52 protein-coding genes are annotated in these 51,657 nt (G+C 38.0%); 22 read left to right on the forward strand and 30 right to left on the reverse strand.

Going from position 1 to position 51,657, the window contains the following annotated elements:
- From B2V92_RS01445 to B2V92_RS01455, 3 genes are all read right to left on the reverse strand, one after another.
- On the reverse strand, positions 1-307 hold a 307-nt coding region (locus tag B2V92_RS01445; RefSeq protein ID WP_293304166.1), incomplete at its 3' end, for a CoA-binding protein.
- A gap of 11 nt (positions 308-318) precedes the next feature.
- Positions 319-786, reverse strand: coding sequence for a DinB family protein (locus B2V92_RS01450; RefSeq protein ID WP_293304167.1), 468 nt, complete (start codon positions 784-786; stop codon positions 319-321).
- A 33-nt stretch (positions 787-819) separates the two neighbouring features.
- Complete coding sequence (locus B2V92_RS01455) at positions 820-2,361, reverse strand: NAD(P)/FAD-dependent oxidoreductase (protein ID WP_293304168.1); 1,542 nt, start codon at positions 2,359-2,361, stop codon at positions 820-822.
- A gap of 107 nt (positions 2,362-2,468) precedes the next feature.
- Between B2V92_RS01455 and B2V92_RS01460 the strand changes: the two genes are divergently transcribed.
- The 6 genes from B2V92_RS01460 (at position 2,469) to B2V92_RS01485 (ending at position 5,919) form a co-directional block, all read left to right on the forward strand.
- Positions 2,469-2,633 (forward strand): hypothetical protein, encoded by a 165-nt coding sequence (locus B2V92_RS01460; protein ID WP_293304170.1) that lies wholly within the window; start codon positions 2,469-2,471, stop codon positions 2,631-2,633.
- Between the two features lie 222 nt (positions 2,634-2,855).
- Positions 2,856-3,437, forward strand: coding sequence for a LemA family protein (locus tag B2V92_RS01465; protein WP_293304172.1), 582 nt, complete (start codon positions 2,856-2,858; stop codon positions 3,435-3,437).
- Between the two features lie 81 nt (positions 3,438-3,518).
- Positions 3,519-3,962 (forward strand): TPM domain-containing protein, encoded by a 444-nt coding sequence (locus tag B2V92_RS01470; protein ID WP_293304174.1) that lies wholly within the window; start codon positions 3,519-3,521, stop codon positions 3,960-3,962.
- A gap of 3 nt (positions 3,963-3,965) precedes the next feature.
- Entirely contained in the window at positions 3,966-4,742 is a 777-nt protein-coding gene (locus tag B2V92_RS01475; protein ID WP_293304176.1) for a TPM domain-containing protein, read from the forward strand.
- A 199-nt stretch (positions 4,743-4,941) separates the two neighbouring features.
- A complete protein-coding gene (locus tag B2V92_RS01480) occupies positions 4,942-5,331 on the forward strand; it encodes a hypothetical protein (protein ID WP_293304178.1) in 390 nt (129 codons plus the stop codon).
- Positions 5,332-5,370: 39 nt separating this feature from the next.
- Positions 5,371-5,919: an NUDIX hydrolase gene (locus B2V92_RS01485; RefSeq protein WP_293304180.1), complete on the forward strand. Its 549-nt coding sequence runs from the start codon at positions 5,371-5,373 to the stop codon at positions 5,917-5,919.
- Between the two features lie 261 nt (positions 5,920-6,180).
- Here B2V92_RS01485 and B2V92_RS01490 read toward each other — a convergent pair whose 3' ends face one another.
- Entirely contained in the window at positions 6,181-7,245 is a 1,065-nt protein-coding gene (locus B2V92_RS01490) for a S41 family peptidase (protein ID WP_293304182.1), read from the reverse strand.
- A gap of 210 nt (positions 7,246-7,455) precedes the next feature.
- On the opposite strand from B2V92_RS01490, the gene B2V92_RS01495 reads away from it, so the two are divergent.
- Both B2V92_RS01495 and B2V92_RS01500 read left to right on the forward strand, forming a co-directional pair.
- Complete coding sequence (locus tag B2V92_RS01495; RefSeq protein ID WP_293304184.1) at positions 7,456-8,499, forward strand: sensor histidine kinase; 1,044 nt, start codon at positions 7,456-7,458, stop codon at positions 8,497-8,499.
- Positions 8,496-9,215: a LytR/AlgR family response regulator transcription factor gene (locus tag B2V92_RS01500; protein ID WP_293304186.1), complete on the forward strand. Its 720-nt coding sequence runs from the start codon at positions 8,496-8,498 to the stop codon at positions 9,213-9,215. Before B2V92_RS01495 ends, B2V92_RS01500 begins: the two co-directional genes overlap by 4 nt.
- Positions 9,216-9,317: 102 nt before the next feature.
- On the opposite strand, the gene dnaA is transcribed toward B2V92_RS01500, so the two are convergent.
- From dnaA to B2V92_RS01515, 3 genes are all read right to left on the reverse strand, one after another.
- Complete coding sequence (gene dnaA / locus B2V92_RS01505) at positions 9,318-10,748, reverse strand: chromosomal replication initiator protein DnaA (protein ID WP_113950211.1); 1,431 nt, start codon at positions 10,746-10,748, stop codon at positions 9,318-9,320.
- Between the two features lie 532 nt (positions 10,749-11,280).
- A complete protein-coding gene (locus tag B2V92_RS01510) occupies positions 11,281-12,828 on the reverse strand; it encodes an acyl-CoA mutase large subunit family protein (protein ID WP_293304190.1) in 1,548 nt (515 codons plus the stop codon).
- Between the two features lie 199 nt (positions 12,829-13,027).
- Positions 13,028-13,558 carry a hypothetical protein gene (locus B2V92_RS01515; protein WP_293304192.1) on the reverse strand — a complete coding sequence of 177 codons (531 nt, stop codon included), beginning with the start codon at positions 13,556-13,558 and terminating at the stop codon, positions 13,028-13,030.
- 92 nt (positions 13,559-13,650) lie between these two features.
- Here B2V92_RS01515 and B2V92_RS01520 point away from each other — a divergent pair, with 92 nt between their 5' ends.
- Entirely contained in the window at positions 13,651-14,004 is a 354-nt protein-coding gene (locus B2V92_RS01520) for a HesB/IscA family protein (RefSeq protein ID WP_113950214.1), read from the forward strand.
- Positions 14,005-14,161: 157 nt separating this feature from the next.
- Positions 14,162-15,391, forward strand: a complete 1,230-nt coding sequence (locus B2V92_RS01525; protein ID WP_293304194.1) for an ABC transporter permease — start codon at positions 14,162-14,164, stop codon at positions 15,389-15,391.
- Positions 15,392-15,526: 135 nt separating this feature from the next.
- On the opposite strand, the gene B2V92_RS01530 is transcribed toward B2V92_RS01525, so the two are convergent.
- The 5 genes from B2V92_RS01530 to B2V92_RS01550 are packed head-to-tail and all read right to left on the reverse strand — an operon-like array spanning position 15,527 to position 20,164.
- Complete coding sequence (locus tag B2V92_RS01530; RefSeq protein WP_293304196.1) at positions 15,527-16,264, reverse strand: tyrosine-protein phosphatase; 738 nt, start codon at positions 16,262-16,264, stop codon at positions 15,527-15,529.
- A gap of 16 nt (positions 16,265-16,280) precedes the next feature.
- A complete protein-coding gene (locus B2V92_RS01535; protein ID WP_293304198.1) occupies positions 16,281-16,838 on the reverse strand; it encodes a hypothetical protein in 558 nt (185 codons plus the stop codon).
- On the reverse strand, positions 16,839-17,861 hold the full coding sequence (galE, locus tag B2V92_RS01540; RefSeq protein ID WP_293304200.1) for a UDP-glucose 4-epimerase GalE: 1,023 nt from the start codon (positions 17,859-17,861) through the stop codon (positions 16,839-16,841). It abuts the gene before it with no gap.
- Position 17,862: 1 nt separating this feature from the next.
- On the reverse strand, positions 17,863-18,852 hold the full coding sequence (locus B2V92_RS01545) for a UDP-glucuronic acid decarboxylase family protein (protein WP_113950219.1): 990 nt from the start codon (positions 18,850-18,852) through the stop codon (positions 17,863-17,865).
- 1 nt (position 18,853) lies between these two features.
- A complete protein-coding gene (locus tag B2V92_RS01550; protein WP_293304202.1) occupies positions 18,854-20,164 on the reverse strand; it encodes a UDP-glucose dehydrogenase family protein in 1,311 nt (436 codons plus the stop codon).
- A 151-nt stretch (positions 20,165-20,315) separates the two neighbouring features.
- On the opposite strand from B2V92_RS01550, the gene B2V92_RS01555 reads away from it, so the two are divergent.
- Complete coding sequence (locus tag B2V92_RS01555) at positions 20,316-21,563, forward strand: 3-deoxy-D-manno-octulosonic acid transferase (protein ID WP_293304204.1); 1,248 nt, start codon at positions 20,316-20,318, stop codon at positions 21,561-21,563.
- Here the strand turns inward: B2V92_RS01555 and B2V92_RS01560 are convergent.
- From B2V92_RS01560 to B2V92_RS01600, 9 genes are all read right to left on the reverse strand, one after another.
- A complete protein-coding gene (locus B2V92_RS01560; RefSeq protein ID WP_293304205.1) occupies positions 21,541-22,047 on the reverse strand; it encodes a gluconokinase in 507 nt (168 codons plus the stop codon). The two genes, B2V92_RS01555 and B2V92_RS01560, sit on opposite strands and share 23 nt — an antisense overlap.
- A 14-nt stretch (positions 22,048-22,061) precedes the next feature.
- Positions 22,062-23,072 (reverse strand): ferrochelatase, encoded by a 1,011-nt coding sequence (gene hemH, locus B2V92_RS01565; RefSeq protein ID WP_293304207.1) that lies wholly within the window; start codon positions 23,070-23,072, stop codon positions 22,062-22,064.
- A 505-nt stretch (positions 23,073-23,577) separates the two neighbouring features.
- Complete coding sequence (locus tag B2V92_RS01570) at positions 23,578-24,288, reverse strand: fatty acid desaturase (protein ID WP_293304209.1); 711 nt, start codon at positions 24,286-24,288, stop codon at positions 23,578-23,580.
- A 166-nt stretch (positions 24,289-24,454) separates the two neighbouring features.
- Positions 24,455-25,306 (reverse strand): 4-hydroxy-3-methylbut-2-enyl diphosphate reductase, encoded by an 852-nt coding sequence (locus tag B2V92_RS01575; protein WP_293304211.1) that lies wholly within the window; start codon positions 25,304-25,306, stop codon positions 24,455-24,457.
- A gap of 15 nt (positions 25,307-25,321) precedes the next feature.
- The gene (locus B2V92_RS01580; RefSeq protein WP_349681415.1) at positions 25,322-25,504 is read right to left on the reverse strand and encodes a Txe/YoeB family addiction module toxin; all 183 of its coding nucleotides are present in this window, start codon (positions 25,502-25,504) and stop codon (positions 25,322-25,324) included.
- 79 nt (positions 25,505-25,583) lie between these two features.
- Entirely contained in the window at positions 25,584-25,790 is a 207-nt protein-coding gene (locus B2V92_RS01585) for a DUF2683 family protein (RefSeq protein WP_293304213.1), read from the reverse strand.
- Positions 25,791-25,822: 32 nt separating this feature from the next.
- Positions 25,823-26,497 carry a carotenoid biosynthesis protein gene (locus B2V92_RS01590; RefSeq protein ID WP_293304215.1) on the reverse strand — a complete coding sequence of 225 codons (675 nt, stop codon included), beginning with the start codon at positions 26,495-26,497 and terminating at the stop codon, positions 25,823-25,825.
- On the reverse strand, positions 26,467-27,564 hold the full coding sequence (locus B2V92_RS01595) for a glycosyltransferase (protein ID WP_293304217.1): 1,098 nt from the start codon (positions 27,562-27,564) through the stop codon (positions 26,467-26,469). Before B2V92_RS01595 ends, B2V92_RS01590 begins: the two co-directional genes overlap by 31 nt.
- Positions 27,561-28,235 (reverse strand): 1-acyl-sn-glycerol-3-phosphate acyltransferase, encoded by a 675-nt coding sequence (locus B2V92_RS01600; protein ID WP_293304219.1) that lies wholly within the window; start codon positions 28,233-28,235, stop codon positions 27,561-27,563. The genes B2V92_RS01595 and B2V92_RS01600 overlap by 4 nt, the downstream gene beginning before the upstream one ends.
- Positions 28,236-28,470: 235 nt before the next feature.
- Here B2V92_RS01600 and B2V92_RS01605 point away from each other — a divergent pair, with 235 nt between their 5' ends.
- Positions 28,471-29,016, forward strand: coding sequence for an REP-associated tyrosine transposase (locus B2V92_RS01605; RefSeq protein ID WP_293304221.1), 546 nt, complete (start codon positions 28,471-28,473; stop codon positions 29,014-29,016).
- Between the two features lie 178 nt (positions 29,017-29,194).
- Here the strand turns inward: B2V92_RS01605 and B2V92_RS01610 are convergent, their stop codons facing one another.
- Positions 29,195-29,701, reverse strand: coding sequence for a phosphoribosyltransferase family protein (locus B2V92_RS01610; RefSeq protein WP_293304223.1), 507 nt, complete (start codon positions 29,699-29,701; stop codon positions 29,195-29,197).
- Positions 29,702-29,893: 192 nt separating this feature from the next.
- Here B2V92_RS01610 and B2V92_RS01615 point away from each other — a divergent pair, with 192 nt between their 5' ends.
- On the forward strand, positions 29,894-30,598 hold the full coding sequence (locus tag B2V92_RS01615) for a head GIN domain-containing protein (protein WP_293304224.1): 705 nt from the start codon (positions 29,894-29,896) through the stop codon (positions 30,596-30,598).
- 125 nt (positions 30,599-30,723) lie between these two features.
- Positions 30,724-32,391, forward strand: a complete 1,668-nt coding sequence (locus tag B2V92_RS01620) for a serine hydrolase domain-containing protein (RefSeq protein WP_293304225.1) — start codon at positions 30,724-30,726, stop codon at positions 32,389-32,391.
- Between the two features lie 12 nt (positions 32,392-32,403).
- Here the strand turns inward: B2V92_RS01620 and B2V92_RS01625 are convergent, their stop codons facing one another.
- The 5 genes from B2V92_RS01625 to B2V92_RS01645 form a co-directional block, all read right to left on the reverse strand.
- Positions 32,404-32,817: a hypothetical protein gene (locus B2V92_RS01625; protein WP_293304226.1), complete on the reverse strand. Its 414-nt coding sequence runs from the start codon at positions 32,815-32,817 to the stop codon at positions 32,404-32,406.
- An 86-nt stretch (positions 32,818-32,903) separates the two neighbouring features.
- Entirely contained in the window at positions 32,904-34,316 is a 1,413-nt protein-coding gene (gene rlmD, locus B2V92_RS01630; RefSeq protein ID WP_293304228.1) for a 23S rRNA (uracil(1939)-C(5))-methyltransferase RlmD, read from the reverse strand.
- A gap of 188 nt (positions 34,317-34,504) precedes the next feature.
- Complete coding sequence (locus B2V92_RS01635; RefSeq protein ID WP_025145553.1) at positions 34,505-34,615, reverse strand: hypothetical protein; 111 nt, start codon at positions 34,613-34,615, stop codon at positions 34,505-34,507.
- Between the two features lie 286 nt (positions 34,616-34,901).
- Positions 34,902-35,189, reverse strand: coding sequence for a hypothetical protein (locus B2V92_RS01640; RefSeq protein WP_293304237.1), 288 nt, complete (start codon positions 35,187-35,189; stop codon positions 34,902-34,904).
- A 992-nt stretch (positions 35,190-36,181) separates the two neighbouring features.
- Complete coding sequence (locus B2V92_RS01645) at positions 36,182-37,771, reverse strand: NAD(P)/FAD-dependent oxidoreductase (RefSeq protein WP_293304239.1); 1,590 nt, start codon at positions 37,769-37,771, stop codon at positions 36,182-36,184.
- 475 nt (positions 37,772-38,246) lie between these two features.
- Here B2V92_RS01645 and B2V92_RS01650 point away from each other — a divergent pair, with 475 nt between their 5' ends.
- Positions 38,247-39,680: a hypothetical protein gene (locus B2V92_RS01650; protein ID WP_293304241.1), complete on the forward strand. Its 1,434-nt coding sequence runs from the start codon at positions 38,247-38,249 to the stop codon at positions 39,678-39,680.
- A 3-nt stretch (positions 39,681-39,683) separates the two neighbouring features.
- Here B2V92_RS01650 and B2V92_RS01655 read toward each other — a convergent pair whose 3' ends face one another.
- Together B2V92_RS01655 and B2V92_RS01660 are read right to left on the reverse strand one after the other, a co-directional pair.
- The gene (locus B2V92_RS01655) at positions 39,684-41,201 is read right to left on the reverse strand and encodes a hypothetical protein (protein WP_293304243.1); all 1,518 of its coding nucleotides are present in this window, start codon (positions 41,199-41,201) and stop codon (positions 39,684-39,686) included.
- A 20-nt stretch (positions 41,202-41,221) separates the two neighbouring features.
- Positions 41,222-43,279 carry an ArnT family glycosyltransferase gene (locus B2V92_RS01660; RefSeq protein WP_293304245.1) on the reverse strand — a complete coding sequence of 686 codons (2,058 nt, stop codon included), beginning with the start codon at positions 43,277-43,279 and terminating at the stop codon, positions 41,222-41,224.
- A gap of 68 nt (positions 43,280-43,347) precedes the next feature.
- Here B2V92_RS01660 and B2V92_RS01665 point away from each other — a divergent pair, with 68 nt between their 5' ends.
- The 4 genes from B2V92_RS01665 to B2V92_RS01680 all read left to right on the forward strand — a co-directional run bounded on the left by B2V92_RS01665 (position 43,348) and on the right by B2V92_RS01680 (position 48,531).
- Positions 43,348-44,616, forward strand: a complete 1,269-nt coding sequence (locus tag B2V92_RS01665; RefSeq protein ID WP_293304246.1) for a hypothetical protein — start codon at positions 43,348-43,350, stop codon at positions 44,614-44,616.
- Between the two features lie 208 nt (positions 44,617-44,824).
- On the forward strand, positions 44,825-46,099 hold the full coding sequence (locus B2V92_RS01670) for a hypothetical protein (protein ID WP_293304248.1): 1,275 nt from the start codon (positions 44,825-44,827) through the stop codon (positions 46,097-46,099).
- Positions 46,100-46,879: a hypothetical protein gene (locus tag B2V92_RS01675; RefSeq protein WP_293304250.1), complete on the forward strand. Its 780-nt coding sequence runs from the start codon at positions 46,100-46,102 to the stop codon at positions 46,877-46,879.
- Between the two features lie 1,073 nt (positions 46,880-47,952).
- Positions 47,953-48,531, forward strand: a complete 579-nt coding sequence (locus B2V92_RS01680; protein ID WP_293304252.1) for a recombinase family protein — start codon at positions 47,953-47,955, stop codon at positions 48,529-48,531.
- A gap of 95 nt (positions 48,532-48,626) precedes the next feature.
- Here the strand turns inward: B2V92_RS01680 and B2V92_RS01685 are convergent, their stop codons facing one another.
- Positions 48,627-48,989, reverse strand: a complete 363-nt coding sequence (locus tag B2V92_RS01685) for a helix-turn-helix domain-containing protein (RefSeq protein ID WP_293304254.1) — start codon at positions 48,987-48,989, stop codon at positions 48,627-48,629.
- A gap of 166 nt (positions 48,990-49,155) precedes the next feature.
- Here B2V92_RS01685 and B2V92_RS01690 point away from each other — a divergent pair, with 166 nt between their 5' ends.
- The 3 genes from B2V92_RS01690 to B2V92_RS01700 all read left to right on the forward strand — a co-directional run.
- Complete coding sequence (locus B2V92_RS01690) at positions 49,156-49,713, forward strand: hypothetical protein (RefSeq protein WP_293304255.1); 558 nt, start codon at positions 49,156-49,158, stop codon at positions 49,711-49,713.
- On the forward strand, positions 49,703-51,166 hold the full coding sequence (locus tag B2V92_RS01695; protein WP_293304257.1) for an integrase catalytic domain-containing protein: 1,464 nt from the start codon (positions 49,703-49,705) through the stop codon (positions 51,164-51,166). The genes B2V92_RS01690 and B2V92_RS01695 overlap by 11 nt, the downstream gene beginning before the upstream one ends.
- A 133-nt stretch (positions 51,167-51,299) precedes the next feature.
- Positions 51,300-51,657, forward strand: a 358-nt coding sequence (locus B2V92_RS01700; protein WP_293304258.1) for an ATP-binding protein, incomplete at its 3' end; no start/stop codon positions are given.

A 51,657-nucleotide genomic window follows, 5' to 3' on the forward strand; every position in this document is an offset into this window, starting at 1 on the left:
TACCGTGTTGGTCCAGCAATTTTTCGAGCTCGTAATTTTCAGTCCCGGGGTTGAAAATTACGCGTTTTGGTTTTGTAGCGAGGATATAATCGTGGTACTGTGGCTGCAAAGCCGGACCGATATATAAAGTTATGGTATCGATATCATGATAAATTTCACCAGGTTTTTCAATTTCTACTCCCGCTACCTCACCCCTTTTTATGCCAATGTTAACAATGTTGTGGTTAAAGCGCTTGAGCATGTGGGCAGCTTTGTACGAATATCGTGATGGATCTGGTGATGCACCTATAATCAGTGTTTTCTTCATCTTATTAGTCCTTAATATTTTGATAATAATGCAATCTGACCCGAGTGATAAGCATGATGCTGCGCCAAACCACTTACCAATTCTACATTGCTTACCCCTGTACCTAAAGCAGGATTCCGCTCACTCTTCACTTCATCATTCCACTGGTTATCTTTAAACGATTCGCAGATCCGGATGAGTTCTTCGTTTGCAATTTTAAAATTAAAAATAATACGTTCCCAGGCCTGGGGTGTTCTGGCCTCGGGCTCAGGCCAATCTCCCATTTCTGGCTCTGCAGCTGTTTTACCGGTTAACCTCGAACTTACTTCTTCCGTCCAGGCAGTTAAATGCAGCGCTATTTCTGCAATTGAATGGGCACCAGGCACAAAATGGCTGAATGCTTTCGCAGGATTAACATTGTTCAACGTTTGCATTACATGGTTGCCATGCCATGCATCGCCATTGAAAGCTTTTTTTATTTCGTTCGTGATATTAAACATACCAAAATAACAAATGGTAGAATATAAAGTTTGTTAAGATGCGGTCAATATTGCATTTGCACAATTGATTCCATCGATGGCTGCCGATACAATTCCGCCAGCATAACCTGCGCCTTCGGCACAAGGGTATAAACCTTTTACCTGTGGGTGTTGATAGGTTTCTTTATCCCTCGGTATCCTTACCGGCGAAGAGGTTCTGCTTTCTACTCCTACCAAAATGGCTTCGTTGGTATAATAGCCCCTGATTTTCTTCCCGAATAATGGTAATGCAGCGCGCAGGCTATCAGACACAAAACCGGGCAGAATATTATCGAGCATCGAACTTTTGGTTCCGGGCAGGTAAGAGTTTTTTGGCAGATCGAGCGATAATTTATTGTTTACAAAATCGACCATCCGTTGTGCGGGGGCAACCAGATTTCCTCCACCGGCCTCAAAAGCTGCTTTTTCGATTTCTGATTGAAAGTTCAACATCCTCAACGGATCGTAGCCCTGAACATCATTAAGGGTAACCTGAACTACAGTACCGGAGTTAGCGTAGGGATTATTCCTCTTGGATGGAGACCAGCCGTTTACCACAATTTCATTTTCTCCGGTTGAACATGGTGCAATAATTCCTCCCGGGCACATGCAGAAAGAAAATACCCCTCTGGCACCAACCTGCTCTACCAGACTGTAATAAGCAGGAGGTAAAAATTCAGACCGGATATCGCAATGGTACTGCGCCGAATCGATAATTTCCTGCGGATGTTCTATGCGGACACCCAAGGCAAAAGGTTTTGCCTCGATAAGAATATTTTTACTGTTCAACAATTCGTACACATCCCTTGCCGAGTGACCTGTTGCCAGGATGATATCATCAGCAAGAAGCTTCTCTTCAAAATTGATTTCGATTCCTTTTACCTGTCCAAATTCGATTAAAATATTGGTCATGCGGCTATCGAACATCACCTCGCCACCGGCATTTAAAATGGTATCTTTTATTGAGGTAATGATATGGGGAAGTTTGTTGGTACCAATATGTGGCCGGGCATCAATGGCAATATCGGGCTCTGCACCGTGATTTACAAAAACCTGTAATACCTTATTAATGTCGCCACGTTTGTTAGAGCGGGTATATAACTTACCGTCAGAATAGGTTCCGGCACCGCCTTCGCCATAACAATAATTTGATTCGGTGTTTACAACCCCCTGTTTATTTATCGCGGCCAAATCCCTGCGGCGCTGTTTTACATCCTTGCCCCGTTCGATAATAATGGGTTTCAATCCATTTTCGATACATTGCAAAGCGGCAAATAAACCTGCCGGACCAGCACCGATAATGATAACGGGTTTGGCATTGCTTACATTAGGATAATTAATGGTGTAAACTTCGGGGATGGCTTCTTCATCTACAAAAACCTTTACCTGCAAGCGGAAAATTACTTTACGGGAGCGGGCATCGATTGATCTTTTCAAGATTTCGTAGCCTTTTATCCTCGATTCGGACAATTTTAATCCTTCGGCAAGTTTCTGTTTGATAACCTCTGTTTGCTCAACCTGATGCGGGAGCAAAGTAATTTCGATGTCTTTTTGCATATCAAGTCGGGTTTTTATCCCGAATGGTACAAAGATAAACAACTCATAGCATATTTGATGATTCTATAATATTCCTAATAATTCTCAGCAAACTAATGTTATGTTTTTTGGAAAGCAATTGCAGTATTCCATATGGAGCTTTCTTCCCGCTCTACCTCCTCCCGGCTTTACGTCGGGATCCGTTCGATCGCCTGCCTGCAGCAGGCAGGGGTTTAGGCGGCAGTTTTTCTGCTACTATGCAGGTTTTCCGTGCCACAGCCCAAAGTACTTAGCCCCGATTGGAGCGGGCACGAAGTAAAGCGAAGAGCGGGAACAAATGTTAAAAAAAGCGAAAGACTTTGCGCTTCAAAACAAAAAACATCAGTTTAAACTTTATCCTTAGCTTGCCAACCTGACAGATAATTATCGAAACTGTAACAAAGGCATGCAATTTGATATCTAATTCGTAAATTGAACTATAATTCAATTTGCTTAAAAAGACAAAAACCATAAAAATGAAAAGATTAATATTTGGAATTCTGGCTGCAATAATTGCAGTAAGCACTTTAAGTTCGTGCGGGTATAACAGCATGGTTAAATTGGACGAGAACGTTAAATCGAAATGGGGAACGGTGCAAACACAATATCAGCGGAGGGCCGATCTGATCCCTAACCTTGTTTCAACGGTAAAAGGTGCTGCTAAATTTGAACAGGGCACATTAACGGCGGTAACCGAAGCACGTGCAAAAGCTACGCAGATGACAGTTAAAGCTGATGATTTATCGCCAGAAAACATCCAAAAATTCCAGGCTGCACAGGGCGAATTAAGTCAGGCTTTGGGTAAATTATTATCCATTACCGAAAATTACCCTGAATTAAGGGCTACACAACAGTTCAGCGATTTATCGGCCCAGTTAGAAAGTACCGAAAACCGTATTACGGTTGCACGTAAAGATTTTAACGATGCGGTGCAGGAATATAATGGTAAAATCAGATCATTCCCAACCAATTTAACAGCTGGTATGTTCGGCTTTAAACCAAAAGGATATTTCGAGGCTGATGCTGCTGCAAAAAATGCTCCTAAAGTAGAATTTTAAGAACCTATTATAATTTGGAGGGTAATAAGTGTTTATCAATAAGCATTTATTACCCTTTTTACTTCTTATAAAAATAAGCTCATGCCATTATTTTCGGATATAGAACAAGAAAAGATCGCAAACGCCATATCGGATGCCGAAAAAGCGACTTCGGGAGAGATCAGGATTGCTATTGATAAACTTTGCGAAGGCGATCCCTACGAAAAAGCCATCGAATATTTTCATAAACTGGATATGGATAAAACCGCCAGAAGAAACGGTGTATTGCTTTACCTTGCCCATGCCGATCACAAATTTGCCATTATCGGCGATGTTGGGATTAACCAGTTAGTGCCCGAAGATTTTTGGGAAACCACTAAAATTGCCATGACTGCCCATTTCGCGAAAGGGGATTTAGCGGATGGTATAATTGCAGGGGTTGCGCTGGCCGGAGAAAAACTGGCTTTATTTTTTCCTCCGCAAAAAGGCGACATCAATGAATTGCCAAACGACATTGTTTTTATGGATAATTTAGAAAACAAATAAGCGATGAACAAGATATTCCTTTTATCATTATTTAGTTTATTATCCATTTTTGCTTTTGCACAGGATTTCCCGGAAAAGCCGAATACACTGGTTAATGATTATGCCAATGTACTATCTGCCGGCCAGAAACAGGATTTAGAAAATAAACTTGTCGCTTTTAACGATTCGTCGTCAACACAGATTGCTATAGCGATTTTAAAATCGGTTGGCGATTACGACATTAATGAATATGCGGTAGAACTGGGTAGAAAATGGGGTGTTGGCCAAAACGGAAAAAACAATGGCATAATGATCGTTGTAGCTGTTGGTGATAGAAAGATCTCTATTCAAACCGGTTATGGCGTAGAAGGTGCACTGCCCGATATTTATGCCAAACGCATTATTGATAATGACATTAAACCTAATTTTAAGGCTGGTAATTATTACGCCGGTTTAGATGAAGGTACTACATCAATTATTAAATATACCCGTGGCGAGTATAAAAACGATAACCCAAAAGCTTCTTCGAAGGGTAAAGGCGGTTCGGGTAGTATTGCCATTATCATCATTATTGTTATCGTCATCATCATTATTATGAGGAAAGGCGGCGGAGGCGGCAGTCAGGTAATTGGTGGTAGGGGTGCTTCTAATGCTTTGTTCTGGGCCATGCTTTTCGGAAGCGGTGGCGGAGGCCGTAGCAGCGGTGGCTGGGGCGGTGGTTCATCAGGTGGCGGCGGAGGCGGATTTGGTGGTTTCGGCGGAGGAAGTTTTGGCGGTGGCGGGTCGAGCGGAAGCTGGTAAGATTGGTTTATTGGTTCATTGGTTCATTGGTCATTGGTTTGAATGGTTAACCGGTGAATTGTTTACCCTTCCACTACGCTCTGGGGGTTAATCAATCGCAATTTACCAAAAGCTTAGCGCGGCATCAGCTCTTTGGACTTCCGACACCGGACCCCGGACTAAAAACAACCTTCCAACAAATTAAACATTACAACAAAAAATGTACAGAAGAGACTTAATAACAGCCGAAATACAAAAACTTGCCCAGGTTTTGGCGCGTATAATGGGATTAAAATTAGAAGGCAAGTTGGCAGAGGCGAGTGTCATTTTCGACGAAACAATGCAAAGTGGCTTTCAGCTGCCGAAAGAAATTTTGGAGAGTGAAGACCTTACCGTTTTTGAAAAGTGGCTGACTGAAGATAACCTGCCTCCGGAAAAACTGGATTCGTTGAGCGAATTTTTATATTACGAACTGGGCATCAGTGAAGAGCGTAATAAATTAATTGCTCCAAAACTTAATTTGGTTTATCAATACTTGTCCGATCAGCATAAGATTGTACATTTGGTGAATCTGCACCGTCAGAAAACAATACAGCAATACCTGCGCTAAACGCTTATCGCCCAGCGCCAAACAAAAAAAAGTAGATAAATGATTATAGAAAAGTGGCAGAAACTGGCCTCTAAATATTTGGTAAGAGAAAAGTGGGCTACCTTAAGGGTAGATGAAGTTAAACTTCCGGGTGGGGTTATAAAAGACGATTATTATGTACTCGAATATCCAAACTGGGTAAATGCAATTGCGTTAACAGCAGAAGGAAAGCTCATTATGGTGCGCCAATACCGTCATGCAGCCGATATTATTTCGCTCGAAGTGCCTGGAGGTGTGATAGATGGTGATGAAGTACCCGAGTTTGCCGTTAAACGTGAGCTTTTGGAAGAAACGGGCTACAGTTTCGAAACCTGCAAATTTATAGCCGAGCTTTACCCCAATCCGGCAACATCAGATAACCGGACATTTACCTATTTTTTAACCGGCGGGGTTAAAACCCATGAACAACATTTAGATGAACATGAAATTTTAAATGTGGAAGAATACACGGTTGAAGAGGTAAAGCAATTGATTAAGGAAAATAAAATTGCACAGGCACTGCACGTTGCCGCGTTGTTATATGGCCTGGCCGAAATAGAAAAAATGTAAATTATAAAAATAGTCGTCACCCTGAATTTATTTCAGGGTCTTTCATGCTAAAAAGATGCTGATCCCAATGTGAAAATCGGGATCAGTATGAAGATCAGTCTGGACTAGACTGTATCTAAAATACTAATTCTGCAAATATTAATCGAGCCCATTGGAAAAGATAAATCAGGAAAGTAGTCGAAACGCCTTTCACATTGTTATGGCAGGTCCTTCGACAAGCTCAGGATGACAATATATATTTATGATACCCCTCTTTTTTTATTAATGTATCATCCGTTTATCCAATACCTGATAAGCCTTTTCTAGATATAGCAGTGTATCTTTTTCAGCATTCCCGCTAAGCTGCCCAACTTTAACATCTCCGGCCAAGCCTTCTCCAATTTTTCCGTAACGTTTTAAACTGCGATCAATGGTAATACCTTCGGTTAATACCAAAAATGCACCATCGCTAAGTTTATGCTCCTGGTTTGCAGAAGTTAATCCATTGGTTTTGTTGCCAATAATTGTGGTATTTTTTTGTCCTGCAAAAGATATTGCCACAAACTCGCCGCTGCTCGCTGTTTTTTCGTTGATCAGCACCACGAGATTCGGATTTTTGATTTTTACTTTTTGCTGCTCAAGCTTGATCATATAAACCGCTTTCTTATTTTCGAACAGTTTATCATCCTTAAAATTAAAGAAGATATTTTTCCCATTTCCGTCTACCCATCCTATCGCATTAGATTGATCGATTAATGGCGAGATTGCGGCATACATCGGCGCAAACATCCCCCCTTCATTATCGCGCAGATCCAGTATCCAGCCTTTTGGCTTTTCGGCCTCCAGGTTTACTAAAGCAGCCCTGAAATTGTTTGCAAATTCGTGCCATTCATTCATATTGTAGCTATAAAATGAAGGTAAGGATATGTAAGCGTAACGGTTTTTTAAAATTTCGGCTTTTACTTCAGGGAATGGCTGCCCGGTTAACCGGTACCCTTTTACATAAGCATCGACTGTTTCGGGTGGAAAAAATTTGGAATGGGAATCGCCCAGCTTTTCCAGTACCTCCTTTATAATCGGATAAGTTTCCCTGATTGTTTTTACTTTATCCGCTTTCTGCCTTGCATCATAATAAATTTCATCCCAATTCATTTTGGAGCTATTTACCGCTCTATTTTTGATGATGTTGATTGCTTTTTGTACATAAATTTTAATACTATCGCGTTCAGTTTTTATCAAAATTTCGCTTCCGGAAGATTTAAGCGCAGTAAAAAGCAAAAATACTAAGGTCGCTTTAATCAGATTGTGCTTATTGATATGGCTTTGGGGTTTCGGTAAATTAATCATGTGTTTCTTGTTTAATTCCCGAAATTGGCAGAAAAAGAAAATAACGCGGGATCTAATTGATCAAAGCCTGAATTTCATTGCTGAACCCTTCTTTTACCCAAAAAAAACTAAAAACACCGTAATTACGGTTTTCGTGTATAAATTTTACCGTTTCATACTTTTTCGGGTTGTCTTATTAGGTGATTATGCTATTTTTAGCAAATTTCGGAAATGAAGAAAGCGTATTTTATATACTTGCACATCGGTTACTGGCTCATTTTATGGCTAAAAGAGTTTTTGTTCGGTTTCCAGACCTATAACCTCAACGATTTAAGTTTTGCAACTATTGTATCAACCTTAAGCGTTAAACTCATTGTATTATTTTTTCCGATATGCATTTTCTACACCAGTTTTCTTGTATTGGTACCTAAACTAGTAAGGACAAAAAAGATTATCCTTTACATTATCGCCCTGTTTGTACTTTTTTCTCTGCTCGCCCCTATCCACAAATATGTATATGCAACACTACTACCACAAAAGTTCGGTTGGTATTCTTATGTGTACATTGATAAACTTAATTTCTGGCTATCGTTCCAAACGCTGTTATTCGAAAATTATGTATACATTTTTTTCAGCATAGCGATCAGTTATGTTGGCGGATATTTCGAAACGCAGAAAAAACAGCAGGAACTGGAAAAAGAACAGGCAATAACCGAACTGGCTTATCTAAAATCACAGATCAATCCACACTTTTTATTCAATACCCTTAACGATATTTATTCGCTTACCTACCAAAAAGCAGAAATGGCCCCCGAAGCCGTCTTAAAATTATCGGAACTGCTGAGGTATATGCTGAAAGAAAGCAACGATAGGTTTGCGCCCGTTGAAAAGGAAATTACCTACCTGAAAAATGTGGTAGAATTATACGAAATTGGGCAAAAAGGTATTGCCTATATTGATCTGGAAATTAATGGAGATTATAGAAACAGGGAAATTGCACCGCTGATATTGATCAACTTTATAGAAAATGCCTTTAAACATGGGACTGTAAACGATCCTGAAAATCCAATAAAAATTAAACTTTCCATCAGTGAAACCGATTTTGATTTTGAAGTTTCCAATCAGAAAAATAAGGATTACAAAGATAAAACCGGAGGAATTGGGCTTACCAATGTACAGCGGAGGCTAGCGCTAATTTATCCTGACCGGCACAAACTCAGCATTATTGATGAAAATGATACTTTTACCGTTCACCTGAATATAAAAAATATATGATCCGTTGCGTTGTTGTAGATGATAAGCCGCTTGCTATCGATATCCTGAATGATTATATCAGTAAAATTCCAGACTTAACGCTGGCCTTTAGCAGCACCAATCCATTAGAGGCTTTAGAATATGTGATGAAAAATGATGTGGAACTCGTTTTTCTGGATATTCAGATGCCGCAGCTTAACGGCGTACAGTTTATGAAAATCGTGAATGAAAAATGCCAGATTATCCTCACCACCGCTTATGCGGAATATGCTCTGGAGGGTTTTGAAAACAATGCGATTGATTATCTGCTTAAACCGGTCTCTTTTGAGCGTTTTTACAAAGCTGTGCAAAAAGTTATCCGCCATTTTAGTTTAAACGCGGCAACGCAAACTACTATTACCTACCAGCCTGCCGAACCCGAAAATGATTTCATCTTTGTAAAAACGGAATACAAACTGGTCAAAATCAATACAGATGATATTCTTTTTGTAGAGGGCATGCAAAACTATGTAGCAATACAAACCAAAACCGAAAAAATCCTATCGCTTCAAAGCATTAAGAAAACCGAAGAACAGCTTCCTAAAAAGCAGTTTATCAGGGTACACCGTTCTTTCATTGTTGCGGTAAAAAAGATAAACAGTATCGAACGGGCGAGAATATACATCGGCGATGCGGTTATTCCTTTTGGCGACCTGTACAAAGAAGATTTTTACAAACTGATAGAAGGTAAAAAGTAAAGGCCCGATAAATATCAGGCCTTTATTGTTGTGCATAAACTTTTGAACATGGACGAAAGATTTTACTTTTAAACCCTTCACCTTTCTGCCCATAAACCTGGTTTAGCTCATTTTTAGTTTCTTTTGGATATCGTGTACGTAAGCTTTAAACTTTTTGTCGGTATCGATTAAATCTTCTACGGTTTGGCAGGCATAGATTACAGTACTATGATCGCGGCCACCGAAGAAAGCTCCAATTGTTTTCAATGATGATTTGGTATGGCTTTTTGAAAGGTACATCGAAATCTGACGTGCCTGAACAATCTCGCGTTTACGTGTCTGCGATTTAACCATATCAACCGGAACTTCGAAATATTCACAAACCAATTTCTGGATGTACTCCATCGAAATTTCTTTAGAAGTATTTTTGATGAAGTTTTTCAACATCTGTTTGGCCAGTGCCAGATCAATTTCCTTTTTATTCAAAGTAGCCTGTGCTAAAAGCGACACCATAGCACCTTCAAGCTCACGTACGTTGTTATCAATGTTGTGCGCAACATATTCTACAACCTCGCCAGGTAACTCAATACCATCGGCATACATTTTCTTTCTTAAAATGGCGATACGTGTTTCAAGATCAGGAATCTGCAGATCGGCAGAAAGGCCCCATTTGAAACGGCTCAACAAACGTTCTTCCAAACCAGCTAAATCTTTCGGTGCTTTATCAGATGTTAAGATTACCTGTTTGCCCGATTGGTGAAGGTGGTTAAAAATGTGGAAGAAAATATCCTGTGTTTTTTCCTTACCTGCAAAGTTGTGCACATCATCCATAATGATCACATCCATTGCCTGATAAAAGTTAACGAAATCGTTAATGGTGTTGTTTTTTAATGAGTCTACAAACTGTTGGCAGAATTTCTCGCAACTTACATAGATCACCAATTTATCCGGCATGCTGTGCTTAATCTCGTTACCGATTGCCTGCGCCAGGTGGGTTTTACCCAAGCCCACTCCACCGTAAATCATTAAAGGGTTAAAAGACGTACCTCCTGGTTTAGCCGCCACAGCGTAACCTGCAGAGCGTGCCAAGCGGTTGCAATCTCCCTCAATATAATTTTCGAAGGTGTAGTTGGCATTTAATTGTGGATCAACGTTTAATTTCTTTAATCCGGGGATAATAAAAGGGTTTTTAATATCCTTATTAATGGAAACCGGTATCGGCATCGATTGTACCTTTGCCTCCGCTCCGTTTCCATTTGAGGGCATATTGGTAGTATAAGGATTACCGCTGTTCGATGATTTATCTACAACGATGTTATATTCCAACCTGCCATCCTCTCCAAGTTGTTTCTTTACAGTCTTGCGTAGCAAGCCTACATAATGTTCTTCAAGCCATTCGTAAAAGAACAAACTTGGCACCTGTATGGTTAAAACCTTACCTTCCAACTTAAGGGCAGTTATTGGCTCGAACCAGGTTTTGAAACTTTGGTTCGGAATATTATCCTTAATAATTTGAAGACAGTTCTTCCACACTTCTGTACAAGTTTTTTCCATTGCGATTTCTATAATTTATTGGTTTACAGTGCCGATTCGAAATAAAGGGACGGTCCGTTTCGGGACTACGAATATTGAGAAAATTATCAACATTTTAAACAAAAATTTCAAATAAATCGTAACGTACTGATAAGGAATATAGTAGCCCGCTTAACCTCAATTTTTTATGTTGATAACTATTTATTAACACTGGTTATCCACATTACAATTATTTAACGTGGTTCTCTCCGTTTAATTTCAAATCACTGTTTAAAAAGCAAAATCCAAGCCATTTTAAGCTCAAAATAAGCATTTTAGCTTCCATCAATACTGAATCAACTGAAAATCAATACCATAACTAAAAGAAACTAGCAGCTTTTTAAAGCTAGTGTTAATATATGGCTTATGCAAATCCGCTATTACATATATTTGTATAAGTTTTACGACAGTTTTACTCCGTTATCCGGCAGTTAATGAATATAGTGAATGTCATTCAATATGCGGCACACCAATCACGATATTGACCTAAAAAATAAGGGCCCATAACATTAATTTAGTAAACTCCAAAAGTGCTTCTGAATACATCGGCAATTTCGCCGAGGGTAGCATATTTTTCAACCGCATCTATAATCAGCGGCATGAGGTTGGTATCACTTTTTGCGGCTTCGTCCAACCTGTTTAATGCTTTTTGAACCGCAGCGTTATCACGGATCGTTTTTAAATGTTCGAGCTTTTCGGATTGTAGCTTCCGGATCGAATCGTCGATATTGAAAACTTCGGTTAAACCTTCTTCCTCCTGGGTAAATTTATTTACACCAACCGAAATCCGATCTCCATTTTCGATTTCCTTTTGATATTGGTAAGAAGCACCGGCAATTTCATTCTGCATGTAATCACTTTCAATCGCATTAACAGAACCTCCCATGGCATCGATCCGATCGATATAAGCCCATGCAGCAGCCTCAACTTCATCAGTTAAACTTTCTACAAAGTAAGACCCGGCCAATGGATCTACCGTATCTGTAACACCGCTCTCGAAAGCAATAATCTGCTGGGTGCGCAGTGCAATCTTTGCCGCCGATTCGGTTGGCAACGAAAGTGCTTCATCATATCCATTGGTATGTAAGGATTGGGTTCCGCCCAAAACCGCGGCCATGGCCTGGTTACTCACCCTGATTACATTATTTAAGGGCTGTTGTGCGGTTAAGGTTGAGCCTCCGGTTTGCGTATGGAACCGCAGCATCTGGGCTTTTTCGTCTGTAGCACCCAAATCCCTGGTAATTTTTGCCCACATCCGTCTGGCGGCCCTGAATTTTGCTATTTCTTCGAAAAAATTATTGTGGCAGTTAAAAAAAAACGACAACCGTTTTGCAAATACGTTAATGTCCAAACCTTTATCCAGAGCAGCTTTTAAATAGGTTTTACCATTGGCCAGCGTAAAGGCAAGTTCCTGTACCGCTGTTGATCCGGCTTCACGGATATGGTAACCGGATATGGAAATGGTATTCCACTTGGGCACTTCTTTGCTACAGAACTCAAAAATATCGGTAATTAAACGCATCGATTGCTTTGGCGGATAAATATAGGTTCCCCGGGCGGCGTATTCTTTTAATATATCGTTTTGGATGGTGCCCGAAATCTGTTTCAGATCAGCCTCCTGTTTTTTAGCAAGCGCAATATACATGGCCAACAAGATAGAGGCTGTGGCATTGATCGTCATCGAGGTGGTGATATCTTTCAATTGGATACCATCAAACAAAATTTCGATATCTTTTAACGAATCGATGGCCACCCCTACCTTTCCAACTTCCCCATCGGCCATTTCATGATCAGAATCGTAACCGATCTGCGTAGGAAGATCGAACGCAATCGATAAACCCGTTGTACCCTGTGCCAACAAATAATGATACCGTTTATTCGATTCCTCAGCTGTCGAAAAACCTGCATACTGCCTCATCGTCCATAAGCGCCCACGGTACATATCTTTCTGGATACCCCGTGTAAATGGGAATTCACCCGGAAGTTCCTCCATCGGCTTTGCCGACGTATACAACGCTTTTATTTCGATGCCCGAAGTGGTGGTATGTTTTTTATCGCTCATATTTGGTTAGTTCAATGGTTCATTCGTTCACTAGTCATTTGTTCATTGGGAACTGCAAACCGCCAAATGAAAACTTTAAGATGGTTTATAGGCGAATAACTTGACTGGCTTATCGCCAGGTTTATTAATACCTCAACTATTTTCAATTCGCAATTAACAATATAGCAATCAAACAATAATGCTTCATAGTTTATCTATATCAAAACAATCGCTGGATATCTTTCTTGATCAGCTCGATGGTTAAATCGTAGGGATTTTCTTCAATACCGGCCATGTGCTGTAAAATTGCTTTGCTTAGTTCAATCCCATTTGCATCTGCAGGCAAGCCCTGTACTGCATTATTGATCATGGCAATGGTATCATCTTTTAATTTGCGCACCACATTCCAGGTGATGCTATCTAAATATAATTGCTGGGTGATATTGTGCTGGTATTCTGACCGTACTTCGTTTAAGATCCCGGCCTGTAAAGTACCGATTGCGATGCCCTGCTGATGTAGTCGCACAAGCAGATTGGCAGGATTGATACGATCGATAAATATGATTAAACGCTCATGTGCCTGTAATCTTAGCGGTAAAATGTGCGCACGGCTCTCTTTATTGAGTTCGATGTTTTTTAGGTTGAAGAATCGTTGGATATCGCTCTTCAGAACATAATAAATGGCTATTAGTGCAGCAAAAACGCCTGCAAATAAGATCACTACATCAAGTAAAATCTGTTGGGTATTCATAAGTATTGTTTAATTACGGTAATATTAACAAGCCGTTAAAAGCAAAAATGTGCATTATTATTTATATTTGTAACAGATAAAATTTAAATAACATGAGCACAACAGTTGATACAGCATTTGCACCGGTTACTTTTTCTGAAGGCGCAGCTAAAGAGTTATATAAATTAAAGGATCAGCAGGAGATCGGTGAAGATTATGGATTACGCGTGGGCGTAGAAGGTGGTGGTTGTGCCGGCATGAACTACGTTTTAGGTTTTGACCAGAAAAAAGACGGCGATCAGGAATATTTCATTGATGGCATTAAAGTTTTTATGAACAAAGCACACCAGATGTACTTGATGGGCATGATGATCGATTGGCAGGATGGCTTAAACTCGCGTGGTTTTACCTTCGTTAACCCTAATGCAACCAGCACCTGTGGCTGTGGCACGAGTTTCTCGGCATAAATAAAATATTATTGTAACATATAGTGCAGTCCCCTTGTCTAAACATCGGGACTTTTTTTATTTTTACACATAAAGGTTTAAGGCAAAAGGTGTAGGGTATAGGGCAAATCCCATTTTCATACTTGATACCCAATACTTGACTTGATACTTACAATAAATGAATTACAGAGAAAACGTCAGACTGGCATTAGAATCTATTAAAGCTAACCGCTTGCGTACCATGCTTACCGCTTTAATCATTGCCATAGGCTTAATGGCCCTGGTTGGGATTTTAACCACGCTTGATGCTGTAAAGAAAAGTATGACGGAAGCTTTTAGCAGTATGGGCGCAAATTCTTTTACCATCAGGAACCGTGGTACGGGTATCAGGATCGGTAACGGCAAAAGGCCGAAACCTTTCAAAGCGATCCGTTACGAGGATGCCCTTAAATTTAAGGATAGCTTAAATACGCCTGCAACAGTAGCCGTAAGCGTTTTCGCCAGTGGGGGTTCTACGGTAAAATACGGCAGTTTAAAAACCAACCCGAATATTAATGTACAGGGTATTGACGAGAATGGTTTAGCCTCTCAAGGTTTAAATTTATCGCAGGGACGGAACTTTGGTGTTTCTGAAATTAAACTGGGCAACAATGTATGTATCGTAGGTGGCGAGGTTGTTGAAAAACTTTTTAAAGACAGCGATCCATTGGATAAACTGATCAACGTAGGGAACAACCGTTTCAAAATTGTTGGTGTGTTAGAGAAAAAAGGATCGAGTATGGGTTTTAGTGGTGATAGAGCAGTTTATGTTCCTTTATTGAAGGCAAAACAGATTAATGCCAATGCCAATCCATCTTATACGATTACAGTAATGGTGCCGACCAATGAAATGCAGGAAAACATCATAGGCGAATCTACAGCTCTTTTCAGAAATATCCGTAAGGTAAAGGTGAACGAAACCAATAATTTCGAGATCACCAAAAGTGATGCAATTGCCCAATCCCTCTTCGAAAACCTGGCATTTGTTGTTATTGGCGGAGTAGCGATCGGAATTATTACCTTAATCGGCGCTTCAATCGGCTTAATGAATATTATGCTGGTATCGGTAACCGAGCGTACACGCGAAATCGGTATCAGGAAGGCCATTGGCGCAAATCCAAAGGTTATCCGCCGTCAGTTTTTAATTGAAGCAGTGGTAATCTGTTTAATAGGCGGTGTATTTGGTATTTTCCTTGGTATACTTTTAGGCAACCTGATTTCCTTGGCTATGGGAGGCACATTCCTAATCCCCTGGATGTTTATTATAGGTGGTTTTGTGCTCTGTGTACTGGTAGGAATTTTATCGGGATACTACCCTGCTAAAAAGGCTTCGCGACTGGATCCGGTAGAGGCATTGAGGTACGAATAATGGAGGTTAATCGGTTAATTGTTTAAACTGGTTAACTGTAGACATAAGGGTTTAAATAGTTAATTACTTCAATTGGCTAATTGCTGAGCACCCAATACAATTAACCGATTAACCAATTTAAACAGTTAACCCAATTTACAACAGCGCATTTCCCAGCTGATGTTGCGTAAGCAATTGCTGCATTAAAGGTGTAGTGAGGCTATTTTCCAGAGCGGCAGCATGTTTCAGATGGTGCATATCGCTTCCCAGAAAATCGACGATATGGTTATCTACCATTTCTTCTGCTATTTTTTTCGCTCCAGAGCCGTAATAACCGGTTAAAGCAATCGAATTTAGCTGCAATAAACAACCGGTTTCCCTGATCTGGTAATAGTTTTCAAAAGCGCTATAATAATATGGATACCTTTCGGGATGGGCCAGCACAGGTTTATAACCGGCATCCTGCATGGTTTTGATAAAGTCGATCAGGTTTTGGGGCGGGTTGATATAAGACAATTCGAACAAAAGGTAATTTTCGCCAAAAGTGAGCACTTCTTTCTGTCTGATTTTCTTTTCCAAAGTTTCATCCAGATAATATTCAGCCGCGGCATCAACTTCTAAATCAAGTTCGTTTTCCTGAAGACCCTTTCTTAAAACATCCAATCCACGGTTAATCGTATCCGGAGTATTGCGGAAATAATCGGCCATGATATGCGGTGTGGCAATCAGTTTCTGATAACCTAATGCTTTAAATTTTCTGGCCAACAGAAGAGCATCTTTCAGCGTTTGCGCCCCATCATCAATCCCCGGAATAATATGCGAGTGCATATCCGTTTTAATACCGGAGAAATTAAATTCGGGTGCTATTTTTTTCTTTTTAAATATTCCGAACATAATGGTGGGTCATAGTTTAACTGATCTCTTTTGGCAGATTACTGGCTTCGGCAGCACCGGCCAATTTAGAGGAATAGATTTTATCGAGCAAATTGTTCAGATCCTCACTTAAATCGAACTGTAGATCTTCGTGAAGTTTTTTGAATTTATTGATGGTTACCGCAACCGTTTTGATGTAATATATGCTAAAAAGCATCATAAAATCGCGGTAACCAAAAATTGATTTTTTGTAATCAAAGGGAACGGCATTGAGGACAAACAGTTTAAGTTCTACCTCGCCAACAGGATCTTTGGTTACTTTATAAAAATGGTTAACCGAAGTAATCATTTTCCTAACCTTTGCCAATGCCTCTTTGGCATTCAGCTTTTTAAGTTCGGCAATCTGTTCATCCACATCGGCTTTGATCGTTTCCTTTCGATCTTCCAGATCGGTTTCGTCCTCTAATAATTTATAATGAAGGTGTTCGGTTAGCACTTTATCTTTAGCCACCAAACGCAGCAACAGCTTGTCTTTTTCTTTAACAGGCAGTGCGGTAATGGCGTTTTTTAAATCTTTGTGCTCCGATAACTTCATTTAAAACGGATTAGCCTTAATGTATTTTTCCCACTCCCATGCCGAACGCATCATCTCATTGATATCGAGATTGGCTTTCCAGCCCAGTTCGGTGTTGGATTTTTGCACATCACCATAAATCTGAACAATATCACCTGCCCTTCTCGGACCGATTTTATAATCCAGTTTTTCGTTGTTTACTTTCTCGAAAGCAGCGATGATCTCCAAAACTGAAGAACCTTTACCGGTACCGATATTGAAAACATCGTAATTACCGTTAGGGTTTCCATCTTCTAATTTTTTGATGGCGGCAACGTGTGCCTTTGCAAGATCTACCACGTGGATATAATCGCGTATGGCCGAACCATCAGGGGTATCGTAGTCGTCGCCATAAACCGTAATCGGGCCGCGTTTACCAATGGCCGATTGCGTAATGAAAGGAACCAGGTTTGCCGGAACCCCGTTTGGCAATTCGCCAATCAAAGCGGTTTCGTGGGCGCCAACCGGATTAAAATAACGCAAAGCGATTACATTTAAATCAGGTGTTACCGCAGCGGTTTCGGCTAAAATTTCTTCGGCAATCTGTTTGGTGTTACCGTAAGGCGATTCTGCTTTCTGTACGGGAGCAGCTTCGGTTACCGGTAAAGTTTCGGGCTGACCATAAACTGTACATGAAGAAGAAAACACAAAGTTGATCTTTCTGTTAAACGAGGTTAGCAGGTTAATTAAGCCGTAAAAATTGTTCCTGTAATATTTTAACGGTTGTTCTACCGATTCGCCTACTGCCTTTGAGGCCGCAAAATGGATAATTCCATCGATATCGTTATTGTTTTCTGCAAATTCCTGCACCGCTTTATCATCCTGCAGGTCGATTTCGTGAAAATCGAACCATTTGCCTGTGATGGCATGTAGCTGGGTTAAAATTTTGATATTCGAGTTAGAAAGATTGTCGATAATTACAACTTCGTATCCTGCGTTGTGTAATTCTACGGCTGTGTGCGAACCTATGTATCCTGTTCCACCGGTAACTAATATTTTTGCCATTTTAACGGTTAAATGTGGTAAAATCTTTATGTTCTATCTTTTCCAAAGCCTCTGCAGGCAATGATTTAAAATATTCGTATGTAATTTTTAATCCTTCCGCACGTCCAATTTTAGGTTCCCAGCCCAATAGCTCCCTGGCCTTTGTAATATCCGGGCGGCGTTGTTTTGGATCATCCTGAGGCAGTTCTTTGTAAACAATTTTCTGTGTAGTACCGGTAAGTTTGATAATTTCTTCGCAGAACTGTTTAATGGTGATCTCATCAGGGTTACCAATATTTACAGGTTGGGCATAATCGCTCATCAATAAACGGTAAATTCCTTCAATCAGGTCGTCAACATAACAGAAAGAACGGGTCTGACTTCCGTCGCCAAATATAGTTAAATCTTCTCCCCTTAGGGCCTGTCCGATAAAAGCAGGTAAAACACGGCCATCATTCAGGCGCATTCTTGGTCCGTAAGTGTTAAAAATCCTCACAATTCTCGTCTCTACACCATGAAAGGTATGGTACGCCATGGTAATGGCTTCCTGAAAGCGTTTGGCCTCATCGTAAACACCACGCGGACCAACAGGGTTTACATTGCCCCAGTATTCTTCAGGTTGTGGATTAACATTAGGATCGCCATAAACTTCAGAAGTTGAAGCAATCAGCATCCTGGCCTTTTTACTACGGGCCAAACCCAATAGGTTATGCGTACCCAGAGAACCAACTTTAAGGGTCTGGATCGGAATTTTAAGGTAATCTATCGGACTTGCAGGTGAAGCAAAGTGTAAAATATAATGAAGCTCACCGGGAACATGTACAAATTTGGAAACATCGTGATTGTAAAACTCAAAATTATCCAGTTTAAACAGGTGTTCGATATTTGCCATGTCGCCGGTAATCAGGTTATCCATTCCGATAACATGATAGCCTTCTTTTATAAAGCGGTCGCAAAGATGTGAACCCAAAAATCCGGCGGCGCCTGTAATCAATATTCTTTTCTTCCCCATATTAATCTATCAGCTTTCTACCGATACTGTTATAATAATAGCCAAGATCGATCATTTTTTGCAGATCATATAAGTTCCGGCCATCAAAAACCACTTTATTTTTTAAAATATTATCAATCTTTTCGAAATCAGGGTTACGGAAAACCGACCATTCTGTTGCGATTAAAAGTGCATCGGCACCTTCTAATGCTTCATACTGGTTTTTGGCATAATTTACCTGGTTACCGAGTACACCTTTTACATTGCCCATTGCCTCCGGATCGAATACGGTAACGGTTGCGCCGTTTTTAAGTAATGCATCAATAATATATAAGGCCGGAGCTTCACGGATATCGTCGGTTTCGGGTTTAAAAGCTAGTCCCCATAATGCAAAATGCTTGCCATTGATATCGTTTTTATAATATTTAAGTACCTTATCAACGAGAATTGTTTTCTGCCTTTCATTAACCTCCATTACCGATTTCAGGATCTGGAAATCGTAAGCATAATCATCAGATGATTTTACCAGTGCCTGTACATCTTTAGGGAAACATGAACCGCCGTAACCTACGCCCGGAAAAAGGAAACGTTTACCGATACGTTCGTCAGAACCGATTCCTTTCCTTACCGCATCAACATCGGCACCTACCAGTTCGCAAAGGTTGGCCACCTCGTTCATAAAAGTGATTTTTGTAGCCAGAAAAGAGTTTGCAGCATATTTGGTCAGCTCAGAAGAACGCTCGTCCATAAAAAGAATCGGATTTCCCTGGCGCACATAAGGCGCATACAGTTCGGCCATCAGTTTTTTAGCTTTTTCACTTTTGGTACCCAGAACCACACGGTCGGGTTTCATAAAATCGTCAACAGCTACCCCTTCCCTTAAAAATTCGGGATTCGAAACCACATCAACTTCTATCGAGGTATTTTCGGCAAAAACAGCCTTTACCTTATCGGCAGTACCAACAGGAACAGTTGATTTATTTACGATAACCTTATATTCGGTAATGAGTTTGGAAATATCTTTTGCAGCGCCTAAAATGTAAGAAAGATCGGCAGCGCCATCACCACCCGGAGGCGTTGGTAAGGCCATAAAAATAATCTGGGATTCTTTTACAGCATCAGCAAGATTTGTGGTAAAGGTTAACCTTTCCTGTTCGATATTCCTGTGGAACAGAAGATCCAAACCAGGCTCGTAGATCGGCACTTCACCGTTCTGCATCTGTTTTACCTTTGCTTCGTTAATATCAACACAAATTACATCATTTCCTGTTTCGGCTAAACAGGTCCCGGTAACCAAACCTACGTATCCGGTACCAATAACGGCTATCTTCATTTATTATAGTGGTTTTTAGCTACTATGAAGCAATTATTGAAACCTATTTATCGTGCTGAATGTTAGGCTAAACAATAATGGCTGCATATATTTTTAAGCTTTTTAAATATATTCCTTTTATCTTGGCACGAAGATAGGAAATTATACAATAATGCTTTTGCTTTACATCATCGGAATTCAGCTTTATACTTTACTCATCAGGATATTTTCATTATTTAATCCTAAGGCGAAGCTGTTCATCAATGGCCGCAAAAATATCTACACCTTAATTGCCCAGAAAATTAACCCGGCCGAAAAACATATCTGGTTCCATTTTGCTTCATTGGGCGAATTTGAGCAGGGCCGACCGGTTTTAGAAAAACTTAAAGCACTTTACCCTGATAAGAAAATTGTGGTTACTTTTTTTTCACCTTCGGGATATGAGATCAGGAAAAATTACGCGCTGGCAGATGTTTTTTATCTCCCGCTTGACAGTGCCGCAAATGCGAAACGTTTTATAACAAGCATTAACCCTGAAATGGCCATTTTTACCAAATATGAGTTTTGGCATTTCTATTTTAAGGAACTAAAGGAACGCGAAATCCCTTTATATGTGATTTCAGGTATTTTTAGGGAAAGTCAGGCATTTTTTAAATGGTATGGTGGTTTTTACCGTAATATCCTAAAGTCGGTTACTTATTTCTTTGTTCAGAATGAAGAGAGCAAGAATCTTTTAAAATCAATTGGACTAAACAATGTAACCATAAATGGTGATACGCGTTTCGATCGTGTTTATGAAAATGCACAGGCACCAAAACAGCTTCCCCTGATCGAAAGTTTTATCGGTAGTTCTCCAACATTGATTTGCGGAAGTACATGGCCGGAAGATGAAAAAATATTATCAGCTTTGCCCGAAAAGTATCCAGATTGGAAATTCATTATAGCACCACACGAGGTTCATGAAAGCCATATCGAAAGTATTGAGAAACAGCTTACAGTTAACAGTTTACGGTTTTCAGTTCTCAATAAACCATTGGATGTTGGCAGTTCTCAAATCTCAGATCTCAAATCCCAAGTCTTAATTATCGATAACATCGGCATGCTTTCTTCCCTGTATCAGTACGGAAAAGTGGCTTATATTGGTGGTGGTTTCGGAACGGGTATCCACAATACTTTGGAGGCGGCAGCCTTCGGACTACCTGTAATTTTCGGGCCTAAATATGATAAATTTCAGGAGGCGAAAGATTTAATTGCCATTGGTGCGGCAAAAAGCATCAATTCTACGGACGAATTGATAAATGCTTTTGAAAGCTTTGCTGAAAATAAAAATGCGGCAAAACTGGCCAAAAAATATGTGGAGGATAAAAAAGGTGCAACAGATCAGGTAATTTCGATGATTACGAAATCAGATCGGCCTTAGCAATTTCTTCTACAATTTCAGGGATGCTTTGATCAATTGAAACAGTAAAAACATCTTTTTCATCTGCCTGCGGTTCTTCCAGTGTTTCGAATTGGCTCTTCAACAAACTCGATGGCATGTACTGGTGCGAACGTTTGGTAATCCTATCGTGGATCAGATCGAAACTTCCCTTTAAATAAATAAAACGGATAGCTTCATTATCTGTTCTTAACAAATCGCGGTAAGCTCTTTTTAATGCAGAACAGGCAATAATGCAGGTTGTGCCATGCGCGGCATGCTCGCGGCCAACCTTGGCAATCAGCTGTAACCAATCTAGGCGGTCGGCATCCGTTAATGGAATTCCGGCAGCCATTTTATCTACATTACGCTGCGAATGGAGGTTATCACCGTCTATAAATTCGGCATTGAGCCTCGGTGCCAAAGCTTTTCCGATAACAGTTTTACCACTTCCAGAAACCCCCATTAAAATGATAAAATTCGCCATCCCTAAATCTAGAATTATTTAACCATTCCGGCAAGTGCCTCGATAAATACGGGGCTATCGTTCAAACTTTCTACCAGTTGAACATGCTCGCCACCCAATTCTTTAAATTCTTCGTGATATTCTACCGTGATTTCGTAAAGGGTTTCCAAACAATCGGCCACAAAAGCAGGACTGAACACCAACAAACGTTTTTTGCCTTCGCCGGCTAATTTCTTTAATACATCGGTTGTATAAGGCTGTACCCAAGGCTCTTTACCTAAGCGCGACTGGAAACAAACGGTATATTGATCTTTGGATAAATTCAATTCTTTGGCAATTAATCTGGCGGTATCGTGCCCCTGAGCAGAATAACAGAATTTATTGGTATCGTTTAGCGTCTGACAGCAATCAGCACTTTTTAAACAATAACTTCCTGTATGGTCGCATTTTAGCAACTGGCGTTCTGGCAAGCCGTGAAAGCTGAAAAGCACATGATCGTAGCTTGCAACATCATGTTTTCTGGCGTTTTCGGCAAAAACTTTGATCATCAGTTCGTTATCGTGAAATGAATTTACGAATGATATCGGCGGAACAGTTGGCCATTTACCAACCAGCTCCATCACCAATTGCATTACCGAACCAGTACTTGCAGAGGCATATTGCGGAAACATCGGGATAACCTGGATACTTTCTACAAGGCCTGCTTTTAAATTTGCAAGGGCCGATGCGATAGACGGACTTTGGTAACGCATCGCCAATTCTACATGATAATCGTCGCCCAACCTCTCTTGCAGCATTTTAGCCTGCAATTTGCTATAGTACAAAAGCGGCGAACCGTTTTCATTCCATATTTCTTTGTATAATTTGGCTGTTTTAGGGCTACGGAAAGGTACAATGATTCCTTTTACCAATAATGTTCTGTTCAACTTCGGAATATCGATTACCCTTTCGTCCATTAAAAACTGATCCAAGTATTTTTTAACGTCGGCAGTTGCCGGACTATCAGGTGTGCCTAAGTTTACCAGTAAAATTCCCTTTTTGCTCATTTAATACAATAATATGTTTCGTGCCGCAAATATCGCCTTTTTATTGTTTTTTACCTACGCTAAAAATGTGACAGGAAACATTTTTTGGTCAAAAAATATTGCGTCAGTTTCTTCCGAAGTCTAAAAGGGGGTTTAGCGAAGGGAAGACTTCGGAAGTTTTAAAGAAAAACCTGATTCAGTGTTGGATGCAAATATCTGACACCCCGGAAAAATCTGATTCTCTGCCGGATGGGAACATCCATCACCACAGATGTACATGAAAGCTCCCTACCGTAAGTGGCAACCAATCATGAGGGGCATGAAAGTTTCCCGTAATATGCAGCGACCTAGCATGAGGGTCATGAAAGCGTCCCACCCTGCGCAGCGACAAATCATGAGTATCAGGAAAACTTCCCACTATGCGTGGCAGCAAATCATGAGTAATCTACAAAAAATCACGACGCGGCATAGAAAACACCCTTTTTTATGAAATCGATTCAGTGCTTTACGGAAACATCCGACACCGCTACTCCTTTACTTTATACAATTGCCACCAGGGCATACCCGGTTTTTGATGGTGTTCTAAATGATAACCAAAAAAGTAACAGCTAATAAAAGCTACAAAATGGTTTTTCTCTAAAGTGGTAGAATGATATTCGTTATCGTGTTCACCCTTATGCGGTAAATAGGTACCGAAATAGAACAACTGAAAAGTGCTTAACAAGGATGGAAGTACCCAAAACAATAGTAAATTCTTCTCATCGACCCAAATTTTGAGCACATTATAAGCTATAGCCATAATCACCAGCTGAATGATGGTAACATAATTTAGCATAAAACGGAAGTACCATTTCCAAAAACCATGCGGTGCAAAATCAGGATCTTTTTCGGTATGTACGTGGTTATGATGTTGATGGTGTTTGCGATATAAACGATTATAAAAGAAGCCGGCATATAGAAAAACGACAAGATAACCGATAACATTATTTACTTTTTTGTTGGTTGATATGGTTCCGTGCATGGCATCGTGCGCGGTGATGAACAATCCGGTGTAGAGATGCATCTGAACAAAAACCATCAGGTAAACCAAAGGATTGCTCCAATTGAAATGCCAGTTTAATAAGAAAAACAGGGATGTAAACCAACAGGCAATTACGGTTAACGCAACCAAAATTCCGGTATTTGGGTTTACATTTTTCAATTTATATTGAGATGACGTTTTGTTCGAACTATTCATGCATCATGTTATAATGATACCCTGTGATTATATATGATCGTCTTTTCGAGCGGAGTGCAGCGTAGTCGAGAACCACGGAGTGCTCAGCAAAGCTAAATCTATCTCGAGGCAGATCTCTCCATTGCGCTTTGCTTCAGTCGAGATGACGGTTCGTTTATATAAGCTATTAATACTGCTCCAGCGCAGCCTTTACCTTCTCCATTAACCACATTGGCGTAGAAGTAGCGCCACAGATACCCACTTTATCGTTTTCATTAAACCAGTTTTGATCTAGTTCTTCAACGTTAGAAATGAAGTAAGAATTATCGTTGTGTTTTTTACAAACGTCGTAAAGTACTTTTCCGTTGGATGATTTCTTGCCCGAAACAAACACAATTTTATCGTAGTGGCTTACAAATTCTTCGAGCTCTTCGTAACGGTTGGATACTTGTCTGCAAATCGTATCATTAGCTTTTACTTCGTAACCACGGCTTAAGAGTTCATCCTTAATGTGGTAGAATTTATCGGTGCTTTTAGTGGTTTGGCTATAAAGGGTAAACTTGGCAGGAAGTTCTACATGATCCAGTTCTGCCAGATCCTGAAAAACAATGGCTTTACCATCTGTTTGGCCCTGCAGACCAATTACCTCAGCGTGGCCATGTTTACCGAAAATCAGTACCTGTTCATCATCATCGTGCGAGTTTTTGATCCTGTTCTGCAGCTTTAATACCACCGGGCAAGAGGCATCAATCAGCGTGAGGTTGTTTTCTAAAGCCAGTTGATAGGTTGAAGGTGCTTCGCCATGGGCCCTAATCAAAACTTTTTCGTTCCGTAAGTTTTTTAAAACTTCATGATCAATGATTTTTAATCCGCGCTTGGTTAAACGTTCTACCTCTTCATCATTATGAACAATATCGCCTAAACAATATAAATAACCTTCGTTATCCAAAATATCTTCGGCCATTTCTATGGCATATACTACGCCAAAGCAAAAGCCTGATGATTTATCGATGTTAACCTGTAAGTTTAAATTGCTCATTTATTTTAGGATTAGTTATTTATCGTCATAATGTCCCTTTGCAGAAATTACAAAAACTGTAATAATCTCTTCATCGATCCTATAGACTAACCTATCTTTTTTATTTATTTGCCTAGACCAGTAGCCAGAAAATCCGAATTTTAATTTTTCAGGTTTACCAACACCCGATGCCGGATGGATACTTAATTCTATAAAAATTTGTTAAAGTTGTTAATGGAAGCTTTGTCTCCCGATTTAAGGATAATCGCTAGTTGCCTTTTCGCCTGATCGGTAATATCTACAAAATACTTTCCCATATATTCTGAACATCTTTAACCCTTGTTAAACGTCCATTCTTTATATCCTCTTCTCCTTTGGCTATTTCATTTATAAAAGCCGCACTGTAACTTTTCTCCTTTTTAAAACTTACATTCAACGCTTGTAACACGGCCTCAACTGCCAAAAGCTGCTTTTTATTTTTAGGCTGTACGATAAGTGTTTCCATTTTATAAATCTAATTAAAATACCGAAACAAAATTAAGCAAAAATATTTGTTCCGGTTGTCATGTACAAGACAACAAAAAAGATTAACTGTGATGCAAACATGGCGGTACCGATATATTTCTGTTGTTTTAAGCCTAAAGCGTAATAAAATTTCAACAAAATAACCGAAACAATAAACCAGGCCACGTAATTCTGAACAGGGATTTCGTGCCAATCCCAATGCCAGTAATCAAACTTCATGGCTACCGGTTCTAAAAAGAAATCGAGCCCTACAAGCGCAAAGGCTCCAATAACCGACGCCAAAATACTGTTCCTGATTTTCAGACTTTTCATCATCTGCCCCATACTGAAAATCAAAATCACCCAATTTACGCCCATCAACAGAGGAACCGCAGCAATTTTATAACCCAGGGTATCGCCATAATAGTAGCTGCCGAATATTTTCCCGGTATTTACCCCCAAAACCTCTACCAAAAAGCCACAGAGGAAAACACCGGAGACGAACAGCAATAAGCGCTTAACATCCGCATTATAGGCAAAAACAATTACAGCAAACATCAACAGTAAATGGAACGGAACCAGTTTGATGAAATAAGGCTGTGCAACAGGGATCAAAAAGCCAAGCAGGCCAACCAAATGGAAAAAGATAATTATTGCAACTGCAATCTTTTTAACCTTTAAATCGTTCTGATCGTTCTGCCCTTCCATGTGCCTGTTTTAAAAATATGCTTTTTTATAGAAATGAATGAAATTATCAAGAAGAACAACATCTGAAACGGATGTAATACCATATTTATCAGAACATTCTGTCCCGATAAATATGAAATCATAATTCTGCTTAACACTATTAAAGTTAATGGTAATACAAGTAAAGCAATGTTAAAGTTTAAGATTAAAATTACCGGCCCTATGGTTACCAAAAGCTGGTAAAGTAATAATATTATGATGTTATTACCAAAACCTGCAAGTAAATTTTTACCAAATCCATTTAGGCTTTCGTCCAGGTTTTTGTACATCCTGCAATAGATCAGTCCGTTGGCCAAAAGGGCTTCAGTATTAAATTTTTCCTGTTTTACCAGTTTCATAATTTCCACATCCTCTACCACCTGGTGTTTAACCCGCTCGTGCCACTGGTTATCCTTATAATTATTGGCATTAAAAAACATACACTGTCCGCTTGCCGCAGCAAAGGCAGGATTTTTTGAAAGTTTAACCAAACGCAAGGGCAACAGGTTGAGCAGGATGAAATGCATCAGAGGCACCGTTAAACGCTCTCCTACCGATTTCATCGTTTGATTGGTAAAAACACTCAATAAAGCGAGGTTTCCAATTTCCATCCTGGTAATTAAACTGTTGATCAGCCCCCTTTTGATCGATTCATCGGCATCAACAAACAAAAAATATTTTCCGGTTGCCAGTTCACTTAGCTGATGGCAGGCATAGTTTTTACCCAACCAGTTTTGGGGAAGTTCTTTTCCTTTTATTACTTTGAACTGGGGATTTGAGATACAAAAACCCTCAACTATTGCAAAAGTTTCGTCAGTGCTATTGTCATCTAAAACAATCACTTCATAATTGCTGTAATCCTGTTGTTTTATGGAGATAAGCAGTTCCAATATGTTATCAGCTTCATTTCTGGCCGGAACTAGAATAGAAACCTTATCATGATAATGTTTAACTACCCTTGGCAACTTCGGATTGGAAAGGAAATTGAAAACGGTAACCGAAAACCTAACGACCAGAAAAATTAAAACTGCGTAAATAAAAATTGTCATTCGATAATCTGATTTTGTTTAACAAGAGATTGATCGTAATGTTTATTGTAGGCACTTTTCAGCAATTGCAAACTCACATACTCTTCATTCTCCCAATGTTGCAGGTAAGTATAGGCCGATGGTTTTCGCTTTGCAAAATAATCGATAAAAGTTGCGGCAAAAATGATATTAATCTTTTTCCGGCTGGCATTGATCATCTGCATTACCCCTTTCTCAAAGCTAATGCCCTTTAAATGGTTCGAATACAGTTTGCCCTGTGGAAACACAAGCACAAGGTTTGCAGGATCATCCAACAGTTTACCGGCATAATTTAAAGTATCCAAAACATCTTTGCCTTTATTTTCGGCAGCAAAAGCACCGAGATATTTCAGAAAAGCAACTTTATTATAATTTTCGGCATTCACTAAAACATGAAACTGTTTTTTAAATACTTTTTTGTTGATATAAAAGAGGAAAAAACCATCCCACCAGCTAAAATGATTGGCCAAAATCAATATAGAAGCATCCGATTTGGCTTCCATCTGGTCGTAGTTAAACGCAGCAAAATCTTTTTTGATAATCAATTGGATGTACCAGGAAAAAAAGCTGAAGATCAAATTATTCTTTCGGGGCTGGTGCATGCTGGGAAATTGCAAAAAATTGGGCTTAATTGCAAATTTTAGTATAGTCATAGTCCTCGTTTGTAACGAGGATTAGAGAGATTCGCATTTGTAATGCGGCGCAATAGTTAAAAAACACTTGTAATCAGCGATACAATCGCTGTTCTCGGGTATCCTCGTTACAAACGAGGACGATAGTCGCATCATGATATGTATAAATATTTACTTATATTCACATAAATCTCCCAAATATCTTCAGTAGATCTGAGGATAATGACTTTAATTAAGAATTTAAAGCCTTATTAATATGGGAGGAAGCAGATACATCATCATCGATCAGAATCAAACTTACTTTATAACTTGCACCGTTGTTGGTTGGATCGATTTATTTACAAGACCGGAATACAAGAATATAATTGTTGATTCGTTAAATCATTGCTTCAAAAATAAAGGCTTGGTATTAAATGGTTGGGTTTTAATGACCAATCATATCCATTTTATTGGGAGGTGTGAAGAACCTCACAAAATGTCTGATTTTTTAAGGGATTTCAAAAAGTTCACCTCCAAACGGCTTGTTGATGCAATTAGAGAAATACCTGAAAGCAGAAGAGAATGGTTTTTGGATAAATTTAGTTTTGAAGCCAGAAGAACTAATCGTGCAGAAAATTATAAAATTTGGCAAGATGACAACCACCCTATTGATTTACAAGAGATTGATGCCTATCAAAAACTAGATTATATTCATGATAATCCTGTTAAAGCTGGTATACTAGAATTTCCTGAAAATTACATTTATAGTAGCGCTAGAGATTATGGCGGAATTAAAGGACTTGTAAAAATTGAATTGATTTAGAAGCTAAACTATGGTCCTCGTTTGTAACGAGGATCAACGGGATCCACATTTGTAATGTGCCGCAACAACTTTATTATCAGCAATGCAATCGCTGTTATCGGCCATCCTCGTTACAAACGAGGACGATATCAATTCTCCTTCCATCATCCATCCCACCTCTTCCATTTTACATCCTCTACTAGCTCAAATAAACCCTGTCTTCCTCGCCTTCCACATCCATTACCACATCAACATGTTCTTTTAGGATAGTGGCCAGTTCGAGACCTACAAAATCGGTTGCAATCGGGAAAATTTTATGGCTACGGTCTACCAAAACTACAGTACGGATTTTTTTATGCGGGGTATTTAAGAAAACACCTAACCCGTAGGCAAGCGTTTTACCACTGTTCAGCACATCATCAACAATAATGATCACTTTATTTTTCCAATGGCTTTCGTCTAAATCAGTTGAGGCAACCAGTTTGCTGCTTTCTTTTTGCAAATCGATGCGCAGCAGGGTTATTTTAAAGCCTGAGATTTTTTTAAGTACCTTTTCCAACCTCAAAGCCAACTTATACCCACGGTCCCAGATACCGGCCAAAACAATTTCTTTTTCGTTCAGGTTGTCTTCCAAAATCTGATAAGCGATGCGGTCTATTTTCTGCTGAATCTGTTTCTTGTTAAGAATAAGTAATTGCGATGCCATTGTATAAAAAGGATTGAATACAAAAAGAACGATTTTAAGGATGAAATTCAAACTATTTGAAAAATAATTTCGATTGTTTGCAACGTTTCGGCTAGAGATGCGTCTAATGAATAACCAAAACACAGAATCATGATATACCTTTCTGCGAACATCCGCAAAAAGATATTTCAGAATCATTAACAAAATGCAATTATGAAAAACCTTATCAAATTATCTTTTTTTTTATTTATAGTGGTTACCAGCTACATGAGCAAGGCACAGGAAACCAAAAACTATAGTGTAAAAAACTTCAACAGCATAGGTGTAAGCAGCGGGATAGATTTATACTTAACCCAGGGCAATAGCGAGAGCGTAAGCATAAAATCAGATGCTGAAACCTTAAAGGATATTGTTGTTGAACAGAATGGCGAAAATATCAACATCAAATTTAAAGATGGCTTTAAATGGAGCGGTGTTTTCAAAAACCGTGTAATTAAAGCTTATGTAAATTTTAAAACCTTAAATACACTTGCAGCATCAGGCGGATCGGATGTTTTTACACAGAACCAGATCAAAACCGATAAGCTTGCCATCCGTTCTTCCGGTGGTTCAGATTTAAAATTAACAGTAATCTGTAATGATTTATCAATCCAATCGAGCGGTGGCAGTGATCTTGATCTGAAAGGCAAGGCCGAAAACATGACTATCCAGTCAAGCGGCGGAAGCGATATTGATGCCTATGGATTAATTACCGAATATGCAAAAGTTCAGGCTTCTGGTGGATCCGACGTAAGTATTTATGTAAATAAAGGCCTTGAGGCTGCAGCTAGTGGTGGTGGCGATGTAAATTATAAAGGAAATGCCTCACTTAAAAAGACATCTAATTCGAAAAGTGGTGATGTGCACCACGTAAATTAAGAACTTTAGTTTAGTTAATAATAACTCGCCGTTTTGTGGATGCAAAACGGCGTTTTTTATTTAAAATTTATGGGAATGCAACTGTTCAATGTTATCTATCGTCTATAATCATACATTTAAACCATATGAAAAGTAAATTCTCCACTCTCCTCCTCACTTCGTTTTTGCTAAGCACTGTTACGTATGGACAAAACGCACTCTCAAAAAAAATCGACAGCTTATTATCAGAAATTGTAACCCCCAATGAACCTGGCTTTTCTGTAGGGATTGTTAAAAACGGAAAATTTATTTATAAAAATGGATTTGGCTTGGCCGATATGGCAACCAAAAGAAAAAACACCCCTGAAACGCCGTTTAACATTGGTTCAACATCAAAAGAGTTTACAGCCGCCTGCATTTATATATTAGCAGAACAGGGTAAGCTTAAAACCACCGATAAATTATCAAAATACTTCAAAGGCTGGCCGAAATATGCGGATAGCATCACCATCGCCCACCTTATCAATCACCAAAGCGGGTTGAGGGATTATGATTCCCTGATCGGCTTAAGGACATTTGATGATAATGCAAAAGTTACCGAAACCCTAGCTTACGAGATGCTGATCAGGCAAAAAAGATTAAATTTTAAAGCCGGAAGCCAATTCAGTTATACCAATTCAGGGTATTTCCTGCTTTCGTTGATTGTTAAGAAAATCTCAGGCAAGGATCTGATCGCATTTTCTAAACAATACATATTCGATCCACTAAAAATGACTAACACCAACTATTCGCATACACATCAGGTTAAGGGAAAGGCAAATGGTTATGTATCAAAAGGTACAGGTTTTGAAAAAATTACGGTTGAAAGCGATGTTATCGGGCAAGGAAATATCTATAGTAGGGTTACAGATTGGGACCATTGGTTTAAGGAGATGAAGAACCATCACCAATTAGGCGAAAAAGTGTGGAAAAACATGCTTACTAACAATAAAACAGATGATGGGGAGCCTACAGGCTATGGAGGCGGACTGGAATTTAAAACCTACAAAAATAAAAGATTAACGGAGCATGGGGGAGATCTATCAGGATATCATACCGCGATGTGGTATTTGCCAGAGAAAGACCTCGGAATTGTTGTATTTTCGAACAACGATAATGCTAAACCCGAACTTATTTCAGGTAAAATATTCGACGAAATATATCCGGCAACTGCTGATCCTAAAAAACCGGAAAACGATGGCGACATCCTGCCCATAAAAACAATAAAAATAGATACCTCAGCAATAACCGGATCATATAGATTCGACAACGATAGCAGTAAAATATTTCAGGTAACAACCCTTGGGAATCAGATCATGTTATTTCAAAAATGGAATGACACTAATTACCCGATCAGATCATTAAATGACTCACTTTTCTATATAGATAAGGGTAACGATATTACTTTCCAATTTAAATCAGTTGCAAACGGTAAGGCCGATCAATTGAAAATTGTGCAGAATGGAAGTTCAAAAAAAGCAACAAGAACAACTGTTAAAATGGCCTTAATGGATTTTCAGGGCAATAAAATGAGTTTTTACAGCCCCGAAATGAATGCCCACTATTTAATTATGAAAGAAAATGAAAATTTATACCTGCTAATGAACAATCCGGCCCATCAATACAAAATTGAACTGGTAGCCCTAAAAGAAAAAAACAGATATTTACTTATCGGCTGCGATATGTATATCACTTTTAAGTACAATAATGAAAAATTAACTGGCTTTGTACTTGACCACGAAAGAATTAAAGATCTTTATTTCGCAAAGGAGTAAGTAATCAAATACTTACCCTCTACCTTTTTTATACGGATAATAAATAAAATTGGCCCCCTCTGGAACAATTACGAACACGCACATAAAATCTTCAGGCTTTTTGTAAACCTTTAAAAAAGATTCTTTTTTCTCTTTATTGATAATCCCTTTTTCTACAAATTCTTCCAAAGTGGAGGCCTGGATGGTCCATTCGGTATTGAGTTCTTCTTTATTCAGGATCATTTCGCCGATGTTTACCTCGTGCTGGTGTGCAATAAAAATCGGGTAGGCCGAAATACCTTCAACCATAATTTCGATGGCAACTTCTTTAACTGCATCAGCATAAAACGCCAAGTCTTTTTCCAAACTTACCAGCGGACTTTCCTGTTTCTTTTGTGGTTCTCCGCTATCTTCCGGTGTTGCGTGCAATAATTCTTCTCTATCCATTTTTTTGTTGCTTGAAATTAGGTAAAAGGTTTAGGGTTTAGGGTGTAAGGTTTTACATATTGAGTTTAAGCCTTAAACCTTTCGCCTTATGCCTTAAACCTTAATAGTACTACATTCTCTACATGCTGCGTGTGTGGAAACATGTCAACCGGTTTAATGCGCACAACATCGTATTTTTCTTTTAACAGCTCCAGATCACGTGCCTGCGTAGCCGCATTACAGCTTACATAAACAATCTTTTCCGATTCCATTTCCAACAAGCGCTGTACAACATCGGCATGCATACCTGCACGCGGCGGGTCGGTAATTACCACATCTGGTTTACCATGCACCAGAATAAATTCTGAGGTAAGGATATCTTTCATATCACCTGCATAAAAAATCGTGTTATCGATCCCGTTCAGCTCGGAGTTAAATTTGGCATCTTCTATAGCGGTTGGTACATACTCTACCCCTACTACCTGTTTTACATTTTTCGCAACAAAATTTGCTATGGTTCCGGCGCCTGTATACAAATCGTATACCAGTTCATCGCCTTTAAAACCAGCAAAATCCCTTGTAATTTTATAAAGTTCGAAAGCTTGTTCAGAATTGGTCTGGTAAAAAGATTTTACCCCGATTTTAAAACGGATACCATCCATTTCTTCAAAAATATGATCGCGGCCGGAGAATACCACCACATCCTGATCAAAAATAGTATCGTTTTTCTTTTGGTTTACAATGTATAACAATGAGGTAATCTCCAGAAATCCATTTTTAAGGAATTCCATTAAGCCGTCAACCTGTGCCTGTTCAGGGTAGGCAAAAACTACAGCAACCATTACTTCGCCAGTAGTGGAGGTACGGATAATGAGGTTACGTAATACACCTTCGTGGTTACGCAGATCGTAAAACGACAAGCCATTTTCCAATGCATATTTCCGAACGGCATTTCTGATCGAATTAGAAGGTTCGTCCTGAAGGTAACAATGTTCGATGTCCAGAATTTTATCGAAACGTAATGGTACGTGAAAACCCAGGGCATTCATATCGAAATCTTCATCGCGCTCTACATCGGTTTTTTCTAACCAGCGTTTGTTCGAAAAAGTAAATTCGAGTTTATTGCGGTAGTATCTGTTTTTTGCAGAACCTAAAATAGGCTCCGTACCTGAGGTATCTATTTTGCCGAGACGCTGTAAAGCAGCCTCAACATTTTTTTGTTTAAATTTTAATTGGGAATCGTAACCCATGTGCTGCCATTTACAACCGCCACAGGTTCCGAAATGAGGACAGAAAGGATCGGTACGCAATGCTGATTTTTCGTGCAACTGCTCGATTATGGCTTCAGCAAAATTCTTTTTCTTTTTGGTCAGGCGCGCATCTACCACATCGCCGGGAACAGCCTTATCAACAAAAATCACCAACTCATCGGCCTTACCAACACCTTTTCCTTCTTCAGCAATATCGATTATGTGTACGTTCGGAACTATCGTTACCGTACCAGGTTTTCTTCTACTCATTATTTTGCAAATATAGCGGTAAAAGGTGAAAGACTAAAGCTGAAAGGGAAAAGTAAGAATGAGTATAAATAATTTACCTGAATAAGGCTGAAAGGTAGAGGACGGAAAGGTTGAAGGTTAAAAAAAATTAGTCAATACTACCTCGTTCGAACTAAGATTGTCCGTTACAAAAAATTCAATTCTAAAAATTATTTTCCAAAAAATTTAAACGCAGCTCCCCAAAAGCCATCCAGCCAGTTAAATTTTAGGTCAAATTTCTCATCTACCTGTACAGAAAATTCTAATATTTCTTTGCTCATGATAAAAAACCTATCTATTTAAGCAATAATACAAAATTTATACCAAAAACCAAAACGGTACAAATTAAATTTATGTTAATTTTACATGGAAAATCCAAACTTCTGTATTTATTTCAGATCGAAGGTAATGATCTGTTCAATTCAAATTATGATTTTTGTTAAAAACAAATTGTGCTCATGATGTCTTTTGACAATTACCCTCAACTTCATTAATGAAGTAGTGGGGTGATGATATAATAAATGTAAAATCTGTATAAAAGTGAAGGCAATTGGATATCTAACATTATCAGTTGATGTTAATCCAAAAATGGTATAAATTAAGAAAATCAGCTTGGCGTTTCACTCTTGAAAAAGCATCAGCCCATTGATTGTAGCTAGTAAAATTGATTAATTGCTCATCCGAATCCCAGCCATCGCTTTTTGAAAGTTCAATAATCCAATTGTTTATTTTAGACAACCATTCCACAAATTCTTGATCTTCTACAAAGCCTAAAATCGCGCACTCGTTCAATTTTTTCCCGTGTTGTTCTTTTTTAAATCTTTCAATACCTCCATTTTGGTTGTCACCTATCACATATTCTTTCTCACGATTCTTAGGTATAGTTGAGCTTAGACGTTTAGCTGGGTATTTCGACGAAAGTGGCCGCGTGTTTCGCGTTTAAGCTGACACCCTGTTTCGCTGCAAGCTGGCCGCCCGTTTCGGGCCAAGCTGGCCGCGCTGATCCCCTGGTCAGTCTTTTTAAGCACAGCTTTTTCAGTTAACTTCTTACCTGGATGAGATAAGGAAGCCTTAGGTTCATTTGTGGAGCTGCGTGCCTATCACTCGTCATCTAAACGGTTTCAGCGCTTCTGGGAGCTTGTTAGCCCTCTCGTTGACTTTGTTAGCTGTAAAGTGAATATCTTAGGAAGTAGGTCAAAGGGAAGCTACGGTTTGAGGAGAAAATTGAAAGTCGCTTCAGTATTTGTTCGAAGGGAAGTGAACAATTTATACTATAGTCCGGCAATCAAATTAGCGGCCAGTTTGGCCCGAAATCGGGTGGTTAGTTTTGGTGAAATGCGCAGCATTGTTGCAAAACTACAGTGATAAAAGTTATTTTTTATTGCTAAAATTTCTCTCCGTCTGGATACGCAGTAATTGGTGTTTATTAATTTTCCCAGGGACGATTCTGGAGAAAACCGTTTTATGTACATCAGACGGCCATAGGCTTTTAACAAATTATTGAAAATCAGATTGTAATTTTCAATGACCAAAATTTGTTCAAACCCTAGAGGATCCTGATGGGGGTAACGGGCTAGCTGTTCTGTGACATTATGAACCATATTCTTTTTATTTCATTTTTTATAGAACTACAGGGCGCGGGTTTGAGTATTTTCATAAAAGAGTATTTTTTTGTCCCGATGTAACTCCCATTAATATCCTAAATAAACCCAGCTCCATATATTTACAATTGAATTTTCCTAAATCCGACCAGTCACAATCACCGGAGCTAGATGTTAGCCTTGTTTTTGACACAAATTTGAACAAATAATTTTCCATCCCTCGCAAAAGATTTCTGTTCAACATTGTCATGAATCAGTTTTTTTAGATTCATGATAATCTGCTTCTGTATTGACTTCCCAGATATTATCTTTCCTTGTCTCACCCGACATGATATTATCTACTGCGACCATTGCAGTGAGCATTGAATGATCTTGGTTATTATATTTATGCATCCCATTTCTCCCGATTAAAAACATTTTGTGGAATCTATCTGTAAAATCTCTGATTATATCAAAATTGTGGTACGAACCAAAATAAGCTGGGTAAGCTTTTGGAACTTTTATTACGGTTGTATCCAGGACATCCTCCATCTCGATAAATTTTAGCTTGACCAATTCCTTCAATGCGAAGTCAATAAATTTTTCTTTATCTAAATTCCAAAGTGAGTCGCCTTCATTACAGAAATATTCCATTCCAATCCAAACGTTTTTTTTATCGGAGACCATGAATGGACTCCAATTATTAAAAATCTGTAACCTTCCAAGCTTAACATCGTTTTCCTGAATATAAATCCAATTATCAGAAATAAGACGATTATAATCTGTTGAAATTGCTTTACGATTTTCTTCCTCAATCTTTAAGTTTTTAAGCAATACCCCAACCGTAATAAAATCTCTGTATTCCAGTCCCTTTGCAACCAATTTAACGTTATCAGGAACACTATTATCCATGCTGGCAATAAGATCTTTAACAGGCATTGTAGAAATTAGGTAGTTCCCTTTATATACTATTTTAGGACTATTTAGATTTTCCTGGACTGTAACTTCAACAGCGTTTTCCGATTTCCAATCAATCTTTGATACATTCGATGCAAAATGGATTTTCCCACCTTTCTTTTCAATTTTTTGAGCTACTTCTTCCCATAATTGTCCAGGACCAAATTTCGGATACATAAACTTCTCAATAAGGCTTGTCTCTATTTTCTTAACATCGGTTATCCCATTTTTTTTTGACAATTGCGAGAAGTAGTGTTTTAAAGCTTTTGAAATAGAAAGCCCTTTTATCCTTTGTGCACCCCATTCAGGTTTTATCTCCTTACACGAAATACCCCAGACTTTTTCAGTATAATCTTTAAAAAAAGTCTGATAGAGCACTCTTCCAAATCTGTTGATTAAAAAATCCTCTAATGATATCTCTACTTTTATTGGGAATGCGCGGATAAAGCAGTATGACAAACCTATTTTCAATATCTGTTTTGCCCCGAGTTTTTTTAACGTTGCAAAATTTAGGTTGATCGGGTAGTCGAAGAATTTACGTTTATAAAATATCCTTGAAACCCTATTCCTGAGTAGCATTGTTTTATCTGGTTGGCCGAAAGTTTGAATCTGCATATCTGCCTTTTGTAGCAACTTTTCGTCCGTTTCATCAAGTGATTGAAGATCTGTAGGGAGAATTTTTGACCACCATTCCAAAACCCTTTGGGATTTTGAAAAAAACCTATGTCCTCCAATATCTATACGGTTTCCTTTAAAATTAACAGTTCTGGAGATTCCACCTATTTCATCACTTCCTTCAAGGATGACTACTTCCATGCCGGATCTGACCAACAGTTCTAAACCTGCAGTGAGCCCTCCTGGCCCTGCTCCTATAATAATTACCTTTTGTTTCGTCGCCATCAAAAAAGTTCTCCATAAGCTAATTTCGATGATAGCATAACTTTAAAGCTTTTCGTATGATTTACGCTATCATTTTTGACAATTCCAGCTTCAATTGGCCTGAAACATACATATTGCTTTAATGACCGCAAGATAAATGTAACTAGTCTGATTTTTTTGATGTTTTCACACATAGATGGTTAGATTGGTAATCTGACTAAAATATGGATTAAAATGCTAACTTTCCAAAGCTATTATTGAAATAATCAGATCTTATAATCTTCTAAAAAATAACCAAGCATGAAATTTATTTCAGATTTTTTAGTTTGCATCAATATTTTTAAGCCCTCAGGAACAGTATATTTAAGTAAATCCTTTTAACATGATTCGTAAAATAACTATCTATGTTACGTATTTCTTTAAAAAAATACCGGTCCAAATATTCATCGCATATATACTACTATTTTGCTACCTGATATTCATCTGGGGATTCAAATTGGATACATTGCCAGGTCTTCATGGCGATGAGGCCTGGGTGGGCTTATTAGGTTATTCTTATAAAAGTCACGAGGTGAAAACCATTTTTGGTATGAACCACTATACTGGAGTACTTCAGCCTCTAATTGCATTTTTATCTTTCTCTTTATTTGGTACCGGTGTTGCACAGTTGAGGTTTTTTGGCGTATTATTTAATGTTATTGGAATCGCCTTAATGACAAAGATGCTCTTTAACTACAATAGATATATTCCTATTATATTTTTAATGCTCCTTGGCCAATCCAGTATCTATCTGGTTTTTCCCAGGATTGCTTGGGAAGTTAATACTTTCACTATGTTGATGGTTGCGCTATCCATATGCATATTGGGAAAAATAATTAGTAGCCACCTAGCTAATAGGTTAGGTTGGATTATAATTTTCCTAATAATTAACTTCGTGGGAACTTATAATCATGTGATATTTGCGAGTTTTTCACTTTCGGCGTTGTTAGGCTTGATTGCATGGCAGAAATTCAATAAGAGTACAGATTATTCGCAAATCTTACCTGTTTTAATTGTTAACTTAATAAATTGCTTCATATTTATTCTGACTGCAAAATATTTCAGCGAGCTATTTGATGTTAAATTTTTATGGATAAGCATTCCAATAGCTCTTTTGGCTATTTTGTCTGAAGGGTTTATTCTCAGGAAATTTCTAGAACAGAATTTTAAGGTAGCCTTCAAAATACCTAGACCGGTACTCCTGATATTTGTAATATTTGGAGTTCCTCTTTTTTTTTATTACCATGGCCTTGCACTGATTGATGTTTTTTCAAACTATAAAGTGTTTTCGAGTATATATTCGTATAGGCCAAGTAATGCTTTTAAATTAGTTTTAACTATAACCGGTATTTTTTTTGGGATATCCTCGCTTTATTTTATTTTGAAAGACCTCGTCACAAAAAGTAAAGGGAGTATACCAGCATTCATTATAACTGCGCACATCATTACTTTTAACTTGTTTACCACAAACAATTCTATTAGGTACTATCTCATTCTATTTATTTTAATCTTTGGATATCTATCAATAAAAATTTTTAAAAGCAGGATAAAGAATTTCATACTCCTAATCATTTTGATTTCATTTAGCATCAATGCTTTTATTATCATACAAATATTTTCTATAGGTCCAAAAAGCTATATAGTTAACCGGGTGATGATCGGCAACAAGCAGATTGAAACATCCGGGCATTTTCTTCCGAAAAAAAATCTAGTGGATTCCCTCTCTAAACACAACATAGGAAATATAGAATACGCTAGCGACAGATATTTCATTGAACAACCGATCTTATTTTATAAATTGATCTCTCCATGGAGCGAAGATCCTAACAAATCTGCATATCTAGATTACCGAGGAGAAAAAGGAGGTTTTATTATTTTTATCAAAAAATAAAACCTATAGTTCGTAGATAAATGTAATATCCTGCTTAAACCCTTTGCTATAAAAATCACCGATTAGCCCTTGAATAGTGTCGAAATTCCGGTATACAAGTTTGAGCCTTTTTTTCCGGAGCAATTCCTCAGTTTTCGGGCCGGTAATATCTTCCCCTTTAATTATCAGGAGATTTGTGAACCCTTTTAATCTGTTGAGTGGTTTTCTACCCCAGATGGTTATTATATCCGTTCTTGAAATGTTCGGGTGAGAATAAAATGTGTCTTTAGGACTAGCCCAATCTACAAAGGGATTTGCACCATTCACACATATAATATTAACTTGCTTGCCAGGGTAACGTTTATGTATAAACTCACCAACTGACACCTGTGCATTACCGGCCCCTCTGAAACATGCACCATACAGCGCGATCACATTAATTATCGAGAACGCAATAGCAAACATGGTCAAAAATCTTTTCCACGGGAAAAAACTGTTATGTAAAAGTTGTACACCGGTTATCAAAAATATGGGAACCAGATTTGCGAGCGGAAACAAAAACCTAAGCTCCTTATGTGCAATGATTGTATGTACAAGAAGGAATGGAAAGGTTATCCATATTAGAAAATGTTTAGGCTGATATATTAGTATTAAGATATATGATATTATTATAAGGCATCCCATTGGTCCTGTAGAATAAAAAATGTAGTAAAGAATCTCATACCAGGGGGAGGTGCCAAACTGCGAGGCCACGTCTTTTACCAGATTTATATAGGCGTAATTGTATGCAGTGACCTGAAGATCACCGTAAAACCAAGAATCCAACAATATTCCGAAGAATAAGATCATAAACATTGCCAAAACGCAAGCTACCAATCTCTTCACTGGCCTTTCCCCGACTACCAACATCCATGATAATAAACCAAATACCATAATTGCTGCCTGAAACCTAAAAAGAATCGATATTCCAAGAACCGCTCCAAGCGCGACATCCTGAAATCCCCATTCCCCATGCTTTTTTCGCAAGGTTATTGCCAGGCCTAATAAAAAGAAAATTCCGGACCAGCTTTCCGAAGAAAACCGCGCGTTTATGTAAGGAATAAACCACAGGAAATAGGATAATACCACAAATATATTCCGGTAGCTCCTATCAATAGTGTTATTCACTGAGTTGATAAAATATCGGATTATGTAAACACTTATTACTACAGATATAAGCCTTAACACAAACGCAAGAATATAAGGATCTTCAATCCCGGACAAACTACATATCTTAAATATGATCAGACAAAATACAGGCTGAAGGACAGGTCTTATCCTAGCCTGATATTCCCATGCAAGGTCTGCCTGGGAATTTCTTCCCAATTTATAGTTTGCAAACTCAATGATCTGAAAGTGCTCATCAGGATGATGATAACCTGAGCTAAAATAAGCGACAGCAAAATAGAATAAAACTACAAAAGCGAAAAAGAAATGATTTTCGGAAAAATCCGGATTTAACTGCGCTTTTAGATTCGGGAAAATTATTTTTTGAAATTTCATAAATTACCATTGAATATAGCTTAATATTTTAGGATATTCAGGATTTGGTAAAGTGTTGCCGTTAAAGTAAAAATTATTACAGATCCCATGGAAAATTCTTTCCAGCGCCACCAACCTTTTAAAAAGTCATGTCCCCTTCCAACCAGCATACAAAACGGTAATATTGCAGGATAAATGTACCTGAAGTCATTTGAGCAGGAAAAAGGATAAGATAACCTGAAAATGATCATTGAAGTGACCAGTAGCAAAATAGAAGCAATAATGGGGAGACCTGTTCTTGAAGACTTTAAAGAAAACACTAAGCCGGTAAAAAAAATTGGCAATAGGAATAACAGCAATAGACTTAAAATACTGGCGACAACACCTAAAATAGGGGAACCTTCTGTAAATTCTCCTACGAGGCTTGTTTTTAACAGAAAGTGCCAAAAGTTATCCCTTCCGCGTAGTGGATCAATAGCGCTTGTATAAGGGATACATACAAATTTGACTGGGTCGAATGTAAGGTAAGTACCAAAATTGTTCTCAATCCGTAATTCCTGCCCTAGACCTGCAGCATTAGATACAATCAGCGGTGTATCTGGAATGGTATACCCCCTCGAAAACTTATCAGATGCCGCTAGATAGGTTATTACTAACAGAAACGTAGTCAAGGCCACTGTTTTTTGAAGATACCACCTGTTCTTAACTTTCGATTTATCCAGTATGTAGCCTATTGGTAGAAGAGTCCCAATAACCCCGAATAAAATAAACCCATTGCTTTTTGTCCACACTGCAAGCGAAGAACAGATGAGGATTAGCAAAAAATGGGAAATTTTTTGTGAAAGCCACCACTTTACAATGGCATAGAAAGTTATCGCATATAGCAATTCAAACATTATATCATTTCCTATTCTGCCAGAAAATATTGAATTGGCCGGCCATAGAAGGAAAAGTACAACAGTTAACCGATAAGAATTGCTTCTACGGTTCTTTTCATTTTTTTGCGAGATTGCCTCATAAAAGGAATCTATTGTTCTAATTGAAAAATAACAGTATAATATGAATAATGTAAAAGTGAACCCCTGCATAAGCTTTAGAAACTCTTCATAATTAAGATTTCGGTTATAATTGGCTATTTGCCAAAAAATTGCGGCACTCCTGTAATAGAGTGAGGGGTGGTAAAATAACCAGCCACCAGCCGGATTCGGACTATGGCCTGCTTCAATGATATATTGGATATACTGGATATGACCTTCTACATCATATGAGTACTCATCATAAAAATGATAACTAATGAACGATGCACAGAGGGCAAGGCATATAAAAAGAATGCAAAGGGTAAATTTTGGTGATATACTTTTACGATATATTGAATAAAAACATGGAAGAGCAACAGAGCCTGCGACACCCCAAATGAAAATCCACCGATAAGCACTATTATCCTTGATGAACATTCCGACAACATATAGGAATATTAAAGTGAAAAAAGGAACGGAGTTAATAATCCAGGTCTTTTTCATTGTTATTAAGTTAATCTTATTCGAGATAAACTTTTTGCAGGGCACCTTAAATAACAGAAAGACAAAGCAACAAAGCAGGGGTATAAATATTTGATATCCTGTATAAAAGCTGGTGTCAACAAATTGTAATCCGAACTGGCCTCCTGTGTTGTAAGTATCGACCGTTATCTCATTAGCGCCCAGATAGAGATATTTTCCTATATGTATATCAATTCCATTTTTGGTATCACAAGCCTTTTCTTTATTGATCAGACCATGCAATTTTTTCCCGTTGACCCAGATATCGTCAATACAGTCATCAGCAATAATCTGAAAGTTACCGGACATTAAAGGATGAGCTTTTATCTTAATGGTATAACTATATTTACCAATTTCTCCAGCGTTTTTTGATTTAAAAGGTAATATTGCTTCATACGCGGTTCCATTAGCCTGCTTAATATCTGCTTTTAGGGAGTGTGATGTAAAATATCCCACAATGCCGAATATCAATATATATATAATTGTGGCAGAAATAAAGGTCTTAGCGGATAACATAGCTTTAATAATTAAACCAAGATAATCCTTTTCTTCAAAAACCAATTCGATAATTTTTAAGGTTCTACAGAAGTTTGGGGATTTTCATATATTGGAGCTTTGTAACCTACATTATGAAAAGTAAAATAAGCAGCGGCTTTATATATCCAACCGCCATATTTGTATTGATTGCTTATGTCTACTGGCCTGTCATCGGTTTTGAGTTCCTGATAGGTTGGGATGATCAGTGGTTTGTTACAAACCACTATACGCAGGACGGGTTTTCACTTAAAAATCTAATAGCTATATTTACAGAATTCTATTATGGACAGTATGCACCCGTAAATCAGCTATATTATACTTTAATATATTCAATTTTTGGGTATTCTCCCGGATATTATCATATTTTAAGTGCAGTAATCCATTGTATCAACTGTGTGCTTATATATTTTTTTCTTTATCAACTATTATATGATATTTATTCGGATAATGTCCCCAGAAACAAAATGGCTGCATTTATTTCGGCATCTCTTTTTGCCATACTGCCAATTAATGTTGAGCCGGTCTCCTGGATAGCTGCATCCAAAGTATTGATTTATGCAATGTTCTATCTGTTGGCGTTAGGATTCTACCGCAAGTATGTCAAAACCGGTAGACAAGGGTTTTATTATTTGGTGCTAATATGTCTTTTGCTTTCATTCGGGGCGAAAGAACAGGCGGTTACGATGCCAATTTTTCTTATAATTCTCGACTATTTATACGGACGGAATATGAATAACAGGCTTGTCTGGCTAGAGAAGCTCCCGATCATAATCCTTTCAGTTCTTATGGGTGTTGCAACTTTGGACTCTCAACAGGTCGACAGTCGCGAGTTTTATAGTTTAATACAGCGCGTTCCTTTGTTTTTCTATTCAGTTACTGAATATTTTACTAAAATACTCTTTCCTGTTAACCTTTCCTATCTTTATCCTTTTCCATTTGAAAAGACTGATAATGTTCCTGTCTGGATGTGGGTTCATACGATTTTTATACCGCTCATAGTCATATTACTGTGGCGCTATCTTAAAAATAAAATATGGCTTTTCTGCATCTCATTCTTTTTTATTCATATTGTTTTGGTAAGCAATGCAGTATCCCTGGCGCGTTTTTCTGTTATTGCTGACCGTTATGGCTATCTTTCGTCTATAGGTCTATGTCTGCTGATAACTCTTTTATTTCTTAAAATTTCAGAAGCTGGTCGGGTAGTATCAGTGTTTGCTACAATCCTTGGAGGAATTTACTTTTTTTTCCTTATAGGAACAGCACAAAGTTATGTTTTAGTTTGGCGTGATGCATCTAAATTAAAAGAAAGACTGAAACATACGATCGAATTACGGTCCGATTATAAGACTTACAATAGATGAAAAAACAGGATATTCTTTTGTTAATTGCCTTTGTGCTGATTTTTATCTTGCTTTCAATCAATCTTTATATCGCAGAAAACTATTACTTCCTGGACAGGTGTAAATTGCCGGAATTTTATTTGTGGCAGGCTGATATCCATACAAATTGATTTATTATATTGGTTATTAAGTTATTATTTTTATATTCGGTTTATCTAACCAATCTACAATGAAAAAAAACACACTTGTAGCACTCGCTCTCATTATGGGGCTGTGCCTTTTTCTTTTCGCATGCCGGAAAGATATCAGTTTGCTGGTGAACGGTCGGGAAGCGGCTTCATCATCACTATTAGAGAATGCTAAAATATGGCGGTTGCAGCATCTGCAAAGCAAAAATTCTGTTTTGAAACCACTCTGGGACGATGCCTGGACGGTATCTTCAAAAGATAGGAAAGAATTGCTAATAGTTCCGGCACCTGAACATTATATAGCAGATGAGAAGTATCGCATACGACGCTTTTTTATTTTTACCACATCTAAAAGCGAAATTTCGAATGGTGAAATTGTCGAGTTTTTGGGTTCAGACTATAAAGTAGAAGATAATCTTGATTTCCTACTTAAAAACTTTGAACAGAAAACCATCGGTAATTTTAATGGTGCTATAATCAGGTATGATGTAAATTATGCTTTTCTAAAAAATACCACATTTGAAAATGGAAAAATTGGTTCAAAAACATTATGGTTTTCTTCGAAGAGTGTGAAAGAAATCAAGTTAGATTTAACAACTGCGAATACAAGAGGGAAACTTATGAGTATGAAACCTTCGAAAAGTATGTCTGCAAGTGAATGCCCAGAGCCGGTTGTGGAAAATAGGAATTTTCCAGCCTCATATTGTGAAGGCGGTACTGTACAGGTAGGTGTCGAATATTCTTATTCGGATGGTTGCCTGATCAAACTTACAAGAACCTATTTGGGAACGACATGTCCGTCAACTTCCGGAGGTGGTTCGGGAAGTGGTTCGGGAAGTGGTTCGGGTGGTAACGGAAATCCCCCTTACGGAGAAGAACCGGTGATTCTTTATAATACGGGTAGACCAGTGAGTTACTATGATGGTCCTACCAGTGAAGAAGAGGAAGTCAACGGTGCGGATATTTTTAAGAGAGCAACTTTAACCTGGACTTATCATGACGGTGTGACCTGGAGCTGTAAAAGTCAGGAAAGAGGTATAGTAAAGGTTCAAAATGGTGGACGCACATGGTATGGCCTTACACATCAGCTAGCTTATCAAACCGGCTTTTGGGCCTTGGGCGAAGTTAATGTTATTCAAGATTCGCAACGGTTTCAACCAAGTTATGATATGATTCATGTTGGTGGTTTTGGAACAATGGAGGTTAAATATCAGTTACAATATAATGTTACAAATGTACCGAAAGTTCCACCTTTCAAATCGGATCTGCTAACTTCTTTTTGTTCATGGAATACAAGTTGGGAAAAAACACAATAAATGAAACTGTGCGTCATAATTACTGCAACAATCCTCTTAGCAGGCTGTAATCCTGTTATGCGAAATTCGCAAGGACAGATGTTTACGGTAATATCTCATGGAGAATTTTTCAATAAAGATGTTAATAAAATCGTCAGCTTTGATAAGCATACTTTCATCTATATCGACTCAACATATAGTTTTTATATGATGCCGGTAGTGGCCACCACATTTAGAAAAACATTGGGAAAAAATGATCAGGAAGTCGTGGCAGTTGATAGCTCATATCAACTGTCAGTTTTTAAAACTACGGAACATTTGGGACTGCAGTATTCCTTTAAAAAAAATGAAATAAACAATCTGATAGATCGTGTCGAAATTGATAGTGTACTTAAAACAGCTTCGCTAGATAAAAAAAATCTGTCCTACTTTAGTTTAGACTTTGGAAAACCCTTCAGTTCGAATAGTTCCGATCATGAGAAAATAGAAAAATATGTCCCTGAAAAAAAAACGCAAGGCGAGCCAGATACTATATTTAGAACTTATGATAAAAGGCTTCGGAATATCACTTTCAGTTTTTCTCCCGAGCTAGACAAAAAAAATAAATCCAAGTTGGTTAAAACTGCTTATTTAATGAAAAAGATGCCTAAAGGATCATTATACCCGGATATAGACGTGCCTGAAACAATAAGTTACTACGAGATAAAATTGTGTGATTTTCTTAAACCACAACAGATAAAAGATATAATATTGCGTTTTGAAAAAGATTATTTTTCGCAAATCGTCAGTAAAAATAATTAATCTGTCCTTATCTTTGATTTTGAATGCAATAGTTGGCGCTATTGCATTCTTAGTATATGACAGCTTGATAATAAAATTGATGTAAGCTGAGGAGAAGTGTTATTAAAAGCAGGAAGATGTCACAATTTTAACCTTCATAATCTGTGGCAACAATATAATGGTCAAATTCAGAACATTTATTTTTATACCTGATTTTACTAATGAAATCAGGTATAGATTTTACTAACATCATGTTTTTGAAATCCTTATTGTTATCTAATACACTTCAGTGATATATTTGTTGCCATAATAAAACAGACGACAGTTAAGGTTAAAACCTAAGAGATCAGATAAATACGAAGTATTCCTGGCATGCACATATAACTGACAAAACGAATAATGCATATATTCATAATCTTCGCGATTAAAAACAGATGACAGTCAAGATATGTCCGATAATCTGAAAAGCAATATTTTGGTCTCTTCCAAAGTAATGGTTTATTATGTTGATTATAAGATTTGAGTTATTTCACTAATTTTTAAATAATCATATTTCGTCCGAAAATATCTTACTAAAGTAGTCGTACAAGCTTTTGGCAGTTTAAAAAGCGGCAATTTGAAGGACTTCAACAATAGCTATATTAAATACGGTTTTGCATTTTCACAATAACCTCATTAGTACTAAATAGTACCGTCTTACTTTTCGCTTCTGCCCCCAAATTTATCAGTTATCGGCATATATAAATTCATAGTACAATTTATTATAAACCGTGTTAAGTTTTATACTTGTACTTATTGCTCAGACCTACATATTGGGCACTTGTATCAAATATTCTCATATATTTTTTTTAACCCGATACTTTAGGGATATTTCTTTTTCTCCTAGGCTTCGAAATTCGAATGCCAACCGATTCCATTAAACGTTCGTTATTTGATAAATTTAAAAGAAAGATGATCACTTGGTTGTTTTTTCCGAATGTGCTTATTAACGGAGATCAACGTTATTTTCAAAAAATAATAAAATTATCATAAAGCCATTTCATTAATCAAAATATATTTTTATTTTTGATAATGAGTAATTGATAATTTGCATTATGAAGATTGGATATGCACGAGTGAGTACTTCAGATCAAAATTATGATCTTCAACTGGAAGCACTTGAAAAGTATGGGTGCACACATATATATAAGGAAAAGATTTCCGGCAAAAGTCTTGACCGGCCGGAATTATCAAAACTATTGCATCACCTCCGCAAAGGTGATGAAGTTATCGTATGGAAGCTGGACCGGTTGGGACGTTCAATAAAAGATTTAATAGAAATCGTATCGTTATTCGAAAAAAATGGAGTAAACTTTGTCAGTCTTAATGATAATATTGATACTACTACCGCAGTAGGTAGATTTACTTTTAACCTATTTGCTGCTTTATCGCAATTTGAAAGGGAAATTATTAGGGAGCGCACGAAGGCAGGATTGTCTGCTGCCAAGGCAAGGGGACGACACGGCGGTAGACCGAAAGGGCTTACCCCAGAAAAAAAAGAAATTGCGTTAACAGCCTGCGATCTTCACAACACTGGTAAATATTCGGTAGCTGAGATTTCCAAAAGATTAAAACTGCCTATTGCCACCTGTTACCGTTATATAAGATACATCCGCGACGCCAATACAGTCTAGGGAAGGGGCGTTCGAGATATTAGCCTGAGAACATTGTAGTAATCTGGATCCTTTTCATAGGCATACTTAATAAACGTGGATAATGCCGCTATTGATTATTTTAATAATGAAGTACGGATATTGTTAATTTCAATAAACTTATCGATAACATCTTTTATTGTTATCAGGTTTGCATGGGGAAGTTCAAGGGCCTTACGCAGCGTTATTTCAAAGTCGGCAGTAGTTACTATCGTATCATTTGTGTTACCTGTCAGTTCCGAATAACCTATTTTTAATGCGTCACATAATCTCTGGAGAACTAATCCATTTGGTAAAGTGAGGCCGTTTTCATACCTGGAGATCTGGGAAACGGTAGTTCCGCTCATTTTCGCTAGCTGACCCTGGCTTAGCATTTTCTTTGACCTAAACATCTTTAGTCTCTCCCCGAATTCTACTTTTTCTATTTCACGATGTTGCATACTTGTGGTTTCAATTGCGTTAGCATAAATTTCTTAAATGAACGATTTAGCCTCACTATCAGCATTTTTTAAAATTTCAATGGCTGATTCAGCTTTATCAAAATTTTCAATAATGCAATTTTATTTCTATTAATTCGAATTACGAACATTCTAATTTAACAAAAACATGGGAAAAATAGCTCATTATCCAAAGCAACCTTTAAGCGGTCCTGTGGTTCTGTATTTTATCAGATCGGTTTACATAAAAGAAAGAGATCTGAGTGAATATTTTGGCATCCCAAGTGAAGAGGTAAAAGAATGGATCACCGAAAATGCCAGTCTTTCTGAAACCTTATATATTAACAAGGAGAACTGGATCGACTTAAACAATGTAAATAGTTTCTTTTTGACAAAATATCATTTCCCTTCCAAAAATACCTTAATATCCGCATATATGGATGAAACAGGTTTTGTCGAGGAAAGATATCGACTATTAACAGATATATATTTTAGAATGCAAAAAGAGTTGCGGGGTAATAAATTTATCATGGAGGTAGCTAAAGAAGTGAACCTGGAGCTACCACGTTTACACTCTATATCCCTGAGTACAGCAATTTTTTCATACCTCAGGGACGTACCGACATTAACCAATCTTGAAAGGTTCTTTATTTACTACAAGTATTGTAAGGACTTAACAAATTCAAGGAAGCCATTTTTTTTCACCAATTCGTTTGATGTTTTTTAGAAATAAGTATCGCAAATTCTGCAAACATGGCACCAAATCGTTCATTCATGCCAATTTCTACAATAATAATGCATGCAAAGCTTTCTCTGCTGAAGAAGAAGAATTCATACTCTCATCCTTTGGCAATGGAGCAAAATACAGGTTCCGGCAAATAACCCGTGACATCAACACGGAAAGGGTTAGATTGGGATTGGAAACAGTATCGTTAAACAAAATTATCACTTTCATCAGAAATCATCCTGAGTATGGACCTAGGTGCCTGCAGCGGGAAGGGACAGAAGGTGTAGAGAACCGTATGCTGCACCCCCAACGCCTGGGAACATCCGAGCCGGGAAACGTGTACCAGATTGATGGCACCAGGTTTAATATCCCCTGTCTCACAGATAAAAATGAAGTGAAATTGATGGTATTAGTCGCGGTTATTGACGTTTTTTCACGGAAAATAGTTGCCTGCTGCCTTTCGAATACAGAATCTTTTGATAGTTATGAAAAGATAATCATCAATTCAGTTAAGGCAAACGGTTTCCTTCCCAGGGAAATAGTTATGGACAATTTGCCGTCCTTAAACAGTGAGCGAGCCGTACATTTCTTTAGAAAATTAGAATTAGCCGGTGTAGAGGTAAGGCGTCATACGAAAATGGTTCCCCAGGATAAAGGACAGATAGAAAATTTTTTTAAAATCTTTCCAGAACTATACCTGAAAAAAATACCCGGATATCTTGGCGATGGCATTCTAAGCCGTGATCGCGATGGTAAGCCGAACCGGGACCTGTTGATCCAAGCCAGAAAAAAGGCAAATCTTAGAAGCTTGATGCAATTGGAGAAACTATTAGTTGATCAGATATCATTATATAATACTACCTATCGATACAAAGATTCAACCCCTGATGAACTTTTCAGGAACACCGATCCAAAGCATACCATAACTGTTGCAGGAAATCTAATCCCAATGATAACTTACAAAGAAAAAAGTTGGAATGTAAAAAAAACTGGTTTTCAATTCTCCCATCAGGGAACAATATACCAGTATCCGGTTTTTTTGGAACAGAAAGATTTCTTTTTAAAATATCTCGATAGGCAGCTGCTCGTAAGGTATTCTGATGATAACAAAGATGAGGTATTCGTATATGAAAATGAATATGCTGGCGATTATCTTTTTATATTAAAGTTACACGAGCCGTTACCGTTAGCTTTTGTAGACCGTTCAGAAGAGGATAAGCTAAAATGGCATATTTATAATACCAAAACTGGACGCATGAGAAAAGAACTTACAAAAGTTTCAAAATCTGGCGTAATGAAAATAGAAGGGATAGAAAATCTTATTCCAGGATACGATAATAAGGATTTAACGAAAGAACTTGAAGATTCGTTTATACTGGAGGAGTACACGCCAGTCATCCAAATAACTAAAAATTCGAACATGAACATTAAAGGGTCAGCAAAAATCATATAAAATGGACTTCGAATTTAAACTAAGCGACTACAATTATGAGAAAATTAGCGAAGTCAATATGTCCTTCACTCTGGATACGTCCGTATTTCGTACAATAAATCAACTGTGTAAAGAATCTCAAAAGTATTCAAGAATGATAGGAATAATTGGGGATACCGGATTCGGCAAATCTACAGCATTGGAATATTATGCTAATCAGCACCAGAATGTATATTACATGAATATTGAGATTTCCATGTCCCCAAAAGTCTTTCTTAATGCACTCTTAGGGGTTCTGGGTTTTAAAAACATACATACAGAAAAAAACAGCTACAACTTAATCCGGAGTATAGTTTATTTTTTAAAAAACACGCCGGGAAAGCATTTAATAATAATAGATGAATGCGGAAAGCTATCAAATAACGTCCTGCTACATCTGCATGATTTGAGGAATGCTATCAGTGGTGTGGCGGGTGTGATATTCTCCGGACCACATTTTTTTTATAAAAAAT

The sequence above is a fragment of the Pedobacter sp. UBA5917 genome (assembly GCF_002432345.1).
Taxonomy (GTDB): Bacteria; Bacteroidota; Bacteroidia; order Sphingobacteriales; family Sphingobacteriaceae; genus Pedobacter.

Excerpts from the sequence above, each read along its gene's own strand:
- B2V92_RS01450 (WP_293304167.1), bottom strand. The coding sequence starts at position 786 with ATGTTTAATATCACGAACGAAATAAAAAAAGCTTTCAATGGCGATGCA.
- B2V92_RS01455 (WP_293304168.1), bottom strand. The coding sequence starts at position 2,361 with ATGCAAAAAGACATCGAAATTACTTTGCTCCCGCATCAGGTTGAGCAA.
- B2V92_RS01465 (WP_293304172.1), top strand. The coding sequence starts at position 2,856 with ATGAAAAGATTAATATTTGGAATTCTGGCTGCAATAATTGCAGTAAGC.
- B2V92_RS01470 (WP_293304174.1), top strand. The coding sequence starts at position 3,519 with ATGCCATTATTTTCGGATATAGAACAAGAAAAGATCGCAAACGCCATA.
- B2V92_RS01475 (WP_293304176.1), top strand. The coding sequence starts at position 3,966 with ATGAACAAGATATTCCTTTTATCATTATTTAGTTTATTATCCATTTTT.
- B2V92_RS01480 (WP_293304178.1), top strand. The coding sequence starts at position 4,942 with ATGTACAGAAGAGACTTAATAACAGCCGAAATACAAAAACTTGCCCAG.
- B2V92_RS01485 (WP_293304180.1), top strand. The coding sequence starts at position 5,371 with ATGATTATAGAAAAGTGGCAGAAACTGGCCTCTAAATATTTGGTAAGA.
- B2V92_RS01490 (WP_293304182.1), bottom strand. The coding sequence starts at position 7,245 with ATGATTAATTTACCGAAACCCCAAAGCCATATCAATAAGCACAATCTG.
- B2V92_RS01495 (WP_293304184.1), top strand. The coding sequence starts at position 7,456 with ATGAAGAAAGCGTATTTTATATACTTGCACATCGGTTACTGGCTCATT.
- B2V92_RS01500 (WP_293304186.1), top strand. The coding sequence starts at position 8,496 with ATGATCCGTTGCGTTGTTGTAGATGATAAGCCGCTTGCTATCGATATC.
- dnaA (WP_113950211.1), bottom strand. The coding sequence starts at position 10,748 with ATGGAAAAAACTTGTACAGAAGTGTGGAAGAACTGTCTTCAAATTATT.
- B2V92_RS01510 (WP_293304190.1), bottom strand. The coding sequence starts at position 12,828 with ATGAGCGATAAAAAACATACCACCACTTCGGGCATCGAAATAAAAGCG.
- B2V92_RS01515 (WP_293304192.1), bottom strand. The coding sequence starts at position 13,558 with ATGAATACCCAACAGATTTTACTTGATGTAGTGATCTTATTTGCAGGC.
- B2V92_RS01520 (WP_113950214.1), top strand. The coding sequence starts at position 13,651 with ATGAGCACAACAGTTGATACAGCATTTGCACCGGTTACTTTTTCTGAA.
- B2V92_RS01525 (WP_293304194.1), top strand. The coding sequence starts at position 14,162 with ATGAATTACAGAGAAAACGTCAGACTGGCATTAGAATCTATTAAAGCT.
- B2V92_RS01530 (WP_293304196.1), bottom strand. The coding sequence starts at position 16,264 with ATGTTCGGAATATTTAAAAAGAAAAAAATAGCACCCGAATTTAATTTC.
- B2V92_RS01535 (WP_293304198.1), bottom strand. The coding sequence starts at position 16,838 with ATGAAGTTATCGGAGCACAAAGATTTAAAAAACGCCATTACCGCACTG.
- galE (WP_293304200.1), bottom strand. The coding sequence starts at position 17,861 with ATGGCAAAAATATTAGTTACCGGTGGAACAGGATACATAGGTTCGCAC.
- B2V92_RS01545 (WP_113950219.1), bottom strand. The coding sequence starts at position 18,852 with ATGGGGAAGAAAAGAATATTGATTACAGGCGCCGCCGGATTTTTGGGT.
- B2V92_RS01550 (WP_293304202.1), bottom strand. The coding sequence starts at position 20,164 with ATGAAGATAGCCGTTATTGGTACCGGATACGTAGGTTTGGTTACCGGG.
- B2V92_RS01555 (WP_293304204.1), top strand. The coding sequence starts at position 20,316 with ATGCTTTTGCTTTACATCATCGGAATTCAGCTTTATACTTTACTCATC.
- B2V92_RS01560 (WP_293304205.1), bottom strand. The coding sequence starts at position 22,047 with ATGGCGAATTTTATCATTTTAATGGGGGTTTCTGGAAGTGGTAAAACT.
- hemH (WP_293304207.1), bottom strand. The coding sequence starts at position 23,072 with ATGAGCAAAAAGGGAATTTTACTGGTAAACTTAGGCACACCTGATAGT.
- B2V92_RS01570 (WP_293304209.1), bottom strand. The coding sequence starts at position 24,288 with ATGAATAGTTCGAACAAAACGTCATCTCAATATAAATTGAAAAATGTA.
- B2V92_RS01575 (WP_293304211.1), bottom strand. The coding sequence starts at position 25,306 with ATGAGCAATTTAAACTTACAGGTTAACATCGATAAATCATCAGGCTTT.
- B2V92_RS01585 (WP_293304213.1), bottom strand. The coding sequence starts at position 25,790 with ATGGAAACACTTATCGTACAGCCTAAAAATAAAAAGCAGCTTTTGGCA.
- B2V92_RS01590 (WP_293304215.1), bottom strand. The coding sequence starts at position 26,497 with ATGGAAGGGCAGAACGATCAGAACGATTTAAAGGTTAAAAAGATTGCA.
- B2V92_RS01595 (WP_293304217.1), bottom strand. The coding sequence starts at position 27,564 with ATGACAATTTTTATTTACGCAGTTTTAATTTTTCTGGTCGTTAGGTTT.
- B2V92_RS01600 (WP_293304219.1), bottom strand. The coding sequence starts at position 28,235 with ATGACTATACTAAAATTTGCAATTAAGCCCAATTTTTTGCAATTTCCC.
- B2V92_RS01605 (WP_293304221.1), top strand. The coding sequence starts at position 28,471 with ATGGGAGGAAGCAGATACATCATCATCGATCAGAATCAAACTTACTTT.
- B2V92_RS01610 (WP_293304223.1), bottom strand. The coding sequence starts at position 29,701 with ATGGCATCGCAATTACTTATTCTTAACAAGAAACAGATTCAGCAGAAA.
- B2V92_RS01615 (WP_293304224.1), top strand. The coding sequence starts at position 29,894 with ATGAAAAACCTTATCAAATTATCTTTTTTTTTATTTATAGTGGTTACC.
- B2V92_RS01620 (WP_293304225.1), top strand. The coding sequence starts at position 30,724 with ATGAAAAGTAAATTCTCCACTCTCCTCCTCACTTCGTTTTTGCTAAGC.
- B2V92_RS01625 (WP_293304226.1), bottom strand. The coding sequence starts at position 32,817 with ATGGATAGAGAAGAATTATTGCACGCAACACCGGAAGATAGCGGAGAA.
- rlmD (WP_293304228.1), bottom strand. The coding sequence starts at position 34,316 with ATGAGTAGAAGAAAACCTGGTACGGTAACGATAGTTCCGAACGTACAC.
- B2V92_RS01635 (WP_025145553.1), bottom strand. The coding sequence starts at position 34,615 with ATGAGCAAAGAAATATTAGAATTTTCTGTACAGGTAGATGAGAAATTT.
- B2V92_RS01645 (WP_293304239.1), bottom strand. The coding sequence starts at position 37,771 with ATGGCGACGAAACAAAAGGTAATTATTATAGGAGCAGGGCCAGGAGGG.
- B2V92_RS01655 (WP_293304243.1), bottom strand. The coding sequence starts at position 41,201 with ATGAAATTTCAAAAAATAATTTTCCCGAATCTAAAAGCGCAGTTAAAT.
- B2V92_RS01665 (WP_293304246.1), top strand. The coding sequence starts at position 43,348 with ATGAAAAGTAAAATAAGCAGCGGCTTTATATATCCAACCGCCATATTT.
- B2V92_RS01670 (WP_293304248.1), top strand. The coding sequence starts at position 44,825 with ATGAAAAAAAACACACTTGTAGCACTCGCTCTCATTATGGGGCTGTGC.
- B2V92_RS01675 (WP_293304250.1), top strand. The coding sequence starts at position 46,100 with ATGAAACTGTGCGTCATAATTACTGCAACAATCCTCTTAGCAGGCTGT.
- B2V92_RS01680 (WP_293304252.1), top strand. The coding sequence starts at position 47,953 with ATGAAGATTGGATATGCACGAGTGAGTACTTCAGATCAAAATTATGAT.
- B2V92_RS01685 (WP_293304254.1), bottom strand. The coding sequence starts at position 48,989 with ATGCAACATCGTGAAATAGAAAAAGTAGAATTCGGGGAGAGACTAAAG.
- B2V92_RS01690 (WP_293304255.1), top strand. The coding sequence starts at position 49,156 with ATGGGAAAAATAGCTCATTATCCAAAGCAACCTTTAAGCGGTCCTGTG.
- B2V92_RS01695 (WP_293304257.1), top strand. The coding sequence starts at position 49,703 with ATGTTTTTTAGAAATAAGTATCGCAAATTCTGCAAACATGGCACCAAA.